At 40.2% G+C, this 57401-nt stretch carries 57 protein-coding genes (2 of these 57 cut by a window edge); 38 read left to right on the forward strand and 19 right to left on the reverse strand.

From position 1 onward, the window contains the following. On the forward strand, positions 1 to 432 hold the final stretch of the coding sequence (gene cgtA, locus C3F34_RS12730) for an Obg family GTPase CgtA (RefSeq protein WP_016166817.1). Its footprint begins 786 nt before the window's first position; the window shows 432 of its 1218 coding nt (coding positions 787–1218); its start codon lies beyond the left edge, outside the window; the stop codon is at positions 430 to 432. Positions 433 to 465: 33 nt separating this feature from the next. Further along, positions 466 to 1599, forward strand: coding sequence for a glutamate 5-kinase (proB, locus tag C3F34_RS12735; RefSeq protein WP_044740247.1), 1134 nt, complete (start codon positions 466 to 468; stop codon positions 1597 to 1599). Positions 1600 to 1651: 52 nt separating this feature from the next. Here the strand turns inward: proB and C3F34_RS12740 are convergent, their stop codons facing one another. The 3 genes from C3F34_RS12740 to C3F34_RS12750 form a co-directional block, all read right to left on the reverse strand. Further along, on the reverse strand, positions 1652 to 2248 hold the full coding sequence (locus tag C3F34_RS12740; RefSeq protein WP_044740254.1) for a phosphatase PAP2 family protein: 597 nt from the start codon (positions 2246 to 2248) through the stop codon (positions 1652 to 1654). A 129-nt stretch (positions 2249 to 2377) separates the two neighbouring features. Beyond that, positions 2378 to 4597 (reverse strand): TonB-dependent receptor family protein, encoded by a 2220-nt coding sequence (locus tag C3F34_RS12745; protein WP_104441751.1) that lies wholly within the window; start codon positions 4595 to 4597, stop codon positions 2378 to 2380. Between the two features lie 187 nt (positions 4598 to 4784). Continuing rightward, positions 4785 to 5489: an SIMPL domain-containing protein gene (locus tag C3F34_RS12750; RefSeq protein ID WP_104441752.1), complete on the reverse strand. Its 705-nt coding sequence runs from the start codon at positions 5487 to 5489 to the stop codon at positions 4785 to 4787. Between the two features lie 470 nt (positions 5490 to 5959). Between C3F34_RS12750 and C3F34_RS12755 the strand changes: the two genes are divergently transcribed. Further along, complete coding sequence (locus C3F34_RS12755; protein ID WP_104441753.1) at positions 5960 to 7336, forward strand: diaminobutyrate--2-oxoglutarate transaminase; 1377 nt, start codon at positions 5960 to 5962, stop codon at positions 7334 to 7336. Further along, on the forward strand, positions 7336 to 8868 hold the full coding sequence (locus C3F34_RS12760; protein ID WP_104441754.1) for a pyridoxal phosphate-dependent decarboxylase family protein: 1533 nt from the start codon (positions 7336 to 7338) through the stop codon (positions 8866 to 8868). Before C3F34_RS12755 ends, C3F34_RS12760 begins: the two co-directional genes overlap by 1 nt. Positions 8869 to 8933: 65 nt before the next feature. Here C3F34_RS12760 and C3F34_RS12765 read toward each other — a convergent pair whose 3' ends face one another. Then, positions 8934 to 9425: an Lrp/AsnC family transcriptional regulator gene (locus tag C3F34_RS12765; RefSeq protein WP_016166810.1), complete on the reverse strand. Its 492-nt coding sequence runs from the start codon at positions 9423 to 9425 to the stop codon at positions 8934 to 8936. A 133-nt stretch (positions 9426 to 9558) separates the two neighbouring features. Between C3F34_RS12765 and C3F34_RS12770 the strand changes: the two genes are divergently transcribed. From C3F34_RS12770 to sohB, 7 genes are all read left to right on the forward strand, one after another. Then, positions 9559 to 11283 (forward strand): alpha-keto acid decarboxylase family protein, encoded by a 1725-nt coding sequence (locus C3F34_RS12770; protein ID WP_104441755.1) that lies wholly within the window; start codon positions 9559 to 9561, stop codon positions 11281 to 11283. A gap of 133 nt (positions 11284 to 11416) precedes the next feature. Further along, positions 11417 to 12796, forward strand: a complete 1380-nt coding sequence (locus tag C3F34_RS12775) for an amino acid permease (protein ID WP_104441756.1) — start codon at positions 11417 to 11419, stop codon at positions 12794 to 12796. Between the two features lie 467 nt (positions 12797 to 13263). Beyond that, positions 13264 to 14289 carry a substrate-binding domain-containing protein gene (locus C3F34_RS12780; protein WP_016166807.1) on the forward strand — a complete coding sequence of 342 codons (1026 nt, stop codon included), beginning with the start codon at positions 13264 to 13266 and terminating at the stop codon, positions 14287 to 14289. Between the two features lie 99 nt (positions 14290 to 14388). Beyond that, a complete protein-coding gene (gene pstC / locus C3F34_RS12785; RefSeq protein ID WP_016166806.1) occupies positions 14389 to 15768 on the forward strand; it encodes a phosphate ABC transporter permease subunit PstC in 1380 nt (459 codons plus the stop codon). Next, the gene (gene pstA / locus C3F34_RS12790; RefSeq protein WP_016166805.1) at positions 15765 to 17156 is read left to right on the forward strand and encodes a phosphate ABC transporter permease PstA; all 1392 of its coding nucleotides are present in this window, start codon (positions 15765 to 15767) and stop codon (positions 17154 to 17156) included. The genes pstC and pstA overlap by 4 nt, the downstream gene beginning before the upstream one ends. Positions 17157 to 17169: 13 nt before the next feature. Next, positions 17170 to 18081 (forward strand): phosphate ABC transporter ATP-binding protein PstB, encoded by a 912-nt coding sequence (gene pstB, locus C3F34_RS12795; protein WP_016166804.1) that lies wholly within the window; start codon positions 17170 to 17172, stop codon positions 18079 to 18081. 197 nt (positions 18082 to 18278) lie between these two features. Then, positions 18279 to 19241, forward strand: coding sequence for a protease SohB (gene sohB / locus C3F34_RS12800; protein WP_016166803.1), 963 nt, complete (start codon positions 18279 to 18281; stop codon positions 19239 to 19241). Between the two features lie 247 nt (positions 19242 to 19488). On the opposite strand, the gene C3F34_RS12805 is transcribed toward sohB, so the two are convergent. The 5 genes from C3F34_RS12805 to C3F34_RS12825 form a co-directional block, all read right to left on the reverse strand. Next, positions 19489 to 20139: a DUF2238 domain-containing protein gene (locus C3F34_RS12805; protein ID WP_016166802.1), complete on the reverse strand. Its 651-nt coding sequence runs from the start codon at positions 20137 to 20139 to the stop codon at positions 19489 to 19491. Between the two features lie 73 nt (positions 20140 to 20212). Continuing rightward, positions 20213 to 21601, reverse strand: coding sequence for an adenylosuccinate lyase (gene purB, locus C3F34_RS12810; protein WP_044740264.1), 1389 nt, complete (start codon positions 21599 to 21601; stop codon positions 20213 to 20215). Between the two features lie 57 nt (positions 21602 to 21658). Then, positions 21659 to 22390, reverse strand: coding sequence for a high frequency lysogenization protein HflD (gene hflD / locus C3F34_RS12815; protein ID WP_016166800.1), 732 nt, complete (start codon positions 22388 to 22390; stop codon positions 21659 to 21661). A gap of 14 nt (positions 22391 to 22404) precedes the next feature. Beyond that, entirely contained in the window at positions 22405 to 23541 is a 1137-nt protein-coding gene (gene mnmA / locus C3F34_RS12820; protein WP_104442351.1) for a tRNA 2-thiouridine(34) synthase MnmA, read from the reverse strand. A gap of 4 nt (positions 23542 to 23545) precedes the next feature. Continuing rightward, positions 23546 to 24031 carry an NUDIX hydrolase gene (locus tag C3F34_RS12825; protein WP_044740265.1) on the reverse strand — a complete coding sequence of 162 codons (486 nt, stop codon included), beginning with the start codon at positions 24029 to 24031 and terminating at the stop codon, positions 23546 to 23548. Positions 24032 to 24348: 317 nt separating this feature from the next. Here C3F34_RS12825 and C3F34_RS12830 point away from each other — a divergent pair, with 317 nt between their 5' ends. After that, a complete protein-coding gene (locus tag C3F34_RS12830; RefSeq protein WP_104441757.1) occupies positions 24349 to 25146 on the forward strand; it encodes a hypothetical protein in 798 nt (265 codons plus the stop codon). Between the two features lie 260 nt (positions 25147 to 25406). Here the strand turns inward: C3F34_RS12830 and C3F34_RS12835 are convergent, their stop codons facing one another. The 4 genes from C3F34_RS12835 to C3F34_RS12850 all read right to left on the reverse strand — a co-directional run bounded on the left by C3F34_RS12835 (position 25407) and on the right by C3F34_RS12850 (position 28247). Next, a complete protein-coding gene (locus C3F34_RS12835) occupies positions 25407 to 25946 on the reverse strand; it encodes a gamma carbonic anhydrase family protein (protein WP_044740318.1) in 540 nt (179 codons plus the stop codon). A 100-nt stretch (positions 25947 to 26046) separates the two neighbouring features. Continuing rightward, positions 26047 to 27195 (reverse strand): D-alanyl-D-alanine carboxypeptidase PBP5/6, encoded by a 1149-nt coding sequence (gene dacC, locus C3F34_RS12840; RefSeq protein WP_044740266.1) that lies wholly within the window; start codon positions 27193 to 27195, stop codon positions 26047 to 26049. Positions 27196 to 27313: 118 nt separating this feature from the next. After that, complete coding sequence (locus tag C3F34_RS12845) at positions 27314 to 27697, reverse strand: MCR_0457 family protein (protein WP_044740267.1); 384 nt, start codon at positions 27695 to 27697, stop codon at positions 27314 to 27316. A 178-nt stretch (positions 27698 to 27875) separates the two neighbouring features. Next, positions 27876 to 28247: an MCR_0457 family protein gene (locus C3F34_RS12850; RefSeq protein ID WP_016166792.1), complete on the reverse strand. Its 372-nt coding sequence runs from the start codon at positions 28245 to 28247 to the stop codon at positions 27876 to 27878. 104 nt (positions 28248 to 28351) lie between these two features. On the opposite strand from C3F34_RS12850, the gene surE reads away from it, so the two are divergent. The 3 genes from surE to C3F34_RS12865 all read left to right on the forward strand — a co-directional run bounded on the left by surE (position 28352) and on the right by C3F34_RS12865 (position 31080). Then, positions 28352 to 29119: a 5'/3'-nucleotidase SurE gene (gene surE / locus C3F34_RS12855; RefSeq protein ID WP_044740268.1), complete on the forward strand. Its 768-nt coding sequence runs from the start codon at positions 28352 to 28354 to the stop codon at positions 29117 to 29119. 126 nt (positions 29120 to 29245) lie between these two features. Then, positions 29246 to 30055 (forward strand): peptidoglycan DD-metalloendopeptidase family protein, encoded by an 810-nt coding sequence (locus C3F34_RS12860; protein ID WP_044740269.1) that lies wholly within the window; start codon positions 29246 to 29248, stop codon positions 30053 to 30055. 95 nt (positions 30056 to 30150) lie between these two features. Further along, positions 30151 to 31080 (forward strand): LysR family transcriptional regulator, encoded by a 930-nt coding sequence (locus C3F34_RS12865; RefSeq protein ID WP_016166731.1) that lies wholly within the window; start codon positions 30151 to 30153, stop codon positions 31078 to 31080. Between the two features lie 75 nt (positions 31081 to 31155). On the opposite strand, the gene C3F34_RS12870 is transcribed toward C3F34_RS12865, so the two are convergent. Then, the gene (locus C3F34_RS12870; RefSeq protein ID WP_104441758.1) at positions 31156 to 32367 is read right to left on the reverse strand and encodes an aspartate aminotransferase family protein; all 1212 of its coding nucleotides are present in this window, start codon (positions 32365 to 32367) and stop codon (positions 31156 to 31158) included. Between the two features lie 239 nt (positions 32368 to 32606). Between C3F34_RS12870 and grxD the strand changes: the two genes are divergently transcribed. After that, the gene (gene grxD / locus C3F34_RS12875; RefSeq protein ID WP_016166729.1) at positions 32607 to 32948 is read left to right on the forward strand and encodes a Grx4 family monothiol glutaredoxin; all 342 of its coding nucleotides are present in this window, start codon (positions 32607 to 32609) and stop codon (positions 32946 to 32948) included. A 79-nt stretch (positions 32949 to 33027) separates the two neighbouring features. Here grxD and C3F34_RS12880 read toward each other — a convergent pair whose 3' ends face one another. Together C3F34_RS12880 and C3F34_RS12885 are read right to left on the reverse strand one after the other, a co-directional pair. Further along, a complete protein-coding gene (locus C3F34_RS12880) occupies positions 33028 to 33675 on the reverse strand; it encodes an HAD-IB family hydrolase (protein WP_016166728.1) in 648 nt (215 codons plus the stop codon). Next, the gene (locus C3F34_RS12885; protein WP_104441759.1) at positions 33642 to 34856 is read right to left on the reverse strand and encodes a DUF1615 domain-containing protein; all 1215 of its coding nucleotides are present in this window, start codon (positions 34854 to 34856) and stop codon (positions 33642 to 33644) included. Before C3F34_RS12885 ends, C3F34_RS12880 begins: the two co-directional genes overlap by 34 nt. 309 nt (positions 34857 to 35165) lie before the next feature. On the opposite strand from C3F34_RS12885, the gene C3F34_RS12890 reads away from it, so the two are divergent. Genes C3F34_RS12890 through C3F34_RS12980 form a run of 19 tightly spaced genes read left to right on the forward strand, consistent with a single transcriptional unit; the run spans position 35166 to position 51842 of the window. Then, positions 35166 to 35789: a beta-ketoacyl synthase chain length factor gene (locus C3F34_RS12890; protein ID WP_104442352.1), complete on the forward strand. Its 624-nt coding sequence runs from the start codon at positions 35166 to 35168 to the stop codon at positions 35787 to 35789. Continuing rightward, the gene (locus C3F34_RS12895; RefSeq protein WP_104441760.1) at positions 35783 to 36586 is read left to right on the forward strand and encodes a lysophospholipid acyltransferase family protein; all 804 of its coding nucleotides are present in this window, start codon (positions 35783 to 35785) and stop codon (positions 36584 to 36586) included. The genes C3F34_RS12890 and C3F34_RS12895 overlap by 7 nt, the downstream gene beginning before the upstream one ends. Beyond that, entirely contained in the window at positions 36579 to 36839 is a 261-nt protein-coding gene (locus C3F34_RS12900; protein ID WP_016166724.1) for a phosphopantetheine-binding protein, read from the forward strand. Before C3F34_RS12895 ends, C3F34_RS12900 begins: the two co-directional genes overlap by 8 nt. Before the next feature lie 9 nt (positions 36840 to 36848). Beyond that, complete coding sequence (locus C3F34_RS12905) at positions 36849 to 37097, forward strand: acyl carrier protein (RefSeq protein WP_016166723.1); 249 nt, start codon at positions 36849 to 36851, stop codon at positions 37095 to 37097. Then, the gene (locus tag C3F34_RS12910) at positions 37094 to 37648 is read left to right on the forward strand and encodes a septation protein IspZ (protein ID WP_104441761.1); all 555 of its coding nucleotides are present in this window, start codon (positions 37094 to 37096) and stop codon (positions 37646 to 37648) included. Before C3F34_RS12905 ends, C3F34_RS12910 begins: the two co-directional genes overlap by 4 nt. Before the next feature lie 51 nt (positions 37649 to 37699). Next, positions 37700 to 39361, forward strand: a complete 1662-nt coding sequence (locus C3F34_RS12915) for an AMP-binding protein (RefSeq protein WP_104441762.1) — start codon at positions 37700 to 37702, stop codon at positions 39359 to 39361. A gap of 13 nt (positions 39362 to 39374) precedes the next feature. Continuing rightward, positions 39375 to 40109 carry a glycosyltransferase family 2 protein gene (locus tag C3F34_RS12920; RefSeq protein WP_104441763.1) on the forward strand — a complete coding sequence of 245 codons (735 nt, stop codon included), beginning with the start codon at positions 39375 to 39377 and terminating at the stop codon, positions 40107 to 40109. 17 nt (positions 40110 to 40126) lie between these two features. Then, the gene (locus tag C3F34_RS12925) at positions 40127 to 41041 is read left to right on the forward strand and encodes an acyltransferase (RefSeq protein ID WP_104441764.1); all 915 of its coding nucleotides are present in this window, start codon (positions 40127 to 40129) and stop codon (positions 41039 to 41041) included. Between the two features lie 5 nt (positions 41042 to 41046). Continuing rightward, entirely contained in the window at positions 41047 to 42579 is a 1533-nt protein-coding gene (locus C3F34_RS12930) for an HAL/PAL/TAL family ammonia-lyase (protein ID WP_104441765.1), read from the forward strand. Between the two features lie 9 nt (positions 42580 to 42588). Then, positions 42589 to 43008 (forward strand): acyl-CoA thioesterase, encoded by a 420-nt coding sequence (locus C3F34_RS12935; RefSeq protein ID WP_005090845.1) that lies wholly within the window; start codon positions 42589 to 42591, stop codon positions 43006 to 43008. Between the two features lie 7 nt (positions 43009 to 43015). After that, positions 43016 to 43657, forward strand: coding sequence for a LolA family protein (locus tag C3F34_RS12940; protein WP_104441766.1), 642 nt, complete (start codon positions 43016 to 43018; stop codon positions 43655 to 43657). Next, positions 43632 to 45956 (forward strand): MMPL family transporter, encoded by a 2325-nt coding sequence (locus tag C3F34_RS12945; RefSeq protein WP_104441767.1) that lies wholly within the window; start codon positions 43632 to 43634, stop codon positions 45954 to 45956. Before C3F34_RS12940 ends, C3F34_RS12945 begins: the two co-directional genes overlap by 26 nt. Positions 45957 to 45974: 18 nt before the next feature. Next, positions 45975 to 47276, forward strand: a complete 1302-nt coding sequence (locus tag C3F34_RS12950; protein WP_104441768.1) for an NAD(P)/FAD-dependent oxidoreductase — start codon at positions 45975 to 45977, stop codon at positions 47274 to 47276. Next, entirely contained in the window at positions 47266 to 47823 is a 558-nt protein-coding gene (locus C3F34_RS12955; RefSeq protein ID WP_044740281.1) for a DUF3261 domain-containing protein, read from the forward strand. The genes C3F34_RS12950 and C3F34_RS12955 overlap by 11 nt, the downstream gene beginning before the upstream one ends. Beyond that, complete coding sequence (locus C3F34_RS12960) at positions 47816 to 49012, forward strand: beta-ketoacyl-[acyl-carrier-protein] synthase family protein (RefSeq protein ID WP_104441769.1); 1197 nt, start codon at positions 47816 to 47818, stop codon at positions 49010 to 49012. The genes C3F34_RS12955 and C3F34_RS12960 overlap by 8 nt, the downstream gene beginning before the upstream one ends. Further along, positions 49009 to 49446, forward strand: coding sequence for a 3-hydroxylacyl-ACP dehydratase (locus tag C3F34_RS12965; RefSeq protein ID WP_044740283.1), 438 nt, complete (start codon positions 49009 to 49011; stop codon positions 49444 to 49446). The genes C3F34_RS12960 and C3F34_RS12965 overlap by 4 nt, the downstream gene beginning before the upstream one ends. Beyond that, positions 49443 to 50168 (forward strand): 3-ketoacyl-ACP reductase FabG2, encoded by a 726-nt coding sequence (locus tag C3F34_RS12970; RefSeq protein WP_016166711.1) that lies wholly within the window; start codon positions 49443 to 49445, stop codon positions 50166 to 50168. Before C3F34_RS12965 ends, C3F34_RS12970 begins: the two co-directional genes overlap by 4 nt. Beyond that, entirely contained in the window at positions 50168 to 51391 is a 1224-nt protein-coding gene (locus tag C3F34_RS12975) for a beta-ketoacyl-ACP synthase (protein ID WP_044740284.1), read from the forward strand. Before C3F34_RS12970 ends, C3F34_RS12975 begins: the two co-directional genes overlap by 1 nt. A gap of 16 nt (positions 51392 to 51407) precedes the next feature. Beyond that, a complete protein-coding gene (locus C3F34_RS12980; RefSeq protein ID WP_044740285.1) occupies positions 51408 to 51842 on the forward strand; it encodes an excinuclease in 435 nt (144 codons plus the stop codon). Between the two features lie 113 nt (positions 51843 to 51955). Here the strand turns inward: C3F34_RS12980 and C3F34_RS12985 are convergent, their stop codons facing one another. Beyond that, positions 51956 to 52219, reverse strand: coding sequence for a hypothetical protein (locus C3F34_RS12985; RefSeq protein ID WP_044740286.1), 264 nt, complete (start codon positions 52217 to 52219; stop codon positions 51956 to 51958). A gap of 220 nt (positions 52220 to 52439) precedes the next feature. Between C3F34_RS12985 and dusB the strand changes: the two genes are divergently transcribed. After that, entirely contained in the window at positions 52440 to 53414 is a 975-nt protein-coding gene (dusB, locus tag C3F34_RS12990; protein WP_244948535.1) for a tRNA dihydrouridine synthase DusB, read from the forward strand. A 41-nt stretch (positions 53415 to 53455) separates the two neighbouring features. On the opposite strand, the gene C3F34_RS12995 is transcribed toward dusB, so the two are convergent. Continuing rightward, entirely contained in the window at positions 53456 to 54502 is a 1047-nt protein-coding gene (locus C3F34_RS12995; RefSeq protein ID WP_044740288.1) for an NAD(P)H-dependent flavin oxidoreductase, read from the reverse strand. 203 nt (positions 54503 to 54705) lie between these two features. After that, entirely contained in the window at positions 54706 to 55050 is a 345-nt protein-coding gene (locus C3F34_RS13000; RefSeq protein ID WP_044740289.1) for a hypothetical protein, read from the reverse strand. A gap of 545 nt (positions 55051 to 55595) precedes the next feature. Between C3F34_RS13000 and C3F34_RS13005 the strand changes: the two genes are divergently transcribed. Beyond that, a complete protein-coding gene (locus C3F34_RS13005; RefSeq protein ID WP_044740290.1) occupies positions 55596 to 56138 on the forward strand; it encodes a GTP-binding protein in 543 nt (180 codons plus the stop codon). Between the two features lie 435 nt (positions 56139 to 56573). Further along, on the forward strand, positions 56574 to 57401 hold the 5' portion of the coding sequence (locus C3F34_RS13010; protein ID WP_104441770.1) for a hypothetical protein. 156 nt of this gene lie beyond the right edge of the window; 828 of the gene's 984 nt are visible here — the first part of the coding sequence; its start codon is at positions 56574 to 56576; its stop codon lies off the right edge, out of view.

A 57401-nucleotide genomic window follows, 5' to 3' on the forward strand; every position in this document is an offset into this window, starting at 1 on the left:
ATCAAAGAATTAAAGAAATTTTCTCCAACCTTGGCGAAACTTCCAGTGGTTTTGGTACTTAATAAGTTAGATCAACTTGCACCAGACACCAGTGAAGAATGGTGTAATCACATTCTTGAAGAATTAGAATGGAAAGGTCCAGTATTTAAAACTTCTGGTTTACTCGCAGAAGGGACAAAGCCAGTAGTTTATTACCTCATGGATCAAATTGAACAACAACGTGAACGCGAAGTTGAAGATCCTGAGTACGCAGCAGAAGTGAAAGCATTCCGTGAGCAGCTAGAAGCTGAAACACGTGAACAAACCATTGCCGCTAAAGAAGCTTATCGTGAAATGCGTCGTCAACAGCGTCTTGCTGGTCTATTGGGCGATGATGATGAAGACGATGATGATGGCGACGATGGCGATATGGAAGTGTTTTACGTTCGTTAATTTCCAAGCGAACAACATGTAACTGAGGACAAGATGATAGAAGTGGTAGATGGGCAACGTCAGCTCAAGGCTTTAAAACGTATCGTTGTTAAAATCGGATCATCTTTACTCACAGCAAATGGGCAAGGCTTAGATTTAGATGCAATTTCGCATTGGGCGAAACAAATTGCAGATTTACACCAAGCTGGACATGAAATTATTCTTGTCTCCTCAGGCGCTGTGGCTGAAGGTATGGTTCGAATGAAGCTAGAGAATCGACCCACCGATCTACCCAGTCTTCAGGCATGTGCTGCCATTGGTCAAATGGGTTTAATCCATACATGGTCAAGTGTACTCGAACAGCACAGTATTCAAACAGCGCAAGTGCTTTTAACCCACGATGACCTTGCGGATCGTCGTCGTTATTTAAACTCTTGTGATGCTTTGCAAAATTTAATCGATTGGCGTGTGATTCCAGTCATCAATGAGAATGACACAGTTTCAACTGATGAAATTCGTTTTGGTGATAACGATACGCTTGCAGCAATGGTTGCAGGTCAAGTCCATGCAGATTTGTTGATTATCTTAACAGATCAGCAAGGCATGTTTGATTCTGACCCACGCTCAAACCCAAATGCGAAACTGTTCCATACTGTACGGGCTTTAGATGAAAGCTTGTTTGATATGGCAGGTGGTGGTGGTAAGTTTGGTCGTGGTGGTATGCTCACCAAAGTTCGTGCTGCACGACTAGCGGCAAAGTCGGGTTGTCCAACCCTGATTGCGAGTGGTGAAAGTGATCAAGTGCTTGCCCGTTTAATGGCAGGTGAAATGCTTGGCACTTTGTTTATCACGGACAATGACCGTATTACCGCGCATCAGCAATGGTTGGCCGCACATTTGCAAACTGCGGGACGTCTAATTTTAGATGATGGTGCAGTTAAAGCCATTAAAGATAATCATCGTAGTTTATTACCTGTTGGTGTGAAAGCGGTTGAAGGGCATTTTGACCGTGGCGATGTTGTAGAGTGTGTTGACCCTTCTGGTTATCGTGTCGCGGTTGGGCGCGTTAATTTTAGTTCGCGTTCGGCAGAATTGGTTAAAGGTTTGTCTTCAGACAAGGTTTATCAAGTTCTGGGTGAAGCTCGTTCGCTTGAGATGATTCATCGCGATCATATGGCAATTTACTAAAAAATTTAAAAAAATCCCGCTTTAGAGCGGGATTTTTTATTTTAAGACCAAGTTATTTAATATAGCCTTTTTGAATCAGTGGTCTAAATACATAGAAGTGAAGCGTCAGTACCCATTCCATAAGTTTTTCTTTATAGTGATTCCAGAGCGTTAAACCAGACAAATTCAGCGCAAAAGCCAGTACAAAGGCACCGAGCATATCTAAAGGGAAATGAACACCTACATAAATGCGTGACCATGCAACTAACCAAGCCAGCATAATTAAGAAAATACCAAGTTTACGGTAAGTTGAAAAGAAATAAGAAAAAGCAATACTGCTAAAAATGAGCATATGATCGCTAGGAAAAGAGCCATTCGGTGAGTGATAAATCAAAGTTCGTCCAACATCCATCACAAAAGGGCGTGGGTGATAGTAGATGTGTGAAATACATTGACTGATGAAAAGCGCAATACTGGTAAAAATAAAAGCTTTAAGAATTTGTTTCTTTATTTGATAGTCACCACGTAACCAAAACCAAGCAAAAAGTGCAATCATGCAATACAACAGGTCATTCGCAATAAAAATCGCAAAATTAATCTTTAAGTCGCTAGCATCTGAAGATGCATTGATGAATGAAAAGAGCGAGAGATTGAGTTCAGAAAGAGACATGAAAGCGGATTATGTATGCAAAGTGCGTAAAGTGTAATAATTCTGTCATCCTGTTGAAATAAAAAAAGACTACAGATTTGTAGTCTTTTTTTATTTCAAGAAACTTACGTCGTTTACTTATTATTCAGCTTAGAAGTCAAATGAGGTTTGTAGGTAGAAAGTACGTGGTTGCCCAACATATTTACCGCCAGTCGAATCGGTAGAACGTGTGAAATATTGTTTATCGAACACATTTTTAATACCGCTAGCAATTTTTAAACCGTAGTATTGCTCACCAAAGTCATAGGCTGTACGTACTGCAAAAGTTGAGTAACCTGGAATATCCCCGTACTTACCATCCGAAGATTCTATAATTTGATAAATACCAGACTCTTGGTTTCCTGGAGAATGTTGTTTCGATTGTGCAAACATGTCGGCATTGATAGTCCATTGATTCACTTTATAGCCTAAACCCACATTGGCTGTATGACGTGAATAAAATGGAAGATCTTTATCTTTAAAGTTGCCTGCTTCAGCAACAGCCTTCGTGAAGGTGTAATTGCTATATATTTTGAGTCCCTCTAGGGCATCTGCAAGGTAAGCAAAGTCATAAGCCAGACCAAGTTCAACACCTTTATGGCTGGTTGCACCTAAATCGGTCCAATAGCCATTTTGAAGGGCGTCACGTTCTAGAATTAATTCTTTATTAAAGTCTAAATAGAATGCAGTTAATTCTGCATTCAAACCATTACCTAAATATTTTGTACCAATCTCATAGTTATTGGATTTCTCAGGTGAAAGACCATCTAAAGTAGAAATTGCTATACCTGTTTTTGAGTTTGTGGTTGCTAACTGATTGTATTGTTGAGGACCAAAAGATACGCCCGCATTTGCAAATATATTCCAGTTATCAGTGGCTTTATACATAATTGCCAGACTTGGTAACCATTCATCAGATTGAATGGATGGATTTACGGTATTCAGTAAGTTACCAGATTTATAGGCGCTAAAATTATTGTGCGTATCAATAGATTCAAAGCGGACACCAGGGGTAATTACCCAATTGCCTAAATCGAATCGGTTATCAATGTAGAAGGCATGTGCTTTAGTGCCACCTTTACTCGATGTGCGTGCGAGGAATTTCCCTGGTTGAGCATCAATAGCATAATCTGTACGTCCCGCAAACTCAGTACTATCTTCATCCATATAACGATAGCCGATAGTAACTTCACTCTGTGTATTACCAATTGAGTAAGCACGAGAAAAACGAGGTTCAATTGCAAATACAGAATAATCTCGAGGAGCATTGTCTAAACGTTTGAACGGAGTACCATCCTGACGTTGTTGATTTGTTCCCAAATTACTCGTACGGAATGAATCAATATAATAGGTTAATAATTCAAAATTATTTCGTTCATCTTGATGGGTATAACGCAAAGACACATCTGAACGACGACCTGCAAAATAGCTTTGTGATTGGTTGGATTGATATGGGTTTTCTGCATATTGTTTTGCAGTTAAACCTTCAGGCATTTCTCCACGACCTTCATAATGATGTAAATTTAGCGCTACAGCATCGGCATCTGTAATTTGGTACGCTGTTTTTAACATGACATCATCAATGTCTATTTGATTGTTAGCTTCGCGGTAAGCATTTCCTTTGGTCCCTGAATAAAGCAAAGCAAGCCCTAAACCGTTATCTAGAGTACCACCCATAAATAAACTTGGGCTAAGTTTGGTTTGATCTGTGCCAGAAGCATATTCAGTGGTTAAGCTTACACTGCCTGCAAAATCTTTTGGGATTGCACGCGTAGCAAAGTTGATAATACCGCCCACATTTTGTGGTCCAAAGCGTACGGAACCAGCACCACGAACAACGTCTATAGATTCAATATTGCCTAATGATACAGGAGCAAGTGAAAGTTGAGGTTGACCATAAGGAGCAAACGACAATGGTACCCCGTCGAGTAATACGGTTGAGCGAGGGGATAAACGTGAAGTTAAACCACGAACACCAATATTCAAAGAAACGTCACTACCGCCAGTGCCATTATTTTCTTGGACTTGGACACCAGGAACTTGTTTAAGTGCATCTTTAATGGACGTTGCCGCAACTTCATCTAAACGTTTACGGTCGATAATTGTGCGTGCCCCTGCATGTTTTTGAACTTTTTCAGCATTAGCATTTTCCAGCCAGTTACCTTCAGCTTGAAGGGTAATGGTCTGTAACGTGTTCACAGAATGACTATCTGAATCTGCTGCGAAAGCTGCTTGTGTGGCAAGACAGGTTAAGGCAAGCTGAATTGCTCGGGTTAGCGGTGATATTTTAGTTGGCTTGTGAATACCAGATAGAATCAAATGGTTTGACATATTGAACACAGAGATTGCAAATTTGACGATATAATATCGAGACTCTCGCAATTATTGAATAATAATAGTTATCATTAATTACTATTATTTTCCAAATTTATGATTAGATTTCGATCTTGAATATGATCTAAAACAACAAAAAATAAAAAACCGTGTCTGTGACACGGTTTTTAAGTTAAATCTAAAATTATTTAAACTGTACAGTACCGTTTGCATTCACCGTAATTTTAGATTCACCTGCTGCAACTTCAGGCATTGATGCTGCTTCTGCATCGGCAAATTTTGCCATACTGCTACGCATCATAATGGGTTGAGGGTAGTTGTTGCTGGTATTTAAATTTAAATTGACTAAATTATAGCCTGACTTATTCCATGACTGACTCAATAACTGCGCGCGCTGTTGGAAGTTTTTAGAGGCTTCAACCATAAGTTCATTTTCAACTTTTTTACGTTGAGCATCTGAAACAGTAAAGTTGATTGATTGAGTTTGGAAGTTTTGCTGTAACTCATTCACTAACTGACTCGCCGCTTTAAAGTCGGTACTTTCAATTTGAATTTCAGCACGACCACGCCATTCTTTTAATTTGCGACTATCGTTGTCATAAATTGGATAAGTCGTTTGAGACCCTGTTTCGACTTTTACATTTGGGTACTTACGCGAAGTCGCAATCGCCTGATTCATAAGTTGAATGATTTGGCTTGCCAATTCAGCAGGCTGTTTATTGCTCTTTTCAATATAGAGTACAGCGTGCATTTCGTCATTTGAAACTTGACGTGATGCTTCTGCTTGTACGTTTACTAAATTGTAATTCAAAGCTTCTGTTTGCTGCGCAAAAGCAGTGCTGCTGAATAAACCACCGAGGAGGAGGGAAGAAACTACAAAATGGCGCATAAGAAGTAACCTTTATTTGAATTTTTCAAACTTATTTGATTAAGGTAATGGTATAGGCAGTTCATGGGGAACTTTTGCAGGAATTGTGGTGAGTTTGTAAATTTTTGCATGAAAGCCAAGCTAAAAATATTTAAATTAAATAGTCTTAAATCAAGGGTTTAATTTTATAAAAAACGATAAATAAAATGATCAGGAAATGAAATTTCTAAAAAGTAAAAAAAATCGTATTTTCTTTCACTTGTCACAATGTAAGATGATAATGAAAGGGCTGGTTAGGTGTACAGTTTATTTCAAAAAATTAGGGCGTATATTTGCTAAAAGTTGTTTATTTTCCTGAAAAATTCGGTATCATGCCGCTCCTAGTTATTTAATTAAATACTGTCTAACTAGATTCTATAAAGCACCGAGTCAAAGGACCGCAAGTCACCAGACTTATTTCTTTCAACCCATATCAGAGATGGTAATTCGATATGAGCGTTTCTTCTGTAAACCCTGCCACTAATTCTACTAACGAATACTATTTGACTCGCCAAAGTCAGATGGAATCCAATGTTCGTAGCTATCCACGTAAATTACCGTTAGCGATAGCAAAAGCATTAGGTTGCTGGGTTACCGATGTTGAAGGTACAGAGTACCTTGATTGTTTAGCTGGGGCAGGAACATTGGCATTAGGCCATAATCATCCTGCGGTCGTTCAAAGTATTCAAGATACACTGACAAGTGGCATTCCATTACATACTTTAGATTTAACTACACCGTTGAAAGATGCTTTCACGGAAGCGTTGCTTTCGTATCTTCCGGGCGGTAAAGAAGAGTACTGTTTACAGTTCTGTGGTCCATCTGGTGCAGATGCGACTGAAGCAGCGATTAAACTTGCGAAGACTTATACAGGTCGTAGCTCAGTAATCAGTTTCTCTGGTGGTTATCATGGTATGACCCATGGTTCTTTGGCAATGACAGGTAACTTGTCTGCTAAAAATGCTGTGAATGGTTTAATGCCAGGCGTACAGTTTATGCCATATCCGCATGAATACCGTTGCCCACTGGGTTTAGGTGGTGAAGCGGGTGTTGATGCGTTAACCTATTTCTTCGAAAACTTCATTGAAGATGTAGAAAGCGGTGTCACTAAGCCAGCAGCAGTTATTCTTGAAGCGATTCAAGGTGAAGGCGGTGTTGTGACAGCACCAACCAAATGGTTGAAAAAAATCCGTGAAGTGACTGAAAAGCACAACATTGTATTAATTCTTGACGAAGTTCAAGCGGGCTTTGCTCGTTCAGGTAAAATGTTTGCCTATGAACATGCAGGCATTGAGCCAGATGTAGTTGTAATGTCAAAAGCTGTTGGTGGTGGTTTACCACTTGCGGTGCTAGGTATTAAACGTAAGTTTGATGCATGGCAACCAGCGGGTCACACGGGTACTTTCCGTGGTAACCAGTTGGCAATGGGTACTGGCTTGGTCGTATTAAAAACGATTACTGAGCAGAACTTAGCGCAAAATGCACAAGAGCGTGGCGATTTCTTACAAGCTGAATTGAAAAAATTAGCGCAAGAATTCCCATGTATTGGTAACGTTCGTGGCCGTGGCTTAATGATCGGTGTTGAAATCGTTGATGAGCGTAAACCAGCTGACCATATGGGTTCTTTACCAGCAGACGGTCAATTGGCAGCAGCAATTCAAGCGGCATGCTTTGATAACAAACTTTTGTTAGAAAAAGGTGGTCGTAACGGTACAGTGATTCGTTTACTTTGCCCATTAATCATTACGCAAGAAGAGTGTGTAGAAGTAATTGCTCGCTTTAAGAAAGCAATTGCTGAAGCGCTTGTTGCGGTGCGAGGCGCTCAATAATGGTTGATTTTGCAGAACACCGTAAAGCGTTACTCTGCAATGATGCCCAATCCATTGCTGACTATGAGTCAGCAATGGAGCAAGCTACCAAAGCGGTAGCGGCATGGTTGCAAAATGACAAAATGTACACAGGCGGCAGCATCAAAGAATTACGTGATGCGATTGCTTTTAACCCAACTAAAGAAGGTTTAGGTGTACAAAAGTCATTGGATCGTATGGTTGAGCTTTTCTTAAATAAAAGCTTAAAAGTACATCACCCTCATTCTTTAGCACATTTGCATTGCCCAACCATGGTTGCAAGCCAAATTGCTGAAGTTTTGATTAATGCAACCAACCAATCTATGGACTCATGGGATCAAAGCCCAGCGGGTTCTTTGATGGAAGTTCAATTGATTGATTGGCTTCGTCAAAAAGTCGGTTATGGTGCAGGTCAAGCAGGTGTATTCACTTCTGGTGGTACACAGTCTAACTTGATGGGTGTACTCCTTGCGCGTGATGCTTGCATCTCGAAAAACTGGAAAGACGAAAACGGTAATCCGTGGTCTGTACAGCGCGATGGTATTCCTGCGGAAGCAATGAAAAACGTTAAAGTCATCTGTTCTGAAAATGCACATTTCTCTGTGCAAAAGAACATGGCAATGATGGGCATGGGCTTCCAGTCTGTGGTCACTGTTCCTGTTAATGAAAATGCACAGATGGATGTAGATGCTCTCGAAAAAACCATGGCGCATTTACAGTCAGAAGGCAAAATCGTGGCGTGTGTGGTTGCAACTGCGGGCACAACCGATGCGGGTGCAATTGACCCACTGAAGAAAATTCGTGAAATCACCAACAAATTTGGCGCGTGGATGCATATCGATGCGGCATGGGGTGGTGCACTAATTTTATCGAATGATTATCGTTCGATGCTGGATGGGATTGAGTTATCTGATTCGATTACGCTTGATTTCCATAAGCACTATTTCCAAACCATTTCTTGCGGTGCATTCTTGCTTAAAGATGAAGCGAACTATCGTTTCATGCACTACGAAGCTGAATATTTGAACTCAGCCTATGATGAAGAACATGGTGTTCCAAACCTAGTATCGAAATCTTTACAAACAACTCGTCGTTTTGATGCGTTGAAATTGTGGATGACTGTAGAAGCTTTAGGTGAAGAGCTTTATGGTTCTATGATCGATCACGGTGTTAAATTGACACGTGATGTTGCCGATTATATTAAAGCAACTGATGGTCTTGAGCTTTTGGTTGAGCCACAATTTGCTTCTGTATTATTCCGTGTTGTACCAGCAGGCTACCCAGTAGAATTGTTGGATACATTGAATCAAAACGTTGCAGATGAATTGTTTGCGCGTGGTGAAGCGAATATTGGTGTAACTAAAGTAGGTCAAGTGCAATCATTGAAAATGACGACACTGAGCCCTGTTGCAACATTAGAAAACGTACAGAAGTTGCTGTCACTTGTTCTTGCAGAAGCAGATCGTATTAAAGGTCCTATTCAAGCAGGCACATATACACCAGCGATTGACTAATCGTCATGTTGTTAAAAAAGCCTGGAAAATTCCAGGCTTTTTTGTTTGTTATATAGGAAAAATGTTTAAGCTAAATGCACAGGATGATAGTTGTGACTTTTCGATTTAAGTAAAAAGTGATTCTGTTCCTTAATTTTTTTCAAAACAATGTAAGACTTAATGTGACCAATAAAAGAATAGGTTAATAAGCGTTCTGTCACAAAATGCGAAAGTTGCTCTAAGTTTTCAGCGACCACCTTCAGAATAAAATCTGCATCGCCACTGATCGAAAAAGCATCTTGAATATTGTCTTCCGCTTCGATGAGTTCTTGAAAGGCTTGTTGGGAAGATGCTTCGTGTGTTCTTAAGTTAATATGAATCATGGCAGTCACTTCCATGCCTAAAGCCTGTTGCTGTATGCGGGCGGTATAACCCAAAATAATGCCTTTTTGCTCTAGCAGTTGTCGTCTTCTCGAGCACTGTGATGCAGATAAACCAATTAAATCGCCAATTTCCTGATTGGTGAGCCGTCCATTTTTTTGTAGTGCTTGAATGATTTGCCAGTCGAACTTATCCATGCATAAAATCCTTTTGTGATACACAAATCTTGTATTTTTATTAAAATTCGGTTTCATTATGCACGAAATTTACGGCGTAGATGAAATATTATTTTTCTATGGAATAAAAAATGGTCTCAAAGGATATCGAGCAATGTTCATAGAAATTGGTGAATTTTTAAATCTTCGTTTAAAACAAATGGGTATACAGCATCTTTTTGGTGTACCTGGTGATTTCAATCTTTCTTATTTAGAACAAGTTGAAGCAGATGCTCAGCTAAAATTTATTGGCAACTGTAATGAGTTAAATGCGGCTTATGCAGCAGATGGCTATGCACGAATTAACGGTTTTGCAGCATTGGCAACTACATATGGCGTTGGTGATCTAAGTGCAATTAACGGCATTGCAGGAGCCTATGCGGAAAATGTACCGATGGTACATATTTCAGGAATTCCTCCTTTGCATGTGGTTCAAAAAGGCATTCTGGTTCACCATACATTGGTCGATGGTAACTATGACAATATTATGAATTGCATGAAAGAATTTACTGTGGCGCAAACACGTTTAACACCTGCCAATGCAGCTTTTGAAATTGATCGTGTTTTACGTCAGTGTTTTCTAGAGCGTCGTCCAGTGCATATTCAGCTAGCATCGGACATTACCCATGTAAAAATTGAAGTGGATGAGCGACCACTCGATCTCAGTTATCCATCGGTTGAACCTGATTTACTAAGTAGCGTAGTCGATCAACTGTGTGGCATTTTGGCAAAAGCAAAAAGCCCAGCATTGTTGATTGACAATGAAGCCGCCGTTTTTGGGGTGACCTCTTTATTACATGATTTATCTAACAAGTGCTCGATTCCATTTGCTGGTATGAATACAGCAAAAAACATCATGGATGAGGGCTCACCGCGTTATATCGGAACTTATGTGGGTGGAGCGAGTCAACCGCACGTAAAAAATGTGATTGAACAGTCGGACTGTTTAATTGGGGTTGGTGTTCGCTTTACTGATGTAGGCTCAGCAGTATTTACGCATCAAATTGCGACTGAAAATTATATTGAAATTAAGCCTTATGGTTTGAATATTTTTGGTCAGGACGTACCGGGTATTGAAATTGGCCAATTGTTAGTTGAATTAAATAAAAAAGTAGCACCGCGTAAAACACCACACCATATTGTGACTCAGTCCCCTACACAAAAAAGACCTGAAGTTAATGAGCAGCAGAAACTCAGTCAAGAACTACTGTGGAATGCTATCGCAGGTTTCTTTAAGGATGATGATGTCATTATTGGAGAGGTTGGAACTTCAAACTCTGCACTATCGGGTTTAAAGCTACCCGCCACTGCAAAATATATTTCTCAGCCACTTTGGGGTTCAATCGGTTATACCTTGCCCGCTTTACTTGGAAGCCTGTTAGCTGCGCCTGAGCGTCGACAAATTCTGTTTATTGGAGACGGTTCATTTCAATTAACTGTACAAGAACTCTCGACCATTATTCGTCATGGTCTCAAGCCAATAATTTTCTTGTTGAACAATGGTGGCTATACCATCGAGCGTTTAATTATGGGTGAAAATGCGGCGTATAACGATATTCAAAACTGGAACTATGCACAAATTCCAGCAGTGTTTAATGGAAGTAAGGCTTATCAATCACATATGGTTGAAACAATTGGGCAACTGCAACAGGTTTTGGATAACGTGCAGCAACAGGATGGACTGACTTTTGTGGAATTAAAACTCCCTGCCATGGATGCTCCTTTAAGTTTGAAAAAATTTGCCAACGTGATTGCACGATTTGACTATGGTGATCGTGGCTATGAAATTTTAACTCAGCGTTCAAATACGCTGGAATGTAAAAATGTAAGCTCGTTCTAAGCTGGAGACCGCAGCGTCTTTTTAAAAAATGGAATTAAATTAAAGCATATTAAGTCCGAAGATTAATTATAGGTCTTCGGTCTAGTGCTGAATAAAGGTGTACAGGACGTTACACTTACAACGGAGAAAATGTATGGATGAAAATAATCAGCATGCTTTGAAACAAGGCTTGTCGAATCGGCATATTCAATTGATTGCCTTAGGTGGCGCAATAGGTACAGGGCTATTTTTAGGACTTTCACAAACCATTAAACTGGCAGGGCCTTCTATTTTGTTGGGCTATGCTATAGCAGGGATTATTGCATTTTTAATTATGCGTCAGTTGGGTGAGATGGTGGTCGAAGAACCCGTCAGTGGCTCATTTAGTCATTTCGCCAACAAGTATTGGGGCAAAATGGCTGGATTTATGTCTGGTTGGAATTATTGGGTGTTGTATGTGCTAGTCAGCATGGCTGAATTAAGTGCAATCGGTACATTTGTTCAGTTTTGGTGGCCTGAAATTCCAACGTGGCTCACCGCTTTATTTTTCTTCATTTTAATGAATGGCATTAACTTGGTGAATGTCCGCTTTTTTGGCGAATCAGAATTTATATTTTCTTTTATTAAGATTATTGCGATTTTGAGCATGATTGGCTTTGGGGCTTATTTACTGTTTTCGGGTTCAGCAGGGCCACAGGCTGGTATTGCAAATTTATGGCAGCATGGTGGATTTTTTCCACATGGTATGCATGGTTTTGTCATGGCATTGGCAGTCATTATGTTTGCTTTTGGTGGTTTAGAGTTGATTGGGATTGCCGCAGCAGAAACTAAGCAGCCAGAAACGACTATTCCTAAAGCAGTTAATCAAATTGTCTACCGAATTTTGATTTTCTATATTGGTGCAATTGGTATTTTGCTGTGCCTTTATCCTTGGAATATGGTGGCAGAAGGTGGTAGTCCATTCGTTTTAATTTTCCAGTCACTCAACAGTAACGGTGTTGCTAATGTTCTAAACTTTGTTGTGTTAATTGCTGCAATTTCTGTTTATAACAGTTGTATTTACTGTAATACTCGTATGTTGCACGGCTTAGCAGAGCAGGGGAATGCACCTGCAATATTGAAAAAAATTAACAGTCGCGGTATTCCAGTACCTGCTGCAATTGTATCGGCATCAATCACAGCAGTTTGTGTCTTGGTGAATTATTTGATTCCTGGACAAGCTTTTCAGCTCTTTATGATGTTGGTGGTTGCCGCATTGGTGATTAACTGGTTGATGATTTCGGTAACACATTTGAAATTTAGTAAAGCCATGAAACTACAAGGACGTCAGACCAAGTTTCAAAGTATTTTAAGTCCATGGACAAACTACTTGACCATCGCTTTTGTTTGTATGATTCTGATTATTATGGCGCTTACACCAGATATGCGTTTGGCTGTGATTTTAGGTCCCATTTGGATGGCAGCTTTAGCAATCACATATGTACTCAAATATCGTAAAAAAATGTTGGTAATGCCAGAAGCACAGTCCAATTAAAGTTTTAAAAGTTATACATTTAGGGTTACCCGACTAACGTGAGGTAGCCCTTTTTGTATTTAAGAATGACTGAGTAGAGTAAGTGTAGGTATTCGAGATAGGTAAAAAATTCTTAGATTCTTAAATTCATGCTTTAAAACTGTTTAATTAGGTAGGAAAGGCTGAATTGGGTAAGAGGGTATTAAGATAACGGACACACTTTAAAGCATGTAAAAATGACATCAAGATGAATTGTTACACTTTACAGCTAGTAATTAAAACATAAAAATAAGAATATAATTTATGTTACATATTGAATCTAAAAGAATTTTAAATAAATCATCATTCAAGCTCCAAATATCATAAAAGCGTCATATTGCTGTAACTTATTTGTCATATTTTAAAATCAAAATGCATATATCGAAAAAAGTACAAAACTGAATAAAAAAGTGACGTACTTCAAATTGCACACATTAAGAGAGATGAGTATGCGCTTAAACCACATCGCACTTGCATTGGCAGTAACAGGGGCAGCTGTAGCAACAACTGCAAATGCAGCACGTGACACAATTCAAATCGCTGGTTCTTCAACAGTATTGCCATATGCAAGTATTGTAGCTGAAGAATTTGGTAATACATTTCCGCAATATAAAACTCCAGTTGTGGGTTCTGGTGGTACTTCAGGCGGTTTAAAACAGTTCTGTGCAGGTGTAGGTGACAATACGATTGATGTGGCAAATGCATCACGTAAAATTAAAGATACAGAATTAGCTGCTTGTAAAAAAGCAGGCGTAAACAAAATTCACGAAATCAAAATTGGTTATGACGGTATTGTTTTTGCGTCAAACTCACACAAAGCAGCATACAAGTTAAAGCCTTACCATGTATTTGCAGCTTTAGCTGAAAAATTACCATCAAATGGTAAGTTAGTTCCAAACCCATATACACGTTGGAACCAAATTGACAAAACACTTCCAAACGAACCAATTACTCTTGTAATTCCTGCTACAAACCACGGTACACGTGAAGTGTTCCAAGAGAAAATGGTTGAAGCTGGTTGTGAATCTTACGATTACTTCAAGAAGTTAGATAAAGATGCTCAGAAGAAAGCATGTTCAGCTTTCCGTAAAGACGGCAAAGTCATTGAAATTGCAGGCGACTACACTGAAACATTGGCTCGCTTGAAAACTTCTCCAAGTGCAGTAGGTGTGTTTGGTTTAGGTTTCTACGATCAAAACCGTGACAAGTTACGTGTAGCGACAGTGAACAACGTTGCGCCATCTGAGAAGACAATTCTGAATGGCTCTTACCCTGTTTCACGTCCATTGTTCTTCTACGTGAAAGGTGAGCACCTTCAATCAATCAAAGGCTTACAACAATACACGGAATATTTCTTAAACAAGAAAGTTTCAGGTAAAGGTTCTAAGTTAGAAAAGGCAGGCTTGATTTCTATGTCAGACAAAGAGCGTGCAAAAATTCTTGCTGACTTTAAAGCAGGCAAAGCTGTTAAGTAATTCAGTGAAATAGGCAAATGGTGGGATCTCCCACCATTGGCTTTTTGTACATAGTGAGTTTTTTCAAAGAATGAAAATTGAAAAAACGGTGGAGAATACATGAATCTGCTACTTATAGGCGTGTTACTGGCCATAATTGCGATCGCTTACCAAATTGGTCTCGCAAAAAGTCGTAACTTAGCAGGTAAGGGAAATAACTCAGCAATGTTGCATTCACGCCCAGGATATTATGGGGCATTGGTTGCGTTGTGGTGTGGTATCCCTGCTTTTTTAATTTTGATTGTTTGGAATATCGTTGAACCCAATATTTTGCGTCACATTGTCATGAACAATGTTCCTGCAAATGTATTAAGTGGTTTAGATGCTGCGGGTGTTGAAGTACTTCTAGATCGTGTACAGGCAATTGCATCAGGTTTTGGGGTAAGTGATCAAGCTGCGCCATATGAAATCGCGGCTGCACAACAATTGGCAAAGGTTGAAAGTATTGGTTCTTTTGCAAAATTAGCTGTGGTGATTTGTGCTGCCTTAGTCGGTTTAGTCTGGGCAAAAAAACGTGTACAAGGACAATACCGAGCACGAAACCAAGTTGAAAAAATCATCAATATTGGTTTGGCGTTGTGTTCGGGCGTGGCAATTCTGACAACCGTCGGTATTGTGATGTCGATGTTTACTGAAGCCATGCATTTCTTCCGTTTTGTCAGCCCAATGGATTTCTTCTTTGGTACTGAATGGAACCCAGGTTTTAGTACTTCAGGCAATGCGGAAGGCAGTTATGGTCTGCTCCCATTAATTTGGGGAACCTTGATGGTTAGTGGTATTGCACTACTGGTTGCAGTACCTTTAGGTCTCATGATTGCCATTTACTTGGCTGAATATGCTTCTTCAGGCTTCCGTTCTTGGGCAAAGCCAGCTATTGAAGTTCTCGCAGGTATTCCAACCATTGTTTATGGTGTATTTGCGATGATGATCATTGGTCCATTCTTTAGAATGCTCGGTGAACAAGTCGGCGTGAACATCAATGCGACCAGTGCGTTGACGGCTGGATTCGTGATGGGCATCATGATTATTCCATTCGTATCTTCACTTTCAGACGACATTATCACTCAGGTACCTCGTGCATTACGCGATGGTTCTTTAGGTTTAGGTGCAACCAAGTCTGAAACAATCAGAAAAGTAGTTTTGCCTGCAGCTTTACCTGGCATTACAGGGGCTTTCTTACTTGCAGTATCTCGTGCTGTTGGTGAAACCATGATTGTGGTTTTAGCCGCAGGTAATAGTCCATTACTTCATGCAAACCCACTCGAAGCAGTATCAACCGTAACAGTGACGATTGTGAAGCAATTAACAGGGGATACAGATTTTGCCAGCCCTCAAGCATTGGTTGCTTTTGCATTGGGTCTGACCTTATTTGTGATTACTTTGGGTCTGAACATTATTGCACTTTACATCGTGCGTAAATATCGCGAGCAATACGAATGAGCACATCGAATTCTTCTTCTATGGGTCAAACATTTGACTCGCAATCGGCTGCTGAATTGCGCGAAAAACGTAAAAAGATTATTGAAAACTCATTATCTAAACGTCACCGCAAGGAAAAAATCTTTCGTGGATTTGGCTTTGCAGCAGTAATCTCTGGCTTATTCTTCGTGGTTTTACTGTTTGGCAGTATTTTGGCGAAAGGTTTGCCTGCCTTCTGGCAAACCAGTATGTCAGTTCCAGTGTATTTTGACCCAACGATTGTGAATGCGGGTGCTAAACCTGTACAGCGTGCAGGAGAGTCTCCAGCACAGTTTCAAGAGCGTTATGTGGCTTGGCAAACCGAAATGGGAATGGTTGACTGGGATGCACTGATTGTGAATGGTCTGATTAAAAAAGATCCGTCACTGGCAGCTCAACGTGACGAACTTACCAGTATTTATACTGATTCAGAATCGTACCGTTTACGTGATATGGTGTTGGCTGATCCAACGTTGATTGGTAAAACAGAAGATATTAAGTTGTTAACTGATGCCAATGTCGATGTATGGTTGGCGGGGAACATTGACCGTAGTCTTCCTGATGAGCAACAGCAATTAAGCCCAGAAGTTCGTCAGTTGGCTGATTCTATGGAAGCGAAAGGTGTAATTGAAAATACCTTTAACACCAATATTTTCACCAATCCAGATTCACGTAGTGCGCCAGCAACATCAGGTTTAGCAGGTGCATTTATGGGCTCGCTGTTCATGATGTTGATTGTGATTTTTATCTCAATTCCAATTGGGGTGGCATCAGCAATCTATCTTGAAGAATTTGCGCCCAAAAATATTGTTACCGATATTATTGAAGTGAACATTAACAACCTTGCAGCCGTTCCTTCGATTGTATTCGGTTTGTTGGGTGCAGCAATATTTATTGGCTGGATGCAGTTACCATTGTCTGCGCCATTGGTTGGTGGTTTGGTATTAAGTTTAATGACTTTGCCAACGGTAATTATTACCACACGCGCATCTTTAAAAGCAGTTCCGCCATCCATTCGCCAAGCTGCATTAGGTTTGGGTGCATCGCGCATTCAAACTGTATTCCATCATGTGCTTCCTTTAGCACTCCCAGGGATCATGACAGGTTCAATCATCGGTGTTGCACATGCACTGGGTGAAACTGCACCACTACTATTAATTGGAATGAGTGCCTTTGTTGCCAGTATTCCTAGTACACCATTAGATCAAGCCACAGCATTACCTGTACAAGTTTATTTATGGCAGGGCAATGAGTTACGCAACTTCTTTGAAGGACGTACTGCGGCAGCCATTATCGTACTTCTTGCATTAATGATTGGATTAAACAGTCTTGCAATTTGGTTACGTAAGAAATTTGAAGTCCGCTGGTAATTGAGGGCAATATATGAATACCGTTGTAAATAACTCTTTAGAGCAGGACAAGTCAGTGAATCCACAACAGACTCAATTTACATCTCCTGAAGCTGATTCAAAGCGTCAAACGTCGTTTATTTCGCAGTTTGATACGCAAGCGTCTGCAAAAAAAGAAAATGAAACTGCCAAAGTAAAACTCAGTACTTCTGATGTTCATGTTTATTATGGCGATGCTGAAGCCATTAAAGGGATTGATTTAGAAATTTATCAAAATGAAGTGATTGCCTTTATTGGTCCTTCAGGTTGCGGTAAATCGACTTTTTTACGTACCTTAAACCGCATGAATGACACCATTGATTCATGCCGTGTGACGGGTAAAGTCTTGTTGGATAATCAGGACATTTATGATCCAAATCTAGATGTGGTGTTACTGCGTGCGCAAGTAGGTATGGTCTTCCAAAAGCCAAATCCATTTCCAAAGTCTATTTTTGACAATGTTGCGTATGGTCCAAAACTACACGGTTTGGCACGTGATAAATACGACTTGGAAGAAATTGTTGAAAACAGTTTGCGTAAAGCAGGTCTTTGGGATGAAGTTAAAGACCGTCTGAATCAACCAGGGACAGGTTTATCAGGTGGTCAGCAACAACGTTTATGTATTGCACGTACCATTGCGGTGAGTCCAGAAGTGATTTTGATGGATGAACCATGTTCTGCACTCGATCCAATTGCGACAGCAAAAGTGGAAGAACTAATTTCCGAGCTTTCAACACAGTACACTATTGCAATCGTGACACACTCAATGCAACAAGCGGCACGTGTTTCAGACCGTACAGCTTACTTTCACTTGGGTGATTTGATTGAAGTGAACTCGACAGAAAAAGTGTTCACGCAACCTGATCATCAGCTTACTGAAGCATATATTACAGGTCGTTTTGGTTAATCAGATCTACTTGTATCTAACCGCAAATTTTAATTTGCGGTTTTTTTTACCTGCAAAATTTTTCCTGATTTAAGTTAGAAAGGCCAATAATTACAAGGCAATTTTTATCCCAATATTATTGCAAAAACGATATTGAATTTTCACTATAAAAGCCCCATCTTATACTCAATGTAAACAAAATTGAGAATTACTTACATATGTTATTTCAATTGCCGAAGTTGCCTGCGGAAATACGAGTTAGTCACTTAAATGCACGCGTAAATGAACAAAGAAAAAAAATTGCGCAAACGACTGCTTCAAAATTAGAGCTTTTACAATTGACACAACAATTGGCGAAAGAAGCACGCGCACGTAAAAAGAACAATCAAAAAATCTATGTATTGGACTTTAAAGGCGATACCGCAGCATCTGCTGTAGATAATATTCGTGAAGAAATAACTCTTATTTTAGCGACTGCTAAGGCAGGTCGTGACCGTGTTGTTGTTCGTTTAGAAAGCCCTGGTGGTATGGTACATGGTTATGGCCTAGCTGCTGCCCAGTTGGTGCGTTTACGTGATGCAGGTTTTCATTTAACCATTTGTGTCGATAAAGTTGCAGCGAGCGGCGGTTACATGATGGCATGCATTGCCAGTGAGATTATTGCTGCACCATTTGCGGTGGTTGGTTCTATCGGTGTGGTTGCACAAGTACCCAACTTTAACCGTTTGCTGAAAGAACATCATGTTGATTTTGAGTTGTACACAGCAGGACAATTTAAACGCACAGTGACTATGTTTGGTGAAAATACTCCTGAAGGTAAAGCAAAATTTGAAGAAGAGTTGCAACAAACCCATGAGTTATTTAAGCACTTTGTCGAAAAATACCGTCCGCAGTTAAATGTTGAAAAGGTTGCGACAGGCGAACACTGGTATGGGCGTGATGCGCTAGATTTGAATTTGGTCGATAAGCTTCAGACTTCAGATGAATACCTATTGAGCTTGTTACCACAACATGATGTTTATGTGATTCAAACTCGTCGTAAACCAACTTTAGGTGAAAAAATTGGCCTACAGGCAGCACAAATTGCAGACCAATTGGTTCCAACTGTGATGCATAAAGTAATGGAAAGTCTAAGTAAGGCAAATGCGAATTTGGTGCAAATGCGCGATCCTAAGCTTTAATTTTAATGTATAAAATGATGAAATTTAAAAATGCCCTTTATGGGCATTTTTTCTGCATTTTAATTTTCAAATCAACTTGTATTGGTATGAAGCCTTTATAAATTCATAATGAGAAGTTGTGATATGAATCGCACCATCACAATAACCCCAAATGCTAAGATTGACTGAGTGCTTCTTTAACTTACAGTTATTTGGCAGTTGCTCATCTTTCGAATTATCCGAATCGTATTTTTGTCCTGTGTAATATTTATTTTTTAGATGTGGAATTTGCGGTAAGGGCAGGATAGATTAAGTACAAAATGCCATAAATTAAAGAACCTATTGTTGCTAACAGCATGTCCATATGAGCATCCCAGATGTCACCTTGTTGACCGTTATAGTTTTCAGCATCTTCTGGAGAAAGTTGAATGGCAATTAACCATTCGACCCATTCATAAATCAGGCTGGTTGCCATCACAAACTGGATCACTAAAAGGAAAAGTACATAAGGTTTGAGACTAGGTAACCAAACTTGAAACACACGATAGAAAAAAGGATAGAGGAGCAGTCCATAGACTAAATGTACCCATCGATCGTACATATTGCGTGTCCAGCCCATGGTTTGATTTAAATCAAAATGAAAAACTTGCTTGAACCATTCATTATAGGGCACATAGGAATATAAATAATGCGCACCGATAATATGAATGAATAGGAAACCCAAGTACAGGCTAAAAGTAAGAAAACTCAGTCCGATCTTTTTCATCATAATGAACAGAACAATAAGCATAAAAATTGTTCCTGCTTGATGAAGTAAATATGATTCGAATTCTAGAGGGTGAATACTGGTAATTAAAATTGTAGTAGCAATGAACGCTAAGCAAAGCCAGTGTTTTAAAGTCAGTTGGTATTCGATCATTAAATTTATTCATATAAATAGTTAAGCATAAAAAAAGCGAAGCCTAAGCTTCGCTTTTTAAATTAACAGCAAATTAGATTTTAGCAATTAAATCTTTAATTTGTTTTGCTTGTTCAGCAGCATTACCTGTGTAGCTTGCAGGCGTCATTTCAGCTAAACGTGCACGATCGGCTGCTGGTACAGCTTCAAGTTCATTACCATTGACGAAGTCAACCATCATGTCACGTGTCATAGCTTGACCGCGTGTAAGGGCTTTCAATTTTTCGTATGGCTTTTCTACGTTATAACGACGCATAACCGTTTGAATTGGTTCAGCAAGTACTTCTTGAGCGTTGTCTAGATCTTCAAGAATACGCGCAGCATTGAGTTCAAGTTTACCAATACCTTTTAAGCATGCTTCAAATGCGATTAAGCTTTGAGCAAAACCAACACCCATGTTACGAAGAACAGTTGAGTCAGTAAGGTCGCGCTGCCAACGAGAGATTGGTAATTTTTCACCTAGGTGCGCCAATACAGCATTCGCAAGACCTAGGTTACCTTCAGAGTTTTCGAAGTCAATTGGATTCACTTTGTGTGGCATCGTTGAAGAACCGACTTCACCATCTTTAAGTTTTTGTTTGAAGAAACCTAAAGAAATATAACCCCATACATCGCGGTTAAAATCGATCAAAATCGTATTGTAACGACGTAAAGCATCAAAAAGTTCCGCCATGTAGTCATGTGGTTCAATTTGCGTGGTATACGGGTTAAAGTCTAAACCTAAAGATTCAACAAATGCTTGTGAATGTGCAGGCCAGTTAATGTTTGGGTAAGCTGATAAATGTGCATTGTAGTTACCTACGGCGCCATTAATTTTGCCAAGTAATTCCACATTTTGGAACTGCTTGATTTGGCGCGCTAAACGGTAAGCTACGTTTGCCATTTCTTTACCCAAAGTTGTTGGGCTTGCTGTTTGACCGTGTGTACGAGAAAGCATTGGTTGTTCAGCGTGTTTCTCAGCCAATACCACAATTGCATCAATAATTTGTTGCATAGAAGCAACCAATACATCACGACCATTTTTCAACATTAATGCATGAGACAAGTTGTTGATGTCTTCAGATGTACATGCAAAGTGAATAAATTCGCCCGCATTTTTAAGTTCATCAATATTGGCAATTTTTTCTTTTAAGAAATATTCAACCGCTTTTACGTCATGGTTGGTTGTTCGTTCAATTTCTTTAATGCTGTTTGCATCTTCTTCAGAAAATTGAGCAACGATAGCATCTAAAGCTGCATTTGTTTCAGCTGTAAATGCTGGAACTTCAACAATTTCAGGGTGGTTCGCAAGCGCTTGCAACCAGCGCACTTCAACAGTCACACGAGCATGGATTAAACCAAACTCAGAGAGGAAAGGACGCAAAGCATCACATTTGCTAGCGTAACGTCCATCTAATGGAGAAAGTGCAGTTAAAGCGTTCATGGTGATTCCTTAAACTTTGGAATAAAACGTAAAACGAAAATTTCGTACAGCATTAGGTTAAACCACCTGATACTGTAAACGAGCGAGATCTTGAATATCTTGAAGCAATTTACGTTTGCTAAAAATCATGCTCCAAGAGCTTCCTCCAAGCTGACGCCACAAATGTGCCATTTGTAGACCGGTAAAGAGGGCAGCACGAATTCGATTGGTGTGCGCTGTATCCTTAAATGCTTCTGCATTGCCACGTACCATAATGCGAGGATTAATTTGTCCTGCGGTATCGACATAGGTTTGGGCTAAGTTTGCAAGAATGCTCGGATGCGTATAATTATTGTCGAAAAAAGAGAGTTGTTTCAGAATCTTTTGCTGTGATTTTTCAATAATTTCTACAAACTTTGGATTGCTATACACCTTCTTTTCTAATTGTAATAATGCCATAGCATAGGACATCGGAAGCTTAGCATTTGAAAGTTTAGGTAAGCGAGATTTTGGTGCAGGATTAAATGGCTGGGTAATACTACTTTCTAAGGTTTTTAAACCAAGCGAAATATCAGCGAGTTGGTTGAAAAAGTCCAAGGTTTGGCAGGATTGATTGGAGGTCGGACGAATATTTAGGCTGGCTTTAATGAGCTGCTCTAAATAGAAATTCCCGCTATCTCCGATGCTCTGTCGCCCAGAAATAGCGGTCATATGGGTGAGTTGTGTTGCCTGAAACACAGCCGCAAGCGCCAATGCACGATTTTGACGTTGACTTAAAGTTTGAGGCTGTTGAAACGGTAACTCAACCATACCGAACAATCCTTTTATGCAATAAAATCTGGCTTAGGCGCATTGGTATGATGAATGACACCACCACCTAAACAAATATCATCTAAATAAAACACGACACTCTGACCTGGAGTAACAGCACGTTGTGATTCATCAAATTCAACCCGAACACCGTTTGGCATCGTGTCATCTTTATATAATACGCAAGCTTGGTCAGGTTGGCGATAACGGGTCTTAGCTGTACAGCGGAAACCTGTAGCAGGGATGTCTTGTTCACCTGCAACCCAGTCAATCGCTTCACTCCAAAGCATCGTACTTTGCATGAGTGGGTGATCATGACCTTGGCCAACGACGAGACGGTTATTTGCAATATCTTTGTGCAAGACGAACCAAGCACCTTCTTCAGCACCTTTCATACCGCCAATGCCAATGCCACCACGCTGACCGAGCGTATAGTACATTAAGCCGTGATGATCACCAACCTCTTTCCCATTATCCAACACAATTTTTCCAGGTTGAGCAGGCAGGTATTGTTTCAAGAAGTCATTAAATCGACGTTCTCCAATAAAACAAATGCCAGTTGAGTCTTTTTTCTTCGCAGTGACTAAACCTAGCTCTTCTGCAATGCGGCGAACTTGAGGTTTTTCAATTTCACCTACAGGGAACAAGGTTTTATTAATTTCACGACCATGTACGGCATGTAAGAAATAAGTCTGATCTTTATTTTGATCTAAACCACGTAGTAAAGGCGCATATTCTTCACCACGTGAGTTGGTCATGGTTTCACCACGACGGCAATAATGACCTGTAGCAATAAAGTCGGCGCCTAAATTCACCGCATGGTCGAGAAAGGCGCGAAATTTAATTTCTTTATTGCACAAAATGTCTGGGTTTGGGGTACGACCAGCAGCATATTCAGCGAGGAAGTGTTCAAACACACGATCCCAATATTCCATCGCAAAATTTGCGGTATGTAATTTAATTCCAATTTTATCGCAAACGGCTTGTGCATCGGCAAGGTCTTCCATGGCCGTACAGTATTCCGTGCCGTCATCTTCTTCCCAGTTCTTCATGAAAAGTCCTTCAACTTGATATCCTTGTTGAAGAAGAAGTGCTGCAGATACAGAAGAGTCTACACCACCAGACATACCGACGATGACACGTTGTTGCATAGGATTAAGCATCCAGATTTGAGATAAGAGGAGAGTTTTGGTGCTCATAAACGAGCGATAAAGGGTATTTTTGCCCAGCGAGCGCATCTTTGACCGCTTTAATGACTAAAGGGCTACGTGCGCGAGCAGTTTCTTGAAGTTCATCTAGGGTCATCCATTTTGGACCAACAATACCTTGATCGAGTTCAGCTTCAGGAAAATACTCTAGAACATGTGCTAAAAAACAAAATCTAAAATAAGTACGATCAGGGAACATAGGCGGAGTGTAAGTATAAATGCCTAGTAGAGCATCTACTTCAACCGCATGACCTGTTTCTTCCATGGTTTCACGAACCGCTGCTTGAATAATGCTTTCACCACATTCAACATGCCCAGCAGGTTGGTTAAACACCGTATGTGTAATACCTTCGCTGTGTTCTTCGACAAACAAAAACTTTCCGTCTTTTTCAACGACAGTGGCTACGGTGACATGAGCTGCCCAAGCGGTCATAAAAAAGTACCATGGAATAAAAGGAGTATTCTACAAAATTTAGGAGGCGGTGGCTATGTTGACAGACAGTTTTCTTCGGGGGAATCAATCCTCTGTTGTTTTGGTCATTCAGTTTTATTTCTTAAAATTCTACTAAATTTTTGAAATTATAGGAGTAAACCTGTTATATATGAAATAAAAGCTGCTTTCATGTGTTGAAGAATATGCCGTCTAGTAATAAAAATTGCTATTTAAATAATCATTTTTTTGCATAAGATATTGATTTTAAATAAAATTTAAAAAATAAAAGCCATATTTTGCAGCAATCAGGGTGTCAGATGAAAGCTTCAGATAAATTTATACTTTACTCTACACTGTTATTAATATCCGCATTTCTTTTTTATTTTTTATTCAAGCTAATCATTTGGCAATATGAAGAATATAACGATAGACGTGGTTACTGTACAGCAGAAGGAAAATATCTTTCAGATCAAGAAAAATTGAGAAATCTTAAGGCGGATATTATTCAAATTCGATTGGAACAAACAATAAAAGAAAAAAATCAAGGATGGTATGTTGATGATAATAAGGTATTTGCTTCTAAATATGATTTAAGTGATAAAGATAAAATTATAGAACTGATAAAAAAAGCAGATATTAAAAAATCATTTGAAGAAAATTTTGGCTTAGTTGCTGTTGCTACGGTAGAGGAATATAGTAATCGGAAAGAATGCTTAATAAATAATAGGTGTTTAAATATTGATCATTCTCGTGATGGGCTACGTAGCTTATGGAAAGAAGATAATAGTGTTGATATTGATTATTTGAAAAATTTACCTTTGACATATTCTGTAGTGGTAGGTTCAATTGGAATCCTTCCTTTATCTAGTTTGAAAAAAATAGATAAAAATACATATAGTATTCATAGATATGATATTGATCCTCGCTGTTGTGACAGTGAATTGATAAATAATGCATTTAATGGATCCGGATTTTGGGTTGTTACGAAAAATGACACTAATAAAATGAAATCTAATGAAGTAATAATGAGGTTAAATATAGAACAGTTAAATGGGGATGATATTGTTTATATTTATGATTTATATAGGGGTTATAATTTTAATAATATTAAATAAGTTATGTATTATGGATTGTTACTAAGTGTGGCAAGTTTAAGAAGTGATAATTATCCACAAGTGATTAAATTTCATGTAAATTCTTGTGGGTTTATTGATGAGAAAAAAAGATTTTCACTTAAAGTAAAATAAATATAATATTAGAATCAAAGGTATAAATTAAATAATTGATATTATATTTAACATGATGCTACTTATACACAGTATCAAAAAATAGCCCCAAACTAAGGGGCTATTTACAATAAACTTTACGCTGAATATTAATCTCGTTCTCGGTAATTATTTGCCACTTTCACATAGTGTCGTGCAGAATAAGTTAAAAACTCTTTTTCTTTATCGGTTAATGGGCGTGATTTTTGCACTGGGCTACCGACATAGAGATATCCACTTTCTAGATGTTTACGTGGTGGAACTAAACTACCTGCGCCAATCATTACATCATCTTCGATAATCACATCATCTAAAACGATACTGTTGATTCCGACCAATACACGATTGCCAATAGTACAGCCATGTAAAGTGACATGATGTCCAATCGTGACATCTTCACCAATAATAAGGGGAGAACCATTCGGTTTAGCATCATTTTTATGGCTAACATGTAGCATGCAATGATCTTGCACATTACTGTATTTACCAATGCGAATACTGTTTACATCACCGCGAATCACGGCAAAAGGCCATACGGAAACATGATCAGCCAGTACGACGTCTCCAATCACAATAGAGGCATCATCAACATAGCAGCTTGCATCAATCTTCGGTTTGCTATCGAGATAAGGACGGATATTTTTTTTCATGTTCATACAGCATCATTCAGCAATTTATATCTGAGTATAAAAGAAAAAAGCATCCGTATTTGCATACGAATGCTTTAACTTTAGTTTAAGGTGTTAAATCTTAAAATAAGTTTGCGAAGAATTGTTTGATATGGTCGATTAAACGTGCAAAGAATCCTGCTTCTTCAACTGCTTGTAATGCAACCAAAGGTTTTTCTGAAATCACTTTGCCATCTAAGCTCGCAACGTATTTACCTACTACTTGACCTTTTTGTAAAGGAGCAGTCAGTTTAGGTTGAACCACAAGTTGCGTTTTAATTGCATCTGCTTTGCCTTTAGGCATGGTCACGTTGAAGTTTTCAGCCAAGCCAATTTGAACTTCGTTTTCTTTACCAAAGTAAACTTTTGCTTTAGCTAAAACTTGGTTCGCAGGCTGTACTTTTACCGTTTCAAAGTTTGCAAAGCCCCAAGCCAATAAGCTACGTGTTTGTGTCGCACGCTCTTGTATGGTTGGCGTACCAAATACCACAGAGATCAAGCGCATTGGACCACGTTTTGATGAAGTGGTTACACAGTAACCTGCTTCTTCAGTATGACCTGTTTTTAAACCGTCTACACTTGGATCTGTATAAAGCAAGGCATTACGGTTGCCTTGTTTGATCCCATTAAAGGTAAATTCTTTTTCAGAATAGATTGGGTAATATTTTGAACTGTCATGAATGATATGTTGTGCAAGTGTTGCCATATCTTTTGCAGTTGAGTAATGGCCATCTGCTGGCATACCAGTCGAGTTGATGAAGTGGGTATTGGTCATGCCCATACGTTTCGCTTCTTCATTCATCATGTAAGCGAAAGTACCTTCATTTCCAGCAATGTGTTCAGCCATTGCTTTAGATGCATCATTACCCGATTGAATAATAATACCACGCAACATTTCTAAGGCAGTCGCAGTACCGTTTAAAGGAACATACATACATGATTCTGTGCTACTACCACGACACCATGCAGATTCGTTCATACGAACTTTTTCATCTTCAGTGAGCTCGCCCTTCAACAGTTTTTGTTCAATGATGTAACTGGTCATCATTTTTGTCATTGAAGCAGGTGCTAACTTTTCATTTTCATTTTTCGCTGCGAGGATTTGCCCTGTCTCATAGTCCATCAAAACATAAGATTTATTATTGAGTTCTGGCGGCGTAGATAAGACAGTTGCTGCGAAAGAGAAACTTGGTAATAGTAATGTTGCAGCAAGGGCGCTTTTACGGATCATTTCTAGCGGGTTCCAATATCTTGATGTAAGCACAAAGAACTTAGCATTCTAGGACAAAGCATAGCCGACTTCTACCTATGAAATCGGCTTATTTCAAAAGTATTGTAACCAATTTGTTTCAATTGCTATAGGTGGTCAATTCTTGACAGATTTCTTTATTTTTATCATCGCCCGCAGTTTTAGCATCAGATTTTGCCTCGGCTAAAATTGGTTTAAATTTTTTATTTTTACTTAATTCAGCCAAAGCAGAAACAGCATCTTTTTCCTCAGGAAGATGTTCCTGTGCGAGTTTGGCATAGCCTTGTTCAAAGCCATTTTTATTGTCAATTAGGCTCGGGCAGATTTCTGAAAGTACATAAATGGCAGCGAGTTCTTGTTGAGTAACTGTTTGGTTTGGTGTGACTTCAATATTTTCGTCTTTGCTTTCTTCAGCATGAGCGAAAGAAAAAGTAAAAGCGGTGAGTAAAGCTAAAGATGTTGTTTTTAAAGCGGCGAATTTCATAAAGAATAAACTCAAAAGATCAATCTATTTGAGCTAAGGTTAAACAGATTATGTAGAAATGGAAGAGGGGAAATGTATATAAATGGTTGAAATAGTGAAGAAGTTGTGGACTTTGGAAAAGGCTGGCTTGAACTTACGAATAACTTGATTTGAAGTCATTCGTAAGCAATTTTAGCAATTACGCTTGATATTCAACAACATCCATACATACAGCTTGTTGTTCTTCTTTACTGGTTTCTTGGGCAGCTTTGCGTGTTTCTTGCAAAATAGATTTGTACTCTGGGTCAGCTTGCAGTTGATCTAAAGTCATTGAGCCAGTGTAGTCTTTTAAATACATTTGCGTGAGTAATTTTACATTTGCATCTAATTTTGCATTTTTCCCAATAACTGCAGGGCAAACTTCAGCCATAATTTGGGTGGAAGCGATATCTTCTTTTACAATGCTATTTGCTTCTTCTGGGCTTAAACCATCATTTGCGTTAACTGCTTGAGTAAATAAAACTGCAAGACCAAACCCCAAAACACTACGAAATGATAAAGTTTTAATCATTGTAAGGCACTCATTTAGTGATAGATATTGAGCGCTAATATATATAATTTCACATATAATTCAATGAAATGTTCTAGTCAGTCACTTTTTAAAGCGAGTTTTTTGTGAATATTCTTATTGCCAATGATGATGGTGTTTTTGCGCCAGGGATACAAGCTTTAGCACATGCGTTAAAACCATTAGGTCGTGTGGTGATTGTGGCACCTGAAAGTGAACGAAGTGGTTTTTCCAGTGCTTTAACTTTAGATCGACCGCTGCGACCAATCTCAATTGCGCCAGATGTTTGGGCGGTGAATGGCACACCCGCAGATTGTGTGTATCTCTCCATGAATGGACTCTTCGACTTTGAATTTGATTTGGTGGTCAGTGGCATTAATAGCGGTGCCAACCTTGGTGATGACGTGCTGTATTCAGGAACAGTTGGTGCAGCATTTGAAGGGCGTTTAATGAAACAGCCTGCAATCGCAGTTTCTTTAGCAGGAAGCAATGTACGTGGTTATGAGCATCCAGAAGATTATGCAGTTGCGGCACAATGGGTACACGACTTCATTCAGGCAGGTTTGCCAGAGTTACCACCGCGTCATATTTTGAATATTAATATTCCTGATGTTGCTGAGCTGCAAGGTCAGAAAATTACCTATCAAGGTCGCCGCTATCAATCCAAACCGATTACTAGTCATGTCGATCCACGTGGTCGCCAAGTATATTGGATTGGTTTGTCGGGAGAGGCGGTGGCTGAACCAAAACAAGGAATTGCGGGGATTGAGTCAGATTTCTTTGCTGTTGCAAATGGTTTTGTCAGTATTACACCCATTCAAATGGATGCGACCAATTATGAAATTTTACAGAACTTACATGAACAGTATCGCTAAAGCATCAAAAGTCTTGTAAATGTTGTAACTTTGTGAAAAAGTCCGTGAATGCGGATTTTTTCAAAATATTTTTGCTACTCTTACGCGCATGAAAACCAATAACGACATATATAGAGAGGAAGATAAATGCCTGCGATGTCGCAAAATCGGATCTTTGCTACGCCAACAGCATTGTTGAAAACCCTAGTCATCTCAACAGCTATTGTTACCACTGTTATTTTAAGTGGATGTGCATCCAAACCTCAGATTAATAATCCAACCCGTTACGCAACGGCACCAGACTATTATACGGTGCGCTCTGGCGATACCTTGAGTGGAATTGCGGCACGTTACGGACTAAGTTATGTCAGCATTGCCGATATGAATGATATTGCGCCGCCGTATCGTATTTATGTAGGACAGTCACTTAAGTTGAAAGGCTCGGGTAATAGCCGTCGTACTACAACGACACAGGCAGTTACACAAACTGCTCCGATTCAACGTCAGGCAATTACTTTACCAACCACGCCATCAGTCACAACAACACCTTCGACCAACTCTGTACCTGTTACTCCAACGCAGGTAACTTCTTTACGTTGGGTTAAGCCATCGAATGGCGCAGTCATTGAAAACTTCAATTTAGCCAATAATGTGAAAGGTATTCGTTATAGTGGTAATGTGGGTGATCCAGTGTATGCCGCAGCAAATGGTCAAGTGGTCTATGCTGCTGATGGGCTGAAAGAATATGGTAATTTAATCTTAGTTAAGCATATTGATGGTTATATTACGGCTTATGCACATAACAGTAAGATGATTGTGAAAAGCGGAGAAAATGTAACGGCTGGTCAAAAAATTGCAGAGATGGGTTCATCTGGTGCAAGCCGTACCATGCTTGAGTTTCAGGTACGTTTAAATGGTAAGCCAATCAATCCGACTAATGTTTTACCAATAAATTAAATTAAGATCATTACAACTTTAAAATTTCACCGTATAATCCAATGAGTTGCTTTTATCGAAAGGTAGGAGCATCTCATAAGTTTAGAGGGAAATTTATGTTAGATCAACTTCGAGCAATGGGAGTGTTTGCTTGTGTTGTGGAAAAATGTTCGTTTAGCGGAGCCGCACGAGAGTTAGGAATTACTACAAGTGCTGTAAGCCAACAGATTCGTTCTTTAGAACACGAGATGGAAGTGATCCTTCTACATCGTTCGACACGGAAATTGAGTTTGACTGAAGCTGGACAAGCTTTTTTTCATAGCTGCCAAGAGATGCTAGCTGCTGCAGAGCGTGGGAAGATTCGTATTAACGAATTACGTGATGACCTAGTTGGGGAGTTGCGTATTGCAACAACTCCAGAGTTAGGTGCAAATCACGTTATTCCTGCATTATCACATTGGATGTCGGCCCATCGAGGTTTAGCTGTTCATTTGGAAGCGGACAATCATTATATTGATTTGATTGAAGGTCGAATTGATATTGCGTTACGCATGAGTCCGAAAATTGAAGATCAAAGTTTACATGCGGTTCCATTGGCCCGCGTTGAACAAGTGTTAGTTGCTTCACCAAGTTATTTAAATCAGACGGCACCAATTTCGCGTCCTGAAGATCTAAAGAATCATGATCTGATTCCCGTTAACTTAATGAAAAACTATGAAAGTTTTGCTTTCCAACATGGTATGTCTGGTGAATCTGTGAGTATTGAAATGAACTCACGTTTGACCACCAATAATGTGTTGGTTGCCAAGTCTTTATGTCTACAAGGACATGGAATTTCTCGAATTTTATATCTTGATGTTCAAAAAGATTTAGTCAATGGTGCATTGGTAGAAGTATTACCAGAGTGGAAATTGCCTAATTTCTATTTATATGCAATTACATCGAAACGTGAACAACAGCCGATGAAAATTCACCGCTGTTTAGATGCATTGAAACAATATTTTTGCCAATTACCCGGTGGCAGAATTTATCAAGAAGCTTCATAAAAAGCTGAAATAACAAAGCCGCTAAAAGCGGCTTTTTTTGTTAAGCGATGTAACATGTATTACATCGCATTGTGCTTAAGCAAGGTAAGCTTGAATCATAGTGACTAGACGTTGAATCAATTGATCTGCTTGCTCTTGAGTGATGTTTAACGGTGGTAATAAACGAACCACTGAACCCGCGGTTACATTAATAATCAGGTGATGTTGATCGCGTGCAATATGAACTAATTCGGCACATGGTTTAGGCAAATCGATACCAATCATCAAGCCAAAACCACGAACAGCGACTTTTTGATCAGAAAGTTGTTGTGCCAACTCTTGCACAATATAGCTGCCCATATTCGCTGCATTTTCAACTAGGTTTTCTTTCTCGATCACATCGATAACAGTATAAACTACACGCGAACCTAAAGCTGTACCGCTATAAGTTGAACCGTGGTTTCCAGCAGTGAGTACACCTACACCACGACCTTGGGTCATCACAGCACCAATCGGGAAGCCATTACCCAAACCTTTAGCAGTGGTAAGTACGTCTGGTACAATATTGGTATGTTGATAAGCAAAATATTTACCAGTACGACCATTACCTGTTTGAACTTCATCAAGCATCATTAACCAATTGTGTTGATTACAGATACGACGAATATCTTCTAAATAGCTAAAGCCTTGTGGTGCAGTATTTACACCGCCTTCACCTTGAATAGGTTCAACCAGAATAGCCACGATATCTGGATGTTGAATTGCAGCTTCTTCAATGGCTTCTACGTCACCAAAAGGTACGCGAATAAAACCTTCAACCAAAGGTCCAAAGCCTTCTTGGACTTTCTTATTGCCTGTAGCAGATAAAGTCGCTAAGGTACGCCCATGAAATGAATGATCTGCGACAATAATTTTAGGTGTTGCAATACCTTGTAAGTGTCCGAATTTACGTGCAATTTTGATTGCACCTTCATTCGATTCTGCGCCACTGTTCGAGAAGAATACTTCTTCCATGCCTGCAACTTGTGCAAGTTTTTGTGCAGCAGCAGTTTGCCAAGGGACTTCAAATAAGTTGCTGGTATGAATAAGCGTACCCGCTTGTTCTGCAATAGCTTGGGTCACTTCAGGATGCGAGTGTCCTAAACCACAAACTGCAATCCCTGTTAAGGCATCTAAATATTCAGTTCCATCCGCAGTGTATAAATACGTTCCTCGGCCTCGGACAAAGCTGATCGGCTGACGGCCAAACACAGGCATCAAATGAGATGGTTGATCAGTTTGTATAGGGGCTTGAGTAAAGGTATTCATAACTAACTCGTATTTGAAAAGAAATAATAGACTTCACTAGCATCGGTTTACCGAAAGTAGGGGGATGTTAGTGGATTGATTTTACAATTCTGGACAGAACTGAAAAACAAACCCTATATAAGCAAAATCTCATCTAGAATTAAAGCCTGAATGTAAATAAAACTGGAAATATTGCTTTAAGCATACTGTTTTGTTGTGTTTTGGGTATAATGCAAGGCAGATTAGTTGAGGATTCATCAATGACTGAACAAACACGCGATACAGAAGCGTTAATTCGTGACCAGATTGCTAAACACGCAGTTCTTCTTTATATGAAAGGCACTCCGCAATTTCCACAGTGTGGTTTTTCTGCTCGTGCTGTAGAAGCACTCAGTCAAATTGGTCGTCCATTTGCTTACGTTAATATTCTAGAAAATCCAGATATTCGTGCAACATTACCGCGTATTGCAAACTGGCCGACATTCCCACAATTGTGGATTAACGGTGAGTTGATCGGTGGTAGCGATATCATGCTTGATATGTTCCAAAAAGGTGAATTAAAGCCTTTAGTTGAACAATACAGTCCAGCACCAGAAGCATAATTTGTTTCTGCTGTAAGTAAAAAAGCCAACATCATGTTGGCTTTTTTTTATGCTTGAAAATTAAAACTGATATTGGAGCTTAAGCCATTTTTAAATGAGCTGGCAAAGCTGGAAGTTTCTGGTCTCGTCCTACCATATAGGTGTATTGGGCAAGGCTGAACATTTCGAGATCTTCTTCACTATTGCCATAAGCGTAAATGCTTGCATATTCAGCCACAGAGTATTGCTGAGAAATACGGTTTTTCTTTTCAATTCGACTACAGTCGGCAGATTGATAATATCCTGTAAGTCGACCATCTCGAATTTCAGTTTCAGTACAAATAAGATCAATCGACAATAATTGGCATAATGGTTTTAGATATAAATCGACTGATGCTGAAACCAAAACCACGTCATGTCCAAGTGCTTGATGTTGGCGCAATTGCTCAATAAATTTAGGGTCTAATTCGTGCATCAGTTGATGTGCATATTCTTCAGCAATTTGTAGAATTTCAGCATAATCAATGTCTTTAAACATGCCATAAAACAGTTTTGGTCGCATGGCGTGAGCAGGGTAGACATTTAAATAGTAGGCTTGAATCCATGGTAGGAGTTTCAAGCCTTGTTTGACGATATGTCTTTTGGAGAGTGCAAAAAAAATAAAGCCAGTAAAGCTGTCTTTTTTGCACAAAGTGCCATCAAAATCGAATAATGCTAGATTTTTATGCGTTTCGCCCGTTGCATACATGTTTCATAACGTCCATTTACACGGCTGGCAAACCAGTTGGTATTGTAATCGCGACTTAATTTTGGTCCAGAAATGACGACTTGAGGCATCATGGCATAAAATGCCTTTTTACCCGTTTTTTCTTCATATAATTTAGTCACTGCGCGATAAGTCGCAGTTTCTTCAAAGTCTTTCTCTTTTTCTTTCTTTAAATCGCTGCGAATTTGGCGTGGTGTAACTAAAATATTATTTTGAGCAAATACATTGATTAACTCACGCTCTGATTCACTTTTTGCTGAACGTACAGACCCATCTTTATTATAAAGTAGAAGATCACCGTCAAGGCTAAGTTCAGCTTCGGTCAAGTCATTTAACATGCTTTGGAAAGCTGCATTGCGACTTGAATACATACCTGAGTTGTAATCAGCGAAACGGTAAATCGCCTTGTCATAATCCGCTGGATACATCATTAAACGGTGAATGCCGTAATATAGTCCGCCGTATTGGCTGTATAGGTCTGTACGTAGCTCTGCAATACTGCCACCTTGACGTTTATGTGCTTTGGCATAGCCGATGTGAACCTGCATAGAACCCAAAGTCGTAATTGGGTTCATTTTTTCACCGACATCTTGTCCAACCAATTTGGCTGCGCCTGTAAGTGCGCTGACATGATAATGTTGCGACATGTAGTCGAATATTTCCCGATAAAGTTCGTCCAATTGGCGCTCAGTTTGTACGCGGCGCATTCGGCTTAAGTAATTATCTTCGGGACTAGGCTGGGTTTTTAAAACTTCTTCAAAATAACCAGCAACTGTCCCACCAATGTTTTCACCCAATTTATCGGTAAATCTTTCGGTGAGACGGTCTTGCACTTCTTTAACTGCTTTTTCACCCAAACCAGGCACTTTAGGATCGGCAACAAAGTTAGATTCTTGATCGACTACAGCCACAATACTGCAAATATTTTCTTTAGTTTGAGGAATACCTAACTGCTCGGTAATGTCAAAAATATCTTTGGCCCAAGAACTGCGCTCATTTACACGTGAAGGAATAAGACGATTAATTTGATCACTATTTAAAGTAGGCTCGTCATCTTTCCACCATGAGTGATCGCCGCAGGCAATAAGACTAAATGAGAGTGCTAATACACTTAATGGCTTTAGTGATTGAATTAGGGATACAGAAAAAGCAGTTTTTCTCATAGTCTCTGGACAATAGGTAAGGGGGTGAGCAAATAGAGCAGGTGCAGTATACTATGTTGCTGATTAAAAGTTATGAATATATATGTATATTGCCTCCTATCAACTGTCAAATAATTTAGTTGTTGCCTTTAAAAGATGGATGAGAAGGATGAAGGCTTTTAAATATTTTATTGAATTGCTGGCGGGTTCTAAACATGAGGCGATATGAAACCTGATTGTAAACTTTAATCTTTCGTTGTTTTTGTGTTCTTTTTGTGTAAATGCTATAATTTTAGCATTGATAATAATTTTTTAAAAAAACTGCTTGTCATGATGCAACTACACGTATCCAACTTAACTATGAGCCTGGCAGATCAGGAGCTGAGCTCTATAGCGCGAATACCTGCGATGCAGCGTCGACGGTTATCATCACTTGCGAAACTTGCATTAAATAATGCTATCCACGTTTTAGATCTTGGAAAAGCTGATTATATTGTATGGGTGTCACAATGTGGCGATGAGGCGAAAACCCTCACTATTTTGCAAGATGTGCTGAATGATCAAACACCATCGCCGACCCAGTTTTCGACTTCAGTGCATAATGCAATTTCTGGGTTATATTCCATTTTATGTCAGGATGCCACTCCAGCAACCAGTTTAGCTGGCTCATGGAATGATGGTTTAATTGAAGCATATGCATGGTTAAAAACAGCCCCCAATGCACGCCAAGTCTTAGTGGTTTATTATGAAGAACCATTACCCGATATTTATGTAGAGCATCAAGCGTTTTCTGCTTTTTCGATGGCAGCTTTAGTTTCATTGCAGCCAGTCAATTTGATCGTGAATCCCAATACCCTGCTTGAAGCAGAAGTACATTTTAAACAGGCTTTGAAATTTTATGATTTCTGGCAAAACACTGACCAGAGTCAATACGAAGCGTGGACCAAATGCTAAAAAAACTGCAAGTAAAACAAAAAGCCAATTATATTTGGCGTGTTGGTGCGACTGGATTGAGTTTTGCCAGTTTTGGTCTTGGTGGTGTAGCGATTGGTGCTTTGATTGCCCCAATGGTGAAGTTGAGTTCACAAGACTTGGATATTCGCACGCAGCGGACACAAAAGGTTATTAAGCATAGCTTTAAGGGTTTTACCGAAATGATGGTAAAACTCGGCATTATGACTTATGAAGTTGAGGGCTTAGAGAAACTACAACAAAGTCAACAAGAACTGGTGATTGCCAATCATCCGACACTGATAGATGTAGTGGTTTTAATTGGCTTGATGGAGCGGGCGAACTGTGTCGTGAAACAGACGCTATGGTCAAACCCATTTACCAAAGGGCCCGTACAAAATGCAGGTTATATTTTAAATGCGGGTTCTGAACAGTTTATTCAGGATTGTGTGTCAAAATTACAACAAGATCATGCAGCATCTTTGCTCATTTTTCCTGAAGGGACGCGGACCGCAAAGGGTGAACAGTTGAATGATTTTCAACGTGGCGCATCTAATATTGCGTTGCGTGCTGGAGTCCCGATTCGTCCCGTATTGATTACGTGTACACCATCGACACTCACGAAAAACGAAAAATGGTATCATATTCCAGATCGTCCCTTTCATATTCAAGTGAAAGTACTGGATGCAATTCGTGTGGAAGACGTATTGGATGACGTAACAGTTAATCCCAAAAATGTGCGTCAATTAAATCAACAATTACAGTGGTTTTTTAACCAAGAGTTATCCGTAAATGAGTAATCTTGCTGATGAATTAAAGCAAATGATTATTGATGTCCTTGCCCTTGAAGACATCAGTATTGACGACATTGATACAGACGCACCTTTATTTGGTGATGGTTTGGGTTTGGACTCAATTGATGCTTTAGAATTAGGTTTAGCTTTGAAAAAGCGCTATGGCATACATTTGAATGCAGAGTCGACTGAAACTAAAGAATATTTTAAATCAATTCAAAGCTTAGTGGCTTTGGTTGAAATGCAACAAACGGCATAAGAGGTTGTAATGCTAACTCAAGAACAAGTACTCGAAAAGTTACGTGAATGGATGGATGAACTTTTTGAGATTGAACAAGACGATGTTCAGTTAAATTCAAATCTTGCATCTGATTTAGATGTAGATAGTATTGATGCCATCGATTTGGTGGTAAAAATTAAAGAATTGACAGGTAAGCAAGTAAATCCTGAAGACTTTAAGAATGTCCGTACAGTGCAAGATGTTGTGACTGTTATTCAGAACATGTCTGCTGCATGAGCAATATTTTAAAAGGGGTAGCAGTGGTCGGATTGATCCTCTATCCTTTTTTTGTGGCTTATGCTTTAGCACATGGACAGTATATTTGGGTTAGCGCCTTATTGATTGCACTGGGTGTTCTTCGTCTATTGAGCAAGGGTAATGCGTTGCTGTGGCCATTAACGAGTTTTGCCATTTTATGTGGTGGACTCAGTTTGATTTTAAAAGATCATGCATGGCTTAAGCTTTACCCTGTCTTTATGAGTCTTGGGGCACTGTTTATTTTTGCTAGTACCTTGATCCGACCACCATCGATGATTGAACGTTTTGCACGTTTGGTCGAGCCTGATTTGCCCCAAGAAGGGGTAGAGTGGACTCGTCAAGTCACTAAAGTCTGGTGTGGATTTTTCTGCATCAATGCAGTCATCGCGTTGATCACTGTTTTCTTTGCACCGATGAATATTTGGGTGTTGTATAACGGTCTGATTTCCTATGTCTTGATGGGTGGTTTGTTACTGGGTGAGTTCATCTTGCGCAAACGCCAGCAACGACTGCATCAGACACAGAAATAACAGCGACTTCGAACTATAGCGATTAGAAATACGGTTTTAAAAATAAATTTTATGTCTTGTCATTTTCAACACCATATACATTCATCTCGTCCCTTGTGTATTCAAGGGGACTTAAGTCTGATTTCTTTCCAAGCCTTTTGGTCGGATGTGGCTGAGCAAGCTGCGCAAATTCAACACTTGAATCAAACTGTATGGGCGCTTTGGGAACAAGACAGTTATGAGTTTTTGGTGTTATTGTTTGCGGCCTTGCAGGCAGGTAAAGAAGTACTGTTGCCTCCGCATCGGGTCAGTGACTTAGAAAAAGAACTGGCTGAGCAGCAGATTTATTTTTTAAAACGTTTGCCGTCGACTGTGCCATCGACGTTCGAACTTCAATTTGATGCTGCCTTTTTCAATCAGGCGCAGTTGTATTTTTATACTTCGGGTTCAACTGGGCAGCCGAAAAAGATTCCCCGCACTTTGCAACAACTGTTCAATGAAGTCTGTGGTTTAGAAGCCAGTTTTGATTTGCCTGAGCAGACGGTAGCCATTGCCACAGTGAGTCATCAACATATTTATGGTTTGTTGTTTAAGTTGTTGTGGCCCTTAGCCAGTGGACGCAGTTTTTATCAAAAACAACTGGCTTTCCCTGAAGATGTGGTTGATGTTCAAAAGAAAATCACCCATGTGCAGCTACCCAATTATGTGATTTCCAGCCCCGCTTTGCTGAAGCGCTGGACCACAGATGTGGTATTGCAAGACTGTCAGATGGTCTATTCTTCTGGTGGAAAGTTGGATGCAGGTGTGCGTCCTTTGCTGAACCGTCCGATTACCGAAGTGTTTGGTAGTTCTGAAACAGGTGGGATCGCTCACCGTCAGGCAGATGATGCACTATGGACACCTTTTGCTAATGTCGAAATTAACTGCGCCGAGCAGCAAGAGTTAGCCGTTAAAACCAACCATGCCTTTAGCACGGATTGGATTTTGACAGGTGATAAAGTTCAGCTCGTGGATGCAGATCATACCAAAAGTCCATTTCAGTTATTGGGGCGTTTGGACCGCATTGTCAAACTCGAAGAAAAGCGTTTAAGTCTCGATGCAATTGAAGCGAAAATCGCTGAGTTGGCTGAAATACAGCAGTGCCATGTTTTAATTCATGAAAAAGAACAACGTCAGATTTTAGCGGTGGTGGTTGTACTGACCGAGGATGCAAGGGGGTTGCTCATCGAAAAGGGCAAAGCTGCATTTACTGCACAACTGAAAAAACAACTACAACAGAAGTTGGAAAGTATCGCGATTCCGCGACAGTGGCGGTTTTTAACGCAAATGCCACAAAATGCACAATCGAAGTTGAACAAACAGTATTTAAAATCGCTCTTTCAGCCGATGACCTTGCCTGTGGTATTGACGCAGCAATCTCAGGATACGCAGATTAGTTACGCTTTAGAATTTATGCCTGAGTTAGAGTGTTTTAAAGGACATTTCCCAAACTTTCCAATTTACCCTGGTGTAGGCCAAATAGGATTTATCCAGCATTTTGCCAAACAAAACTGGGCTGATTTACTGTGGTGTAATGGTTTTGAGCAGTTAAAATTTCAAGGGCTGATCCAACCCTATCAAACGGTAGAACTTGTGCTCAGTCGTAAAGCACATAAGATCAGTTTTGAGCTAAAAAACGATGACAAAATATTGGCATCAGGACGTTTGCTATTTGCTGTCCCTTCAGACGTTTAAGCCGAGAGACAAAATGAAACACTGTTTTGTGATTCCTGTGTATAACCATCCGCATTATTTGACTGCGTTACTGTCACATTTAAGCCCTTTTGAGTTACCCATTATTATGGTGAATGATGGCAGTGATACTGATTGTACAGCACTATTACATCAGCTCGCGTATGACCACCCATTAGTCGATCTGGTTGAACATACACACAATCTGGGGAAGGGGCAGGCAGTGACCACTGGGCTAAAGCATGCTTATCAATGCGGTTATAGCCATGCCTTGCAATTAGATGCCGATGGACAACATGACTGGCAGGATGTGCAACGCTTTTTAGACACCTCTATCCAGCATCCCGAAGCCATGGTGATTGGTCAGCCGATTTTTGATGCGACTGTTCCGAAAAAACGTCTCTATGGCCGTTATGCAACGCACATTTGGGTGTGGATTAACAGCCTGTCTTTTGACATTAAAGACAGCATGTGTGGCTTTCGTGTTTATCCTTTGGCGCAGACGGTAAACATTTTAAATACAGCCAAGTTTCAACCGCGTATGGGCTTTGACTCGGAAATTTTGGTGCGTTTGAAATGGGACAATGTGCCATTTATCAATCTGCCCACACATGTGATTTACCCTGAAGGCGGCATTTCACATTTCGATGTTTGGCGTGACAATCTGGGTATGGCGCGTGCGCATAGCCGCTTATTGGGTGGCATGCTGCTGCGTTTCCCCAAGCTGATTTATCAGAAAGTCAAAGGCTAAGGCGGTCAGAGAAGCATATGCAGAAATGGAGCGCCGTGAAAGAGCGGGGCGGAATGTTGCCGCTGATGTTGATGCTGGGTTTCTACCGTTTGGGTGGGCGCTGGTTATGTCGCGTCATCTTATACTTTGTGATTTTATGGTATTGGCTCTTTTCTAATACTGCGCGTCAGGCTTCCCTGTTGTACTTAAAAAACCTGCATCATTTTGCAGGTGCACAGTCGCCATTTCAGACTGAGCCACAGCTGTGGAACAGCTATACGCATTTGATGCAATTTGGCGAATGTATTTTAGATAAAATTGAGGGCTGGCTTGGGCATATTCCTGAGCAGAACTTAAAGCTACATGGTCATGCGCACTTTCGTTCGCACTATCAAAAAGGCGCGGTCATTGTGGTGTCACACTTTGGCAATATTGAATTGTTACGTGCCATCAAAGCAGAGCATCCGCAGAAAATTAATGTGTTGGTCTATCAAAAGCATGCTACCAAGTTCAATGCATTTTTGAAAAAACTGAATGAACATGCCGATGTCAATTTGGTTTCGGTGGACGAATTAGGAATCGAAACAGCACTGATTTTGCAGGATAAATTGGATCAAGGCGAATGGGTGATTGTGGCAGCAGACCGCGTACCTGTGCAGTCGGATCGGGTACAATCGGTTGCTTTTTTGGGTGAGCAGGCACTATGGCCGCAGGGTGCATGGATTTTGGCCAGTTTGTTGAAAGCTCCTGTGTTGGCGGTGTTTTGCTATCGAGTCGATACACATTTTGAAGTGCATATTCATCAAGTGGCGGAGCAGTTAAACTGGCCGCGTAAAGAACGTTTACAGGCCATGCAGCAGACCACACGACAGTATGTGCAACTGTTGGAACAGCATTGCATACGCGCGCCCTATCAATGGTTTAATTTTTATAATTTTTGGAATAAAGGATAAGTCTTGTGTTAATTGTTGGGGAAACTCCGCTCAGTATTGAAGATGTTGTGGCTGTAGCGCGTAAAAAAAAACAGGTGGCATTGCCTGCATCTGCTGAATGGACAGCATTGATTCAACGCGGCGCAGATTTCCTCGATCAGCTGTTGCAAGACGAAGGCGTCATATATGGTGTGACCACGGGTTATGGCGACTCATGCTTAGTTGAAATTCCAACTCACCAAGTGTATGAGCTCCCGCTACATTTGTCGCGTTTTCATGGCTGCGGCATGGGGCAAAACTTAGACCTGATTACAGCGCGAGCTGTGGTGGTGGTGCGTTTATGTTCTTTGGCACGTGGTTATTCGGGTGTTTCACACGCCTTGTTAGAGCGTTTGGTCTGGATGCTGAATGAAGATGTAATTCCTGTGATTCCATCGGAGGGTTCGGTCGGTGCCAGTGGGGATTTGACACCTTTGTCTTATATCGCGGGGGCCTTGGTCGGTGAGCGCGATGTGTACTATCAAGGTCAGATCGTACCGATTGCACAAGTGTATGCTGAAAAAGGTGTGCAGCCGTTGGTGATGCGTCCTAAAGAAGGCTTGGCCCTAATGAATGGTACAGCGGTCATGACCGCGATTGCTTGCCTGAACTATAAAAAAGCAGAACAGATTTCTTTTGCCGGTACTTTGATTACTGCACTGAATGTTTTGGCCTTAGAGGGCAATCCAAGCCATTTTGATGAAGTCTTGTTTGCGCAGAAACCACATCTAGGACAGCAACATATTGCAGCTCAGTTACGCGAATGGTTAAACAGTGAGGTACAGACCGAGCACCAAAGTTCGCGTCTGCAAGACCGTTATTCACTGCGCTGTGCACCACATGTAATTGGAGTGTTTGAAGACTCCAAACTGTGGTTGCGTCAGTTTATTGAAAATGAGCTGAATTCAAGTAATGACAATCCATTGATTGACCCAGTGAACCTACGTGTATTGCATGGTGGCCATTTCTATGGCGGACATATTGCCCAAGCGATGGATAGTCTAAAAATCATGATTGCCAATATTGCCGACTTGATGGATCGTCAATTGGCGCAGTTGGTGGATTATAAAATGAATAATGGTTTGCCGCGCAATTTAACTGGTTCAAGTCCTGAGCGTTTACCACTGAATCATGGCTTTAAAGCGGTACAAATCGGGGTCTCGGCATGGACAGCAGAAGCTTTAAAACAAACACTCGCGGCATCAATTTTTTCACGCTCAACTGAATGTCATAATCAAGACAAAGTCAGCATGGGTACCATTGCTGCGCGTGATGCCAGTCGTGTCATTACCCTGACCGAACAAGTGATTGCGGCACTCAGCTGTGCAGCGGTTCAGGCGGTTAAACTCAAAGGCGTAGATACAGAACTCAGCCCTGTTTTAACAGCATTTCAACACTGGGTGCTTCAGAGCTTCACCTATGTAGAGGAAGATCGTCCTTTGCAACATGAACTTCAGGCATTGGTCAATCGCTTTGAAGATTTAGAACTGTTAGACAGCATTGCTGTTCAATATTCATAGGAAATGAGCATGTATGCTGATGTAATTATTGAAGTGCCCTTTCATGATGTCGATACCATGCATGTGGTGTGGCACGGTCATTATTTAAAATATTTTGAAATTGCACGATGCAAACTGTTAGATCAATTTCACTATAACTATAACCAGATGCGTGACTCAGGCTATGCATGGCCTGTGATTGAAAGCTATGTGCGTTATGTGCAGGGCATTGAGTTTGAGCAAAAAATTCGTGTGCGTGCTGTTTTGAAAGAATGGGAAAATCGTTTGAAAATTGAATATCTGATTTTCGATGCAGTTTCGGGCAGAAAGCTGACCAAGGGCTTTACTTCGCAAGTGGCGGTACACATTGAAAAACGTGAAATGTGCTTCCAGTCGCCGCAGGTGTTGTTGGACTGTTTAAATGCATGGCCTGAGTTTAAGGCGGAGTAATGCAAGCATGATTCGATACAAACTCTCTAAGATGATTTCCGTTGCGTGTATGGCAAGTGCGATGACTTTGCTTGCTCCCGCAGTGAATGCACAAAATACTGAATTGAAGCAGGTGTTTGCTCAACTCGGTGCAACGCCTGTGGTGCGTGCCCAATTTGAGCAGCAGAAAAAACTGGCAGCTCTGAATAAAACTTATGTGTCCAAAGGCACGGTACTGTTCAGCAAAAATCAAGGTGTGCTGTGGCAGATTCAAAGTCCAGTCAAAGCCGATTTGGTGGTGACACCGCGTAAGTTGGTACAAAAGACGCAGCGTACTTCCAGTCAAATTGAAGTTGACAAAACCCCGTATGGCTCTGTAGCGACGATGTTTTTACAGTTGATGTCGGGCAATGAGGCGGCTCTCGCTAAAAACTTTAATGTGGTGTCTGCCAACTACAGCCCGACGCAGTGGAATGTCAGCTTAACGCCGAAAAGCAGTCTATTTAAAAAGCTTTTTGTCCAAGTTGATGCGCAAGGTCAGCGCTATGTGGATCGTATCACGATTTTGGAACAGGCCAATAACCGCACCGTCATTCGTTTTAGTCAGCAAACGGCTCAACCTCAAACTTTAACGGCTGCGGAAAATGCGCTTTTCCAATTGGCAAAATAAGTTTAGCGCCCTTTGGCTACTGATTTTGTGTGTCATCGCTTTGGCACTGGGCACGGCTTGGCTGAATAAAGGCATTAAGATTGAAACCAATATCTTTGCTCTGTTGCCTGAGGCTCATCAAGATGCTCATCTGGAACAAGCACAGCAATATGTGAGTCAGCAGTTAAATGACAAAGTCTTTGTGGTGTTAGATGCGAAAACAGATCAGCAAATAGAACAGGCAACGCAAACACTTAAAACCCAAGCTAATCAAAGTCAGCTTTTTTTACCTGTGCGTCCGCAGCTCGATCCTGATCAATTTGCCCAAGCGCTGTATCAGCACAAAGTAGGGCTATTATCCAAGACTGATCAGCAGCTTGTGCAGGGGCAGGACTATGCTGCGTTGATGGAGCAGGGCTTATTACAACTGATGAGTCCGGGCATGCCGATTACGGCTGAAATGCTCAAGCAAGATCCTTTACTGCTGTTTCCGCGTTATGCAGTGAGTTTAAGTACCTTACAAAGCAATGCTGACATCAATTTAGAGCAAGGCTTTGCTACGATTCGTGATGAACAGGGCATTTCGCGCCTGATGGTGCTTCAGCTCAACAACAGCCCTTATAACATTGCCTACCAAGAGCAGACCGCTGCCTTTATTCAAAGCATCAATCAGCAGCTCAACCAGTTGCAGATTAAACCGCACTGGACAGGCACGTTACTGTTTGCACAGTTTGGTACCAATTCTGCTAAAGAGGAAATCTCGACCATTGGCGTGGGCTCGACTATTGGCATTTTACTGCTGGTCTGGTTTGGTTTCCGTTCGATACGACCCATGCTAACGGAAATGGTTGCGGTGGGTACAGGTAGTCTGGTGGCCTTTGCGGTAACATATTGGATTTTTGGCGAAATTCATCTGATGACACTGGTCTTTGGTGCCAGTTTGATTGGAGTCTGTGTCGATTTTTCATTTTACTTCATGGCCATGCAGTCTCAGCACCGACAGATTGATGGATTTACTGTTTTAAAACCGTTGCTGCCGAGTCTATTTGTGGGGTTGATGACCACGCTATTGGCCTATGTGGTGCTGAGTTTTACCCCATTTCCAGGGTTTAAACAAATTGCAGTTTTTTCCATGGTTGGATTGAGTGCTGCATGGGTGACCAGCATTTTATTACTGCCACGTTTGCCTGCGCTGAATGCGGAACCAGCGATACGTTCACTGGGTTTTATTGGCAAAGCACGTAATTATGTGCAAAGTCACAACACGCTGCGCTATGGCATGATTTCACTGATTGTACTGGTAACAGGCAGCAGCCTCGCCTTTCTGAAAAGTAATGATGACATCCGTAATTTACAAAGTATGGATGCTACCTTAAAGCAAGAAGATCAATACATTCGCTCGCGCTTTATGCAACAGCAAAGCAGTGAATATTTTGTGGTACAGGGCCGAACACCCGCAGAGTTAGAACAGCATGAACAGCAACTGCTGGCAAAACTTGCTCCCTTACAGCAGGTTGGCAAGTTAGATGCTGTGCAAGCTTTAGGGCAGTGGATTCCCTCGCTTGAGCAGCAAAAACAGAATGTTGCGATGTTACAGGCGATTCCTCAGCACGCTTTAGTGGAATATGCACAGGCGTTACAGCTTAATACTGCCGATGTTTTAAATTGGCAAGCGCATTTAAAAGGCCAACCGTTATTGACTGAAGCAGTCTTTAAAGATCATCCGTTGCATTTTCTGCAGATGAGCCCCACGCAACGTTTAGTGATGCTACAAAATGTGCATGATGTGAACGCTGTGCAGCAGCTTGAAAATGCTGATGTGCAACTGTTACGTCCTGTTCATCAACTGTCTGAGTTATTCAAACAACATCGTGAACAGGCGCAATGGCTATTGCTTAGTGCTTTGATGATTTTAGCCATTGGCTTGGGTGTACTTTATGGCAAAAAATCTATTCTGCCTTTGGTACTGCCCGTCAGTATGGCTCTAATGACCACTTTTGCGATTCAAGCATGGCTGGGTGTCGAGATTAATTTATTCAGCATTATGGGCACCTTTTTGATCATTGGAATTGGGGTCGATTATGCGATTTTCTACCGCCACGGACATGATCACCCACAGGTGGTAGGTATGGCTTTATTTCTGTGTATGATGTCGACTTTCTTTGGGTTTGGCTTATTGTCGTTTAGTCATACTTATGCCATTCACAGTTTTGGCTTAACAGTTTTATTGGGCGTTATTTTTTCATTTCTTTACGCCACACTTTTTACATCTTCCGATGTAAAACATGTTGTGGTTCAACAATATCAGCCAAAGAGCTGAGTTAAAGGGTACAGTGCAATGAGCACCATGCAACAAACAGATGTTTTAATTATTGGGGCGGGACCATCAGGCAGTTCGGCAGCAGCTTTGCTACGCCAAAAAGGCCATCAAGTCACAGTGATCGAAAAGCAATATTTTCCGCGCTTCTCCATTGGCGAGTCCTTATTACCACAGTGTATGGTGTTTTTAGAAGAAGCGGGTTTGTTGGATACGGTTCGTGCACATGCCGATGAATATGCCTTTCAGTTTAAAAATGGTGCTGCCTTTTTAAGAGGCACGCAGCGCAGTTTTTATGACTTTACCCAAAAATTTAGTGAAGGTCCTGGCACCACATGGCAGGTAAGACGTGCCAATTTTGACCAGCTCTTAGCTCAGCAAGCCGAAAAAATGGGCGCAGATATTCGTTTTGGTCATGAAGTTTTGGCGGTCGATGTGGCATCTACACAGCCGATTTTGACGGTCAAAGATGAGCAAGGTAACAACTATCAAATTCAGGGTAAATTCTTATTGGATGCCAGTGGTTTTGGTCGCATTTTGCCAAAGTTTCTTGACTTAGAAAGCCCGTCGGACTTTCCAGTGCGCCGTGCGGTCTTTACCCATATTGAAGATGGTTTGTTGGATGATCCTGAATTTGACCGCGAGAAAATTTTAATTACCGTGCATGAAAAAGACCACCGTGCGTGGTATTGGCTGATTCCCTTTGCTGATGGACGTTCTTCATTTGGTATTGTGGCGGAGCAAGATTTTTTTGAAAAATACGGCTATGACGGCAGTGTAGATTATGATTTAGAAGCCTTACAGAAACGTATTTTAGCTGATGATGTCAGTTTGTCACATGTGCTGCGTCACGCCAAACATGATACTCCAGTACGTACTTTGGTGGGCTACTCTGCTGATGTGAAACATTTGGCATCTAAAAACTATGCACTACTCGGCAATGCAGGTGAGTTTTTAGATCCTGTGTTTTCCTCGGGTGTAACGATTGCATTGAAATCTTCCAGCTTAGCGGTGCCTTTGGTCGAGCAAGTACTGCAAGGTCAGGCAGTAGATTGGATGGAGCAATACGAAAAGCCACTGCGTAAAGGTATTCAAGTGTTCCGTGCCTATGTTGAGTCATGGTATTCAGGAGAGTTTCAGGATGTGGTGTTTTCGACCCAGCAGGATGAAAAAATCCGCCGTATGATTGCATCTTTACTGGCAGGTTATGCATGGGATACGACTAACCCGATCCATCGTAATGCCAAGCAACGCTTGAGCACTTTGGCAGAATATTGCCGCGAAGCACAACAACAGAATGAGTTGCTGACTGATGAAACTTAAGCTGTGTTTAAAGACCATCAGTTGGGTTTTAGCCAGTGCTTTGCTTTGTAGTGCCTGTCAAAGTTGGATCCCTAAAGCGCAAGGATTGGCGACTCCGCAGTGGGTGGCACAAAATTACCAACGCCAAGATCAAATAGAAGTACAGTGGAAAACACAGAGTTTTAGCTTTTTACTGTACCAGCAGCAACAGGGACAATCACTTGACATGCTGGCGCTCAGCCTTACAGGGCAGCAGTTGTTTAAGCTCAGTTTTGACGGTCAAAAGGTTAAAGTTGAACAGCGTATTGAGCCGATGAAGTTGTTACCATTTGATTATGTGGTGCGGGATATTCTGTATGCAACATATCCAAATTTTGCTGCATTACATGCTGCTCAAAACACTGTTATACAAAAAGCAGATACCATTTATATTCAACAGCAGCCTGTGTTGAAAATTCAGCAAAATGAAGGGGTAATTGAACTGGATAATTTGCAAGTGCCATATCAAATGGTGATCAGTGCAGTGAGTAATACTTTAGAAGATAATCAAGGCGGTATCGATGACTAAAAATGTACAGCATACTTCAGCCGTCGGTATTCAGTTCAGTGCAGCGCTGTCAGCTTTGGGACAAAATCCTGCGGAGCTTCAACATGCGTTAACAAGCGCCGAAAATACCTTGTCGCAACGAGAGGATCTGATTGCCGGGCGTAAGGTATGGGTAGGTGCTGCTGATCAAACCTTAATTCAAGACATTCCTGAAGTTTTGAGCATTACCGATTCGCGTAATTTACGCTTTGCCTTGACGACTTTGGCACAAATTGAAACAGAGATTCGTGCCTATACTGTACAGTTTCCGAAACAACGTCTTGCAGTGATTATTGGCACGTCAACGTCAGGAATTGCGGATAATGAACCAGTTTTAAAAATGCAGTTTCAACAGTCAGCACCACAGTCTGTACATCACCAAAAACAAGAAATGGGCAGTTTAGCGAAAGCTTTACAACAGTATTTGGGTTGGGAAGGACCTGCCTATACCATTTCTACCGCCTGCTCCTCAGCAGCAAAAGCCATGGCAGCGGGGCAACGTTTGCTCAATGCCGATTTGGTTGATGCTGTGTTGGTTGGAGGCGTTGATACGCTATGTAAACTGACCTTAAATGGTTTTGACAGTTTGGAAAGTTTATCGAGCAGTATTTGTCAGCCTTGTGGTGCTAATCGTGATGGCATCAATATTGGTGAAGCCGCAGGACTATTTTTATTGTCGAAAGCACCAGCACCTGTAATGTTACTATCAAGTGGTGAGTCAATGGATGCTTGGCATATTTCAGCACCCCATCCAGAAGGGCAAGGCGCTGCTGAAGCCATGCAAAAAGCATTAGCTGCTGCACAGCTTGAAGCCCGTGATATTGGTTATTTGAACTTGCATGGTACTTCTACACCGCAAAATGATGCGATGGAGATTAAAGCTGTACATACTGTGTTTTCAGACAATATGGTGGCATTAAGTAGCACCAAACATAAAACAGGGCATTGTCTAGGGGCAGCGGGTGCAATCGAAGCTTTTATTTGCCAACAGGTTTTATTGGATCAATCATGGTTACCGCTGCATCATGCGGGTGAATTGGATGAAACTTTGGCTAAGCAAAATTATGTGCTCGATCCTAATTTAACAGCGCCAATACGTTATGTCATGAGTAATTCATTTGCGTTTGGCGGTAGCAATATTAGTCTAATTTTGGGGACAGTTTTGCCATGATGGATGCAGTACAGTTTATTCCGCACGAAAAACCCATGGTTTTTGTCAGCCATCTCATTGAAGTGAATGATGAGTTTGCTATTGCTGAACTTCACATCACGCCGGATTTGATGTTTTGTGAGTCAGAAGGTTTGCCAACATGGAGCAGTATTGAGCTGATGGCACAGACCATCAGTGTCTATGCAGGCTATAAAGGACAAACTCAGGGATTGCCACCAAAAATTGGTTTTTTATTGGGAACGCGTAAAATGCAGTTGCCTTGTGCCTATTTTAGTTTAGGGACCACGGTGCAGATTCGGGTAGAACAAAGTTATCTGCATGAGGGTTTAGGGCAGTTTCATTGTGAAATTGAATATCAAGAACACCAATTCAGTGCCATGTTGAGTGTATTTGAGCCTGAAAATATGAACGAAATTATTGGAAAATTAGTGTGAATAAAAGAATTTTAGTAACAGGTTCTAGTCGTGGAATTGGCAAAGCGATTGCTTTAGAGTTAGCCAAAGCAGGCTTTGATGTCACGGTACATGCACGTTCAAGACAGTCAGAAGCAGAAGCAGTGGCACAGGAGATTCAAGCCTTAGGTCAAGACAGCCATGTGTTGATGTTTGATGTGAATGACCGTGAAAAAATTGCAACGATTTTAGAACAAGATATTGCACAGCATGGCGCTTTTTATGGAGTGGTGCTGAATGCAGGACTCACTCGAGATGGAGCATTTCCTGCATTGACCGATGATGACTGGGATGATGTGGTTTCAACTTCATTAAATGGTTTTTATAACGTGCTAAAACCAGTAATGATGCCAATGATCCGCTTGAAAAAAGGTGGACGTATTGTGACCTTGTCTTCAGTGTCTGGATTGATGGGCAACCGTGGTCAAGTCAACTACAGTGCAGCTAAAGCGGGCTTGATTGGTGCGACCAAAGCTCTGGCGCTAGAGTTGGCAAAACGTAAAATCACGGTGAACTGTGTAGCTCCGGGCTTGATTGAAACTGAAATGGTGACCGAAGAAGTAAAGGAACATGCTTTGAAAATGATTCCGATGCAACGCATGGGGCAGGTGGAAGAAGTTGCAAAAGCCGTGAAGTTTTTATGTAGTGATGATGCCAGTTATATCACCCGCCAAGTGATTTCAGTCAATGGGGGGCTGATCTAATGAAACGTGTTGTTGTGACAGGAATGTCAGGAATTACCTCTTTAGGCGAAACAGCAGACCAAATTTTTGAACAATTTGCACAAGGCAAAAGTGGTATTCGTTATATGCCTGATTGGGAAATTTATTCCGATTTACGCAGTAAATTGGGCGGCCCAGTCGAATCATTTACCGTACCCAAGCATTTTAATCGCAAGGTTACAAGAGGCATGGGACGCGTTGCTTTAATGTCGGTGGTCTGTGCTGAAAAAGCATTAGAAGATGCAGGTTTGTTAAATAATGACATTTTAAAAAATGGCGAAACTGGTGTCGCGTTTGGTTCATCTGCGGGAAGTGTAGATGCTGTACGTGAATTTGGTTCGATGTTGATTGATAATAATATGAACCAAATGAATGCGACGACTTATATTCGGATGATGTCGCATACCAGTGCAGTGAATATGACCATCTATTTTGGCTTAAAAGGTTTAACACTGCCAACTTCAAGTGCCTGTACTTCAGGTTCTATGGCCATTGGACAGGCGTATGAAGCTATTAAATATGGCAAGCAAACCGTAATGATAGCAGGTGGTGCAGAAGAGTTGAGTGCCGCAGGTTCGGCTGTGTTTGACGTACTCTTAGCGACCAGTATGCAAAATGCTCGACCTGAAGTAACGCCACGCCCTTTTGACGCGAACCGAGATGGTTTGGTGGTGGGAGAAGGTGCAGGTTGCCTCATTTTAGAAGAATATGAACATGCCAAAAAACGCGGCGCTACAATTCATGCCGAGATTGTCGGTTATGGAAGCAATACTGATGGTCAGCATGTGACTCGACCTGATTCTGAAATGATGGGGCGTTGTATGCAGTTTGCATTGAAAGATGCACAGCTTACCGCCGCTGATATTGATTATGTCAATGCACACGGGACATCAACTGATCAAGGAGATATTGCTGAATCACAGGCGACAGCGCAAATCTTGGGTAAAAAACCGATTAGTTCATTAAAAAGTTATTTTGGGCATACATTGGGGGCATGTGGTGCTATTGAAGCATGGTTAAGTATTGAAATGATGCACCGCAAACAGTTGGTGCCTACGTTAAATTTAGATCAGATTGATAGTGCTTGCGGTGATTTAGACTATATTGTGTCAGGTATGCGTTCTGCAGAAACGCAAATTATCATGAGCAATAATTTTGCTTTTGGGGGGATTAACACCTCTCTAATTTTTAAACGTATTGAATAAAACAAGGGTTATAATGATGTCTTTTAATAATTTTTTTGCAGCAACAGTATTTTCTTTATGTGGTATTGCTTCTGTTCAAGCGGCAGACCAGATGTATGATTTTAATTTCCAAGATGCGGTGAATCGTGCAATTGCCGATGGGGTATTGGATGGATCCGTTAAATTTTATTTGGCGGGAACCAAGTCGGGTGGCAAAGTGATTCAAAAAGATTTGGTGACCAACAAAAAAACCAATGGTTTTGCCAAGTCAGCAGAAAGTTCATGTGACCATGTATTACGTTCTGCACTGATTCAATTTCAAAACACAGCTAAAGCCAATGGGGCAAATGCCGTGACCAATGTGGTGAGTTTCTATAAATCAAATGAAAAACGCAGCACCACTACATACCAATGTGCGAAAGGAACAGCTCTGGCGGGCGTAGCATTAAAAGGGAATTTGGTGAAATTCTAGAGTAGTCGAGAATATTGACTACCCCAGATATACACATCTTTTTAAGACTGTTTAAACTCGGATTTACCTAAATCCGAGTTTAATTGACCATATTAGATTGTTAATAAGATTAGTTACTCGGATTCTCTACGATGAAATCCTTTCATGGCATCATCAATTTGTATGTCATCCCACTTAGCATGTGTCTTTATTAACTTAGATTCATGAATTGTTCCAAATTTTTTGACATCATGTGGCTTTCTAGATTTACAATAGCCATGTTGATTCGTATCTCTGCTCCAAGCTATTGAATCCTTTCCTAAGCTAAAGGTGCTTTCACAAAGTTCTTGTTGTAACGTGTGAGGAATCATTCCTGACATAATATCGAGTTTTACCATCGGCCTATTATATATTCGCCAATTGAAGCTATTTTTTAACCATACTAAACATTTACGTCATGACTATTGAAGTGACGAAAATGAGGGCTAAAGAATAGCTAAACGTGTTGGAGAGTATTTCAAATTGATTGAGAATGTGGGAATTTAAAAATTGAGTCAAAACAACACTATTAAAGAATTGTTTGATAAATCAATAGACAAGAAACTTTGGGTTGCTCCGATGGCGGGTGTGACAGATCGCCCATTTCGGACACTTTGTAAATACTTTGGTGCTGGACACGCGGTCAGTGAGATGATGACAGCCGATAAAACCCTGCGTATGAGCAAAAAAAGTTTGTATCGAGCTAACTTTGATGGAGAGTTAGCCCCAATTTCAGCACAAATTGCAGGTTCCGATCCGAAAGATTTGGCAGAGGCAGCTCGTTACCAAGTCGCAAATGGAGCGCAAATTGTCGACATTAATATGGGTTGTCCTGCCAAGAAAGTGTGTAATAAGTTGGCTGGTTCTGCTTTATTACAAGATGAAGATTTGGTTGCGCGGATTTTAGATGAAGTTGTTGCTGCGGTAGATGTACCAGTTACCTTAAAAACGCGTTTGGGCTTTTTAAATGGCCATGAAAATATTTTGCGTGTAGCGCAAAGAGCCGAGCAAGCAGGTATTGCTGCTTTGGCATTACATGGGCGTACTCGTGAAGATATGTATTTAAATACTGCACGTTATGACCTAATCAAAGAGGTTAAACAATCACTGAATATTCCCGTAATTGCCAACGGTGACATTGATAGTCCTGAAAAAGCCAAACATGTATTGGACTATACGGGTGCAGATGCAATTATGATTGGGCGAGCAGCACAGGGCCGACCTTGGATTTTTAGAGAAATCGCACATTATTTAACGACAGGACAGCATTTAGCTGCACCACAGATTGCAGAAGTCAAAGAGGTTTTACTCGGACATTTAGCCGAACTCTATCAATTTTATGGTGAATACTCAGGCTGCCGAATTGCACGTAAGCATATTGCTTGGTATACCAAAGGATTACGAGCAAGCAATGAATTTCGCCAGAACATGTATAAGGTTGAAACCACAGCAGAGCAGGCTCAAGTTGTTGAAACTTATTTCAACTTATTGTTGAGCGAAGGTCAAACCATGCACGATGTTCAAGTTGAACAGGTTAATTTACTTGATATTTAAAAGTCGGATGTTAAAAGCCCAGCTATTGCTGGGCTTTTTATTTATTGTGCCTGACTTAATTCCAGCACCAATTGATTGATCAAATCAGCAGCTTCCAATTCCCGAATTTGAGCCACATTTGAGCCTGCCCAGAATGCTCCATAGCTATGGTCACCTTGTTGACTTGCTGCTGCATGTAACTGTTTGGCCAAGTCATAAGCATATGGGTAAGCGGGTACAGCTGGACGGTCTGGTTGATCCACTGTCATGTGCCAAGTGTTTACTAATCCACGGGCAGGGCGACCAGAAATACTGTCCGTAATTTGTGTAACTGGTGCATTTAATAATGCTTTACGATAAGCAGTGTTGGCATTTGAACTTTTACATTGAACAAATGCAGTGCCGAGTTGTACCGCTTGAGCACCAAGCTGTAGTAATGAATGTGCTTGCTGTCCAGTCATGACTCCACCTGCCGCGATTACTGGAATATGGCAATGTTGGCTTAATAGTTGTACTAAATCAGAGGTTTTGATTGCACCATCAATACTTTGATTAAAAATACCACGATGACCACCCGCTTCAATTCCTTGAGCAATAACAATATCAATGCCTGCTGCTTCAATTGCCAGTGCTTCTGGCAAGTTTGTCGCAGAGACCATAGTAAGAACACCCGCAGCTTTTAATGCTTTTATTTGATGTGGGTGTGGAATACCAAAGTGAAAGCTTACGGCTTTAGGTCTGGTTTCAAGCACAAGATTTAAAAAATCATCATTGTCTAAAAAACTTGGATAAATACATTCTAGCTGCTGAGGAGCAACGACATTCAAGAGCGAGAATTGTGGGCTTAAATATTCGATCCATTTCGCTGCAATCGCTTGGTCTAAGACTTGGCTTTGGTGGCAGAAAAAATTTACTTGAAATGAATGATCTGTTAAGGCTTGAGTTGCAAGAATTTGTTCGCGTGCAGAATTTACAGAGCTTGCCCCTAAGCCTAATGAGCCTAATCCACCTTGATTAGAAACCTCGGCTGCCAATGTCGGTGTGGAAACACCTGCCATTGGGGCTAGAAAAATAGGATGTTTAATTTCTAGTTGTTCTAGTAAAGACATAATCAGGCTCCATGTATTTACTTAACTGTGCCCAAGCTGAATAAATTAAGCAAATAATATTCACTATTTAATCTAAAAATATGGGTTAGAAAATACTGACTTTGTATGTAATTTTATAATTTATGTGGCTGTGTTATAGAGCTTTAAATAAAAAAATTTAAGCAATAAAAAACACCCTGTAGTAGGGTGTTTTTTACTAAATATTACTGTTGTGCTTTTTCTTTTACATCAGCAGCACCTTGCTCAACAGCACCCGCAACATGTGCTGTTGCATCTTTTGCGGCATCTTTCACGTCTTTAGCAGCAGCTTCGGTTTTAGCAGCAGCCTCATCCGTTGCATTGTCAATTTTATTTACGGCTTCATTGGTTGCAGCTTGAGTTTTGGCAGCAGCCTCACTAGCAGCATTTTCCATATCATGGCTCGCTTGTTGAGCAGCATTTTCCAAATGCTCGCCTGTCGTAGCACCAGTTTCTGGAGCTTTTTCTTTACTACATCCAACTAAAGTCACAGCAGCAGCTAGACCTAAAACAATAAGCAATTTATTCATAAGAAGTTTCCTTTTTATTTGTTCTATCCGACTAAGGGATAGACAAAATATAAAGTAAATTTGCTGAAAGTATGCTCAAAAAATGTTAAGTATTTGTAATTATTATTGATACTCTGATGTGGGTGTGAAACATGTAGGTATTATTCTGTAAATCGTTAGTGATGCCTTTTGTACCAATAAAAATATGAAATTGTTAAGATATACTTTATAGTGTACAGTGATTATGAAGAGCTGATTTTTTATGGCTTGTTTTATTTCTAATAAGTCTAGAAAAATTTTAGGTTGAATATAAATTATTGTTTTGAACAAAAATGCCAATCGAATTTAAATGAATATATATTTAAGTTAATTACATAAATCATCATTTAAAACAAATGCTTAAATTTTATTCAATAAGATTTTAAGCATTAAATTGGATTAAACACATATAAATATTAAGGGATTTTATTATTTACTTTTGATTAAATGTTAAAAAATTGATGTTTTATGTCAATAAAATAATTTATAATGTGAATTAAGTCACACTTTTTCTATTTGGTTAAGTCATGATTTTACAACAATACAAAATTGTTTTTGGTGGGACGATGGGGGCAGGTAAGTCTGCTGCGATTAAAACACTTTCTGATGTAGCAGTAATTAGCACAGAAGCAGTGAATACCGATACCCAAGCTCATTCTAAACTTTTAACCACAGTCGGAATTGATTATGGTGAGATTAAATTAGATGACGATACAAAAATAGGCTTATATGGAACCCCAGGGCAAGACCGATTTGATTTTATGTGGTCAATTGTCTGTAAAGGAGCCATAGGGATAGTATTGCTGATTGATCATAGTAGTTCAGAAAGATTGCTCGATTTAGAATTTTATTTAAACGCATTTGAAAATTATGGTTCTAATATTGTGGTGGGTATAACCCATATAGATGTAGAACATGAATTAAAGTTAAAAACTTATAGAGACTGGATGCGTATCCATCAAAAAAATTATCCTATATTTGCTGTGGATGCGCGTGAAAAAGATGATGTGCTACTTTTAATTGAGACATTAATTGCAATGCTTGAAAGCCAAAACCTTATAGCGATTTGAAGGTGCAGTTCAAATGTCTAGTTTATGTGAAATGATACAGCCATTTAAGAAACTATTCATAAGCAACTATTTGTTTTATAAATAATATTATCTATTTTTTGTTGATTGTTTTTTAGCTTTATATTGCTTTGAACTCGTTACCGAATCTCAAAATATCTTTTGAGAATCTGAGTAAAGTTACAGTGGTTAGTATTTTTTGCATTGATTAAGAATAGCCCACTTTATAAATTTCAGAGTATAAGTTTAAGTGAAAAAATTGGGAAAGTTTTTTATCGGTGGTAACACTTGATTGCTCCAATCGTCTTAATGGATTTTGTCCATAATGATAATTTAATTGATGAAAATGTATTTTTACTTTCAAAAATTAAATGAAAAATTGATGGAATTGTCGGCGTAAAGATGTGTTTTAAATCTTGAAATTATGGTTAATTTTGAATGAAGAGCATTTTAAATATTGCAGTATTTGGACTAAGTTTAAGTACATTAGATCATATTAAAACGCAGGTTTTACTTGCACTACCATCTTCAACACAGGTGAAATGGGTAAATTTGGCAGAGAGTAAAATTGATCTGTTGCTTGTAAATGATGTGTTCTTTAATGCACCAGGTATTCAGAAAGTTTTGAGTAATCCACATATTACCTATTTGCGTTTAGTCAAAAAGGTCGAACATGCTGGGCGTATTATAGGTGATCAACTCTTTTACCCTTTTTCAAATTTAGAGCATCTACATGAATGGCTGTCTGAAAAATTGATACTAGTCACGGCTATGCCTTTTTCGTTACCTGTAAGTAATAAAGCAACGTCAATTTTGCCAACGATTACTCCACAGGAACAAATGTCAATCGAGAAGGTATTTGCTGAAATATTCACTCCAAGAAATGGTTTTATTCAATTATTTGATGCGAGTGGTTTTTTAGCTTTGATTGATACACGTACAGAAAGAGTATGGGTAGACGCAGGTAAAACTATTCAACTGAATTCAACTTTGAATCAAACTTATGCAACAGCGCAATTTGTGCAAGACATTACAAAAAATAAAGAAGTTTATGATTTGCGCACATGGTTGTGGAAAGTGGTGAATGCTTCAACAGATTTGAAACTACTTGAGGTTAAGCTAAATCAGAATTTTAAATTAGATCTTTGGCCTCAATTTGAACGTGATTTTAAGCGTAAAGAGTTTCTAAAAATGGCAGCATGTTTCTCGCATGGCGCAAAAATAAGCGATGTAAAACAGTTTTTGAATTTAAGTCATGATCAGATA

The organism is Acinetobacter sp. ACNIH2 (assembly GCF_002934965.1).
GTDB classification, from domain to species: domain Bacteria; phylum Pseudomonadota; class Gammaproteobacteria; order Pseudomonadales; family Moraxellaceae; genus Acinetobacter; species Acinetobacter tandoii.

Excerpts from the sequence above, each read along its gene's own strand:
- proB (WP_044740247.1), top strand. The coding sequence starts at position 466 with ATGATAGAAGTGGTAGATGGGCAACGTCAGCTCAAGGCTTTAAAACGT.
- C3F34_RS12740 (WP_044740254.1), bottom strand. The coding sequence starts at position 2,248 with ATGTCTCTTTCTGAACTCAATCTCTCGCTCTTTTCATTCATCAATGCA.
- C3F34_RS12745 (WP_104441751.1), bottom strand. The coding sequence starts at position 4,597 with ATGTCAAACCATTTGATTCTATCTGGTATTCACAAGCCAACTAAAATA.
- C3F34_RS12750 (WP_104441752.1), bottom strand. The coding sequence starts at position 5,489 with ATGCGCCATTTTGTAGTTTCTTCCCTCCTCCTCGGTGGTTTATTCAGC.
- C3F34_RS12755 (WP_104441753.1), top strand. The coding sequence starts at position 5,960 with ATGAGCGTTTCTTCTGTAAACCCTGCCACTAATTCTACTAACGAATAC.
- C3F34_RS12760 (WP_104441754.1), top strand. The coding sequence starts at position 7,336 with ATGGTTGATTTTGCAGAACACCGTAAAGCGTTACTCTGCAATGATGCC.
- C3F34_RS12765 (WP_016166810.1), bottom strand. The coding sequence starts at position 9,425 with ATGGATAAGTTCGACTGGCAAATCATTCAAGCACTACAAAAAAATGGA.
- C3F34_RS12770 (WP_104441755.1), top strand. The coding sequence starts at position 9,559 with ATGTTCATAGAAATTGGTGAATTTTTAAATCTTCGTTTAAAACAAATG.
- C3F34_RS12775 (WP_104441756.1), top strand. The coding sequence starts at position 11,417 with ATGGATGAAAATAATCAGCATGCTTTGAAACAAGGCTTGTCGAATCGG.
- C3F34_RS12780 (WP_016166807.1), top strand. The coding sequence starts at position 13,264 with ATGCGCTTAAACCACATCGCACTTGCATTGGCAGTAACAGGGGCAGCT.
- pstC (WP_016166806.1), top strand. The coding sequence starts at position 14,389 with ATGAATCTGCTACTTATAGGCGTGTTACTGGCCATAATTGCGATCGCT.
- pstA (WP_016166805.1), top strand. The coding sequence starts at position 15,765 with ATGAGCACATCGAATTCTTCTTCTATGGGTCAAACATTTGACTCGCAA.
- pstB (WP_016166804.1), top strand. The coding sequence starts at position 17,170 with ATGAATACCGTTGTAAATAACTCTTTAGAGCAGGACAAGTCAGTGAAT.
- sohB (WP_016166803.1), top strand. The coding sequence starts at position 18,279 with ATGTTATTTCAATTGCCGAAGTTGCCTGCGGAAATACGAGTTAGTCAC.
- C3F34_RS12805 (WP_016166802.1), bottom strand. The coding sequence starts at position 20,139 with ATGATCGAATACCAACTGACTTTAAAACACTGGCTTTGCTTAGCGTTC.
- purB (WP_044740264.1), bottom strand. The coding sequence starts at position 21,601 with ATGAACGCTTTAACTGCACTTTCTCCATTAGATGGACGTTACGCTAGC.
- hflD (WP_016166800.1), bottom strand. The coding sequence starts at position 22,390 with ATGGTTGAGTTACCGTTTCAACAGCCTCAAACTTTAAGTCAACGTCAA.
- mnmA (WP_104442351.1), bottom strand. The coding sequence starts at position 23,541 with ATGCAACAACGTGTCATCGTCGGTATGTCTGGTGGTGTAGACTCTTCT.
- C3F34_RS12825 (WP_044740265.1), bottom strand. The coding sequence starts at position 24,031 with ATGACCGCTTGGGCAGCTCATGTCACCGTAGCCACTGTCGTTGAAAAA.
- C3F34_RS12830 (WP_104441757.1), top strand. The coding sequence starts at position 24,349 with ATGAAAGCTTCAGATAAATTTATACTTTACTCTACACTGTTATTAATA.
- C3F34_RS12835 (WP_044740318.1), bottom strand. The coding sequence starts at position 25,946 with ATGAAAAAAAATATCCGTCCTTATCTCGATAGCAAACCGAAGATTGAT.
- dacC (WP_044740266.1), bottom strand. The coding sequence starts at position 27,195 with ATGATCCGTAAAAGCGCCCTTGCTGCAACATTACTATTACCAAGTTTC.
- C3F34_RS12845 (WP_044740267.1), bottom strand. The coding sequence starts at position 27,697 with ATGAAATTCGCCGCTTTAAAAACAACATCTTTAGCTTTACTCACCGCT.
- C3F34_RS12850 (WP_016166792.1), bottom strand. The coding sequence starts at position 28,247 with ATGATTAAAACTTTATCATTTCGTAGTGTTTTGGGGTTTGGTCTTGCA.
- C3F34_RS12860 (WP_044740269.1), top strand. The coding sequence starts at position 29,246 with ATGCCTGCGATGTCGCAAAATCGGATCTTTGCTACGCCAACAGCATTG.
- C3F34_RS12865 (WP_016166731.1), top strand. The coding sequence starts at position 30,151 with ATGTTAGATCAACTTCGAGCAATGGGAGTGTTTGCTTGTGTTGTGGAA.
- C3F34_RS12870 (WP_104441758.1), bottom strand. The coding sequence starts at position 32,367 with ATGAATACCTTTACTCAAGCCCCTATACAAACTGATCAACCATCTCAT.
- grxD (WP_016166729.1), top strand. The coding sequence starts at position 32,607 with ATGACTGAACAAACACGCGATACAGAAGCGTTAATTCGTGACCAGATT.
- C3F34_RS12880 (WP_016166728.1), bottom strand. The coding sequence starts at position 33,675 with ATGTATGCAACGGGCGAAACGCATAAAAATCTAGCATTATTCGATTTT.
- C3F34_RS12885 (WP_104441759.1), bottom strand. The coding sequence starts at position 34,856 with ATGAGAAAAACTGCTTTTTCTGTATCCCTAATTCAATCACTAAAGCCA.
- C3F34_RS12890 (WP_104442352.1), top strand. The coding sequence starts at position 35,166 with ATGATGCAACTACACGTATCCAACTTAACTATGAGCCTGGCAGATCAG.
- C3F34_RS12895 (WP_104441760.1), top strand. The coding sequence starts at position 35,783 with ATGCTAAAAAAACTGCAAGTAAAACAAAAAGCCAATTATATTTGGCGT.
- C3F34_RS12900 (WP_016166724.1), top strand. The coding sequence starts at position 36,579 with ATGAGTAATCTTGCTGATGAATTAAAGCAAATGATTATTGATGTCCTT.
- C3F34_RS12905 (WP_016166723.1), top strand. The coding sequence starts at position 36,849 with ATGCTAACTCAAGAACAAGTACTCGAAAAGTTACGTGAATGGATGGAT.
- C3F34_RS12910 (WP_104441761.1), top strand. The coding sequence starts at position 37,094 with ATGAGCAATATTTTAAAAGGGGTAGCAGTGGTCGGATTGATCCTCTAT.
- C3F34_RS12915 (WP_104441762.1), top strand. The coding sequence starts at position 37,700 with ATGTCTTGTCATTTTCAACACCATATACATTCATCTCGTCCCTTGTGT.
- C3F34_RS12920 (WP_104441763.1), top strand. The coding sequence starts at position 39,375 with ATGAAACACTGTTTTGTGATTCCTGTGTATAACCATCCGCATTATTTG.
- C3F34_RS12925 (WP_104441764.1), top strand. The coding sequence starts at position 40,127 with ATGCAGAAATGGAGCGCCGTGAAAGAGCGGGGCGGAATGTTGCCGCTG.
- C3F34_RS12935 (WP_005090845.1), top strand. The coding sequence starts at position 42,589 with ATGTATGCTGATGTAATTATTGAAGTGCCCTTTCATGATGTCGATACC.
- C3F34_RS12940 (WP_104441766.1), top strand. The coding sequence starts at position 43,016 with ATGATTCGATACAAACTCTCTAAGATGATTTCCGTTGCGTGTATGGCA.
- C3F34_RS12945 (WP_104441767.1), top strand. The coding sequence starts at position 43,632 with ATGCGCTTTTCCAATTGGCAAAATAAGTTTAGCGCCCTTTGGCTACTG.
- C3F34_RS12950 (WP_104441768.1), top strand. The coding sequence starts at position 45,975 with ATGAGCACCATGCAACAAACAGATGTTTTAATTATTGGGGCGGGACCA.
- C3F34_RS12955 (WP_044740281.1), top strand. The coding sequence starts at position 47,266 with ATGAAACTTAAGCTGTGTTTAAAGACCATCAGTTGGGTTTTAGCCAGT.
- C3F34_RS12960 (WP_104441769.1), top strand. The coding sequence starts at position 47,816 with ATGACTAAAAATGTACAGCATACTTCAGCCGTCGGTATTCAGTTCAGT.
- C3F34_RS12965 (WP_044740283.1), top strand. The coding sequence starts at position 49,009 with ATGATGGATGCAGTACAGTTTATTCCGCACGAAAAACCCATGGTTTTT.
- C3F34_RS12975 (WP_044740284.1), top strand. The coding sequence starts at position 50,168 with ATGAAACGTGTTGTTGTGACAGGAATGTCAGGAATTACCTCTTTAGGC.
- C3F34_RS12980 (WP_044740285.1), top strand. The coding sequence starts at position 51,408 with ATGTCTTTTAATAATTTTTTTGCAGCAACAGTATTTTCTTTATGTGGT.
- C3F34_RS12985 (WP_044740286.1), bottom strand. The coding sequence starts at position 52,219 with ATGGTAAAACTCGATATTATGTCAGGAATGATTCCTCACACGTTACAA.
- dusB (WP_244948535.1), top strand. The coding sequence starts at position 52,440 with ATGGCGGGTGTGACAGATCGCCCATTTCGGACACTTTGTAAATACTTT.
- C3F34_RS12995 (WP_044740288.1), bottom strand. The coding sequence starts at position 54,502 with ATGTCTTTACTAGAACAACTAGAAATTAAACATCCTATTTTTCTAGCC.
- C3F34_RS13000 (WP_044740289.1), bottom strand. The coding sequence starts at position 55,050 with ATGAATAAATTGCTTATTGTTTTAGGTCTAGCTGCTGCTGTGACTTTA.
- C3F34_RS13005 (WP_044740290.1), top strand. The coding sequence starts at position 55,596 with ATGATTTTACAACAATACAAAATTGTTTTTGGTGGGACGATGGGGGCA.